Here is a 57299-nt window from a genome sequence, read left to right as displayed (position 1 = left end):
CGGCCGGCCTGAAGCTCGATCCAGCTTCGCTGACCCGCCTGACTGAATTCCCGATGAACGCGATCGTCAGCCTGGGCAATTGCTCGGCATCGTTCGTATCGCCGCAAGGCCTGGTGGCCACCAACCACCACTGCGTGTACGACAGCGTGGCGCACAATTCCACGGCCGCCAACGATATCCTGACCAACGGTTTCCTGGCCAGGACGCTGGCCGACGAAGTGCCCGCCAAGCCGGGCAGCCGCATTTACGTGACCAAGGATGTGGCGAACGTCACGGCGAAAATCATCACGCCGGACGTGGCGAAACTGCATGGCAAGGCGCGCAGCGACGCGATCGAGAAAAACCAGAAAACCCTGGTCGCCGAATGCGAAAAGGATGAAGGCCACCGCTGCACCGTGTCCGCCTTCTACGGCAGCCTCGAGTACTACATGATCAAGCAGCTGGAAATCCGCGACGTGCGCCTGGTGCACGCGCCGCCGGCCGGCGTCGGCAAGTTCGGCGGCGATACGGACAACTGGATGTGGCCGCGCCACACGGGCGACTATGGCTTCTACCGCGCTTACGTCAGCAAGGATGGCAAGGCCGCCGACTACAACAAGGACAACGTGCCCTACCTGCCGAAGTCGTTCCTGAAGCTGGCCAGGGAAGGCGTCAAGGAAGGCGACTTCGTCATGGTGCTGGGCTACCCTGGCCGCACCAACCGCCACCGTCTGCCGTCCGAAGTGGACTTCACGTTTGGTTGGAATTACCCGAACTTCGTGAAAGCGTCGGGCGACGACCTGGCCATCATCGACCGCGAAACCAAGGGTGACCGCGACACGGCGCTGAAATACGCGGCGCGCGTGGCCAGCACCAACAACTATTACAAGAACCGCCAGGGCATGCTGGATTCGTACGCGAACAGCGATTTCCTGGCCCGCAAGACCAAAGAGCACGCGGACATGAAAGCGTGGGTCAATGCCGATGCCAAGCGCAAACAGGAATACGCGGCCGGTATCGAGCAGGTGGAAGGCTTGATCGCCAAGCGCGACGCCGACGTCAAGCGCGACTTCGAACTGAACTATGCCCAGCCCCGCATGCTGAGCGCGGCGCGCCTGATGTACCGCCTGGCCAACGAAACGCAAAAGCCGAACGCGGAACGCAAGGCGGGTTTCCAGGAACGCGACCTGCCACGCATCAAGGCCAACATCGCATCGCTGTCGCGCAGCTACGATGAAAAAGTCGACAAGGCGCTGGTCATGCACCACCTGGTCAAGTATGCGGCGCAACCGGCGGCCGAACACAATGCCAACTGGGATGCATCGGTCGGCGTGAAAGCCGGCATGGGCGCGGAGGAACTGAAAGCCGCGATGGACAAGCTGTACGCCGGCAGCAAGCTGGGCGACGCCGCCACCCGCGAAGCGTGGATCGGCAAGTCGGTGGCGGAATTCCAGGCCAGCGACGACGCCTTCATCAAGGCCGCTGTCGCCATGTACCCTGGCGTGATCAAGGAAGAAGCGGAAGAGGAAGAACTGGCGGGCAACCTGCAGCAAGCCTATGCGACGTACATGAAAGCGAAAATCGCTTACATGAAGTCCAAAGGCCAGGCCGTGTACCCGGACGCCAACGGCACCTTGCGCGTGACCTTCGGTAACATCATGGGCCGCCCATGGGGTACCGCCGACGGCCTGGCGTGGAATGCCTTCACCACCGTGAAAGGCGTCGCAGCGAAAGCCACGGGCGAAGGCGAATTCAATGCGCCGAAAGCCCAACTGGACGCCATCAAGAACAAGGACTTCGGCAAATATGTCGATCCGAAACTGGGCACGGTGCCGGTGAACTTCCTGGCGACCCTGGACATCACGGGCGGCAATTCCGGTTCCGCCGCGCTGAACGCCAAGGGTGAATTCGTGGGCCTGGCGTTTGACGGCACGCTCGATTCCATCATTTCCGACTGGGACTTCAACAAGGCCAACACGCGCGACATCCAGGTCGACTTGCGCTACATGCTGTGGAACATGAAGCACGTGGACAAGGCCGATAACCTGCTGAAGGAAATGGGCGCCGAATAAACCCGCGCCCCGGGGATTATGCGGGAGCGATTTTCAATCCCGCAATCCCCACCACGATCAGCGCGATCAACGCCAGCCGCAACGGCGACGCGCTCTCCCCGAAATACACGATTCCCAGCGCCGCCACGCCGGCCGCGCCCAGTCCCGTGAACACGGCAAACGCCGTCCCCACCGGCAACTGGCGCAGCGAGACCGTCAGCAACGCAATCGCCCCGTTGGCCAGCGCCAGCCCCAGCACGCTGGGCCACAGCCGCGTCCAGCCCTGCGCATATTTCAGCGCGATGGCCATGCCGATGTCGGCCGTCGCCGCCGCCAGCAACAACAGCCAGGCCGTCATCACACGCCCCCGTCCACCGCGCACGCCGCCACACGCCTGGTTTGCGCGACACCGCGCCGCACCGCGTCACGCGCGCCGATGCGGGCCAGCCAGTTCGCCACCTGCGGATAGTCCGCCATGTCGATGCCCAGTTCATGGTGGGAGGCCAGCCACGGCCACGTCGCGATGTCCGCAATCGAGTAAGCGCCACCCGCCAGCCATTCGTGCGCAGCCAGGCGCTGGTCGTAGACGCCATACAGCCGCCGCACTTCGCGGCCATAGCGCTGCAGCGCCTGTTCGTTATGGTTGCCGCTTTCCTTGCCCATGTGGCGGAACCACCATAACTGCCCCAGCATCGGCCCCACGCTGCCGACCTGCATGAACAGCCATTGCAGCACCTCGCTGCGCGCGGCGCCATCCGCCGGCAGCAAGCGGCCCGCCTTGTCGGCCAGGTGGATCAGGATGGCGCCGGATTCAAAGATGGCGCGGCCATCGTCCACCAGCAGGGGAATCTTGTGGTTCGGACTCATGGCGGCGAACGTCTCGTGGTGCTGTTCGCCCGCGTTCAGGTCGACCAGTTTCACGTCGTGCGCCAGTTCCAGTTCCTGCAATGCGATGGTGGCCTTGTGGCCATTCGGTGTGTCGGCCGTGTACAGCGTCAGCATGGTGGGGCTCCTTGATTGAAAAATGATGGAGCCAGTATAGGTTCGGCAAAAACGCATTAATATTCCCAATATATTCAAAAAGGTTATGCAAATATGCCGAACTCCGCTGAGCACCTGGATTGGGAAGACTTGCGCTATTTCGCCGCCGTTTGCGATGGCGGCAGCATCGCGGCGGCGGCGCGCGCACTGGCCGTCAACCACTCGACCGTGCTGCGCCGGCTGGACAGCCTGGAGCGCACACTGGGCGTCCGCCTGTTCGAACGCTTCCAGACCGGCTACGTGATGACGCCGGCCGGCGAAACCTTGCGCGAGCGCATGGGTCCGCTGGCGGAACAAGTGGCGGCCGCGCAGCGCGCTGTCGAAGGACGCGACACGGCGCTCAGCGGCGAAATCCGCATCACCACCACGGATACATTGGCCCGCTCCATGCTGCTGCCGGCGCTGGCCCGCTTCCGCCGCCTGCATCCGGACGTGCGGCTGCACCTAGTGGTCAACAATGCATTCCTGAACCTGAACCGCCGCGAAGCGGACGTGGCGCTGCGCCCGTCGAACACGCCGCCGGAAACATTGGTGGGGCGCCGCCTCGGCACCATGCACAGCGCCATCTTCGGTGCGCCCGCTTACCTGAAAGCCGCGCGGGACCGTGGCATTGCACCGGATCACTGGGCCGAACACGACTGGGTCGGCCTCGACGATTCCCTGGCCCACCTGGCGCAGGCCCGCTGGCTGGCGGATAACGTCCCGGAACAACGGATCGCGCTGCGCGCCGACAGCCTGCTGGCCATGGCCGACGCCGTGCGCGAAGGCATGGGCCTGGCGCCCCTGCTGCTGCACCTGGCCGGCAACGACCGCCACCTGCGCCAATTGGCGCCGCCCGATCCCGGATTCGACACCGGCCTGTGGTTGCTCACGCACCGCGACTTGAAAGACACAGCCCGCATCCGCGCCCTGCTGGATTTCCTGTACCACGAGTTGCGCACGTTTTTCCCCAGTGATGTACATTGACACCTTGTTCCTTCAACAACAACCGGAGTCTGTGATGCCCAAGAAAATCGCTGTCCTGATTGGTAGCCTGCGCAAGGATTCGCTGAACCGTAAGTTCGCCCAGGAATTGATCGCGCTGGCGCCGTCGTCGCTGGAATTTGAAGTGGCCGAAATCGGCGACCTGGCCCTGTACAACCAGGACCTGGACGACGCCGGCACGCCGCCCGCACCATGGACCCGCTTCCGCGAACAATTGGCCAAGGTGGATGGCGTGCTGTTCGTCTCGCCCGAATACAACCGTTCGATGCCCGCCACCATCAAGAACGCCATCGACGTGGGTTCCCGCCCATGGGGCAAGAGCATCTGGAATGGCAAGGCGGCCGCAGTCTTTACCGCGTCGCCGGGCGCGGTGGGCGGCTTTGGCGCCAACCACAGCATCCGCCAGTCGCTGGTGGCGCTGAACGTGGCCACCATGCCGGCGCCGGAAGCTTATATCGGCAACGCAGCCAACCTGCTGGGTCCCGACGGCCGCGTCAACAACGACCAGACGCGCGACGTGCTGGCCAAGTTCGTCAATGCGTTTGCCGCATGGACCGAGAAAAACACGTAACCTCCATCACGGCCCGGCGCCGCTAACGTCGCTTGACCGCGACGATGCCATAGGCCGGGTCTTCCGGCCGCAGCGCCACTTCCCGCACCACGCGGCTGCCGTTGCGGCCCGCTTCGACCGCCGCCAGTAACGGCGCCCCGCCGCGCCGCACGATGGCCATGTCGGCGCCGGGGAATCGCTGCGGCAAACTGGCCAGCGCGGGGCCGTCCGCCTCGCCCCCCGCGTATATGCGGTACGACCCGCCCTGGTGGTCCGACAAATCCATCATGACGCCCGGCACCGCCGCCAGGTCGGGCTGGCCGGCGTCAGGGCCATCGCCCATCATGGCGGGCATCACCGTCAGCCGCACCGTCCCATTACCCAATTTCAGCGTGTAGGCGCCCCACATGCCCAGCACCTGGATCCGGCGCACACCCTTGCCCCGCACTTCCATCGCGCACTGGCCACCCGGCGTGGCCACCACGGCCACGGCGCGGTCCAGCCGCTGGCGGGCCAGCCACGCCATTTGCGCGGGGCCGCAACCGCGCAGCAGCACCAGGTCGACCGGCGCCAGGTCGGCGGCGCCCGCATCCGGATCGACCAGCACCGTCATGCCCCTGAAACGCACCAGCGCCTGGCCGCCGTCGAAGCGGATCGCATCGCTGCCATCCCGCCGCGCCGCATGGATGGTGCTGCCGGCGCCCTGCACTCTCGGCGAGATGGCCACCGTCGCCAGCGCCGACAACAGCGCCGTGCAGATGCCCACTTTCAATCCCATATTCAATTTCATTTCCCACCTCCGCACGTCGACGCCAGGCGCACGCGCGGCCCGGCTGGAAAATCCAGTGGACCATGGCAAAAAATGGCAGCGTATGAAGGAGCGCAAACCCCGGGCAAAACGGCCTGGAAAGCCCTGGTAAAGTCCCCCGCGCGCGGCTTTAAAACCACACCGGTGATACAATTCCTCCCCTGCGTCTACCCGGCGCGCGCCGCATATTCCATCGACATATCCTCTGAGATCCAGACGCCATGCACCCAGAAATGCTCACGCCTTATGAAAAGGGCAACCGTAACCAGACCACCCTGTGGACCGACTGCATCGCCTTTTACGAAGAACTGGCGCGCCGGTTCCCGCAGGTGCTGCGCTTTGAGCAGATTGGCGTATCCGATGGCGGCATCCCGATCCACCACGGCGTGGTCAGCGCGGACGGCGTCTTCGACCGCGACGCCATCAAGCGCGCCGGCCGCACGGTGTTCTTCAACAATAACGGCATCCACCCGGGAGAGCCGGAAGGCATCGATGCCTGCATGGCCATGGTGCGCGACCTGTGCTTCCAGCCGGAGCGCCTGGCCGCGCTGGGCGACACGGTCTTGCTGTTCGTGCCGGTATATAACGTCGATGGTTGCCTGAACCGCGGCAATACGTCGCGCGTGAACCAGGATGGCCCGGAACAATTCGGCTTCCGCGGCAACAGCCGCCACCTGGACCTGAACCGCGACTTCATCAAGTGCGACAGCCTCAATGCGCAGGTGTTCAACAAGCTGGTCACGTCCTGGGATCCGGACGTCATGGTCGACACGCACACGTCGAACGGCGCCGACTACACGTACACGATGACCTTGATCCACACGCAGGCCGACAAGCTCGGTGGCGGCCTCGGGTCCTTCCTGCGCAACACCATGCTGCCGCACATTTACGCCGACATGGAACAACGCGGCTGGCCGACCTGCCCATACGTCAATCCGATGACCGATATCCCGGATGACGGCCTGGTGGAATTCCTCGAAGTGCCCCGCTTCTCGACCGGCTTCACGGCGCTGCACCACATCATCGGCTTCATGCCGGAAACCCACATGCTGAAGCCGTTCGCGGACCGCTACGACTCGATGCGCGCGCTGGTGGAATCCGTGATGGCATTCACCGTGGCCAATGGCGCGCACATCAAACAGTTGCGCGCCGCCGCCAGGGCGGAAGGCCGCACGCGCGCAGAGTGGCCCGTGATGTGGCAGCTCGATGAATCGAACACGTCGACGTTCCGCTTCAAGGGTTACGCGGCGAAGCGCCACGCCAGCGTGATCGGCAATTACACGCGCCTGTCGTACGACCGCTCGCAGCCGTGGGAACGCGACATCACGTACTACAACAGCTTCCCCGTCAGCGCGTCCGTGCGCGCCCCGAAAATGTACGTGGTGCCGCAGCAGTGGCGCGAAGTCATCGAGCGCCTGCAATGGAACGGCGTGCAGATGACGCGCGTGGAGCAGGCGACGGTGGTCGATGCGCAGTACTACCACATCGCGTCGGTCACCTCGCGCCCGACCGCCTACGAAGGCCACATGTTCCATGATGACGTGCAGGTGGAGGCGCGCCACGGGGCGTTCCAGCTGGCGGTGGGCGACTACCTGGTGCCGCTGGACCAGGACAACGCCCGCTATGCGGTGGAAACGCTGGAACCGCTGGGCCACGACAGTTTCTTCCGCTGGGGTTTCTTCAACAGCGTGCTGGAAAAGAAGGAAGCGTTTTCAGATTACGTGTTTGAAGACCTGGCGCTGGAAATGCTGGAATCCGAGCCGGAACTGAAAACCAGATTTGAAGCGTGGAAACAGGCCAACCCTGAATTGCTGGGCAACCAGGATGCCGTGTTGACCTTCATCTTCCATCACGGCAAACGCCATGCGGAACCGGAATGGCGCCGCTATCCGGTTTTGTCCGTATTCTGAACAGCCAGTACCTTTGCCATACGTAGGGCGGTAAGCCGCAGGCTTGCCGCCATGCCTGCACCGCCATCACGTTCAATGCCGCCGCATCGCCAGCATGGCGGCTTTGCGGAGCAAATCCGCCCTACGGATTCCCTATGCACTACGCACTCAACCTGCGCACCTTCTTTTACAGCCATTACTTTCACCTGGGCCTGCGCTTTGCGGCAGGCCTGATCGGCGTCACGCTGATCGCCCTGCCGCTGTCCGACATGAACACGGCCATGACGGTCTGCATCGGCGCGCTGTGCACGGCGCTGATGGACATGCCCAGCCCGTTGCGCCACAAGTTCAATGAAATGCTGGCGTCGGTGCTGCTGTGCACCGGTGTCACGCTGGTCATCAGCCTGTGCGGACCATACCCGTGGCTGCTGATGCCAATGATGGTGGCCGTCAGCTTCTTCGCCTGCATGATGGTGGTGTATGGCAAGAAATCGATGCCGCTGCAACTGGCCGCGCTGTTCATCATGACGATGTCGATGGAACACACGATGACGGTGCGCCAGGCGTTGAGCCATACAGGCCTGTTCCTGCTGGGCAGCGTCGCCTACCTTGGCTATGCGATGGCGCTGGCATGGCTGCTGCGCCACCGCATCAAGCAGCAAGTACTGGCCGAAGCGCTGTTCGAACTGGCCGCCTACATCGACATCAAGGCGGACTTTTACGACACCCGCTTCAACCTCACCGAACAGTTCAACCGCCTGGTGCGCCACCAAAGTGTATTGGCCGATCGCCAGCAGGCGTCGCGCGACCTGATCCTGCGTGCGCACCAGAACCGCAAGGACGCCATTGTCGTGCAAATCCACGTGTGCATGCTGGATTTGTATGAACTGGTACTGTCCACGCACACGGATTACGCGCTGCTGCGCACGCACCTGGCCGATTCGCCCGTGCTGAAATCGCTGCACGACCTGGCGTACAAGGCGGCGCGCGACATCGAGTCGGTCGGCTACGCCGTCACGCGCAAGCAGGCATCGACGCAGGCGATCGATTACATCGCGGAGCTGGACGCGGTGGAGCACCATATCGGCCAATTGCAGCAGGAAGTCGCGGCGGGCTTGCCGTCGCACGAAGCGCTGGCCGTGCTGCGCGCGCAGCGCAACAAGATCCGCGCCATCATCCGCGCCATCGGCGACTTGCACGTGGCCAGCCAGAAGGAATATGAAGGCACGCCATTCTGGGTCGATGCCGACATGCAGCCGTTCCTGTCGCAGCAAAAATATGAATTACAGCTGATGCTGTCGCACTTGCGGCGCGACTCGCCCGTGTTCCGCTTTGCGCTGCGCGTGGCGCTGGCCATCGGCGCCGGCCTGGCCGTGGCGGAATGGCTGCACAATGCGGTATACGCGGCGCACAGTTACTGGATCGTGCTGACCATCGTCATCATCCTGAAGCCGTCGTTTGCCATGACCAGGCAGCGCCGTTCCGACCGCATCGTCGGCACGGTGATCGGCTGCGTCATCACGGCGCTGGTGTTGAAGTTTTTCCACTACACGCCAATTATTGTCGGGGTGCTGATCCTCGCCACGGTGGCCACGCCCACGTTCCTGTACGTGCGTTACCGCTACGCGGCGATTTCCGTGTCAGTCATGATCCTGCTGCAAATGCACCTGGTCGCCCCCGGCAATACGAACCTGGTGATGGAGCGGCTGGTCGACACGTTCATCGGCGCGGCGATTGCGACGCTGTTCAGCTTTTTGCTGCCGAACTGGGAATTCCAGTCGCTGCCCCGCCTGGTGCGGCAAGTGCTGGAAGCGAATTTGCGCTACATGGAGTCGAGCTTTGAACTGTTGCAGGGCAAGTGCCGCAACGATTTCCGCTACCGCATCGACCGCAAGCTGCTGATGGACAGCCTGGCCGCGTTGTCGGCCGCGATGGTGCGCATGCTCGATGAGCCGGCCAGCAAGCAGCGCGCGGCGGAAGATATCAATCTGTTCGTGGTGCAGAATTATCTGCTGGTGGCGCACGTGGCGGCGCTGCGCGCCATCCTGCGCCGCCATGTGAACGAGATCCCGGCAAATGCCATCAATGCGCTGCTGGAACACAGCCATGCGCAAGTGTGCAAACCGCTGGCGCGGGCGCTGGCGCCGCATGGCGGCCATAGCGGCAACGCAAGCGATGCCGTACCGTCTGCCGCGGCGCCGGCGTTGCCGGGTGACGCCGTGGCCTGGTCCGGCTGGCCGCTGGTGCAGCGGCGCATCCACCTGCTGCAGGCGGATGCGGAAAAAATCATCGTGCACAGCGAGGCGATCGGGCGCAACGTGGCTTGAGCATCAAGGCAAGTCAACGCGCGTACTGGTTCAGCATGGCGGCGATGCTGCCATCCTGCACCAGCGCATCGATGGCGTGTTCCGCCTGCGCGAACGGGATTTTCGAATGCAGTGAAAACGCGCATTGCGTCATGACGGTGGCATACGCGACATCCTTGCGCAGCGCCAGCGACGGTTCCTGTCGCATCCGGTATTCAAAGGCGATCTGGTCGATCGTCGCATATTGCATGCGCCCCACCACCAGCTTGCGGAAATTGAGTTCCGTGGTCGGGGCATCTTCGCGCACGAAGCGCGGGCCCAGCAAACGCTCGAGTTCCGGATAGCGGTAACCGATCACCGTGCCGATCGGCTTTCCCGCCAGGTCGGTGACCGATTTCAGGACGGGCGCATCCTTGCGCGCCGCCACGATGGCGGTGGAATTAATGAAGGGTTTGGTCCAGTTATAGCGGCCGTCGATCCATACCGGCACCACGTAGCACAGCGCATCCGCACCTCCCGCCGACAGCACTTCGCTGACCCGCTTGCTGGGCACGCTGACATACACGGCGCGGCGCTCCATGCGGCGCGCGATCAGATCGCCCAGGTTTTTCAGCACGCCGTCGACCAGCATGCCGTCGCGGAATTGCGCCATCGGCATCGTGTGGTTGGTGGGAGCGATGAAGACGATATACTGCGTTTCCGCGATGGCGGCGCCATGCACGAAAGCGCAGAGTGTCAGCAAGGCGGTCGGAATGCGTATCATGGGTTGGCCGGCGTAGTCAGTTCAGTATAGCTGAGCAAATCTGTCGCGGCACCGCATAGCTGCTGTATTGCCAAAGCGACACCGCATTGCCGCAACAGCAGGTATCATGGCAACCGGTATTTGTTTTACATTGCTCCGATGTCATCCGCCTGCCAAACCTGCGGCGCGTGCTGCGCCAATTTCCGCGTTTCGTTTTACTGGGCCGAATCCGACGACCATCCGGGCGGCAGCGTGCCCGCCCATCTCGTGATTCCTGTCACGCCGCACCACGTGGCCATGCGCGGCACCGAGCGCAAGCCGGCGCGCTGCATTGCACTGCAGGGAGAAGTGGGCAAGTCCGTCGGCTGTTCGATTTATTTGCAGCGCTCGTCGACGTGCCGCGAATTCATGGAAGGGACGCCGGAATGCAATGGCGCGCGGGCGGCGCACGGTTTGCCCGCGCTAGCCGCCCTGGCTGAAGGCGCGTAACCGGCCGTCACATCATACGTGGCACACGCGGTTGCGGCCCGTTTCCTTGGCCTTGTACAGCAATTCATCGGCCTTTTGCAGCATGGCTTCCGCCGTACCGACGGCATAGTCGGCGAACACGCCCATGCTCATCGTCACCTTCAGGTTGGGATGTACTTCGTGCCACGGGTACGCTTCGATCAGGGAGCGCAGCTTGTCGCACAGCGCGGCGGCCTGCTTGCCATCCGTGTCCGGCAGCGCCAGCACGAATTCTTCGCCACCGTAGCGCGCCACCAGGTCGGACAGCCGCACGTGCTGGCGCAAGATGGACCCGACGTGACGCAGCACCACGTCGCCGGTGGCGTGCGAGAAGTTGTCGTTGATCTTCTTGAAGAAGTCGATGTCGCCGATCACCAGGCTGATCGGGCGCTTGTGGCGCACGGCCTGGTGGTACAGCGTATTGGCCTGTTCGTCGAAATGGCGGCGGTTGTACAGGCTGGTCAGCGCATCGCGGATGCTCAGCTCTTTCAATTGCTCCGCCTGTTCCAGGATGGTCTGGTGCGACGCTTTCAATTCTTCATGGCTGCGCGCCAGCTGTTCACTCATGTCGTTGAAGGCGCCGGCCAGTTCCGCCACTTCATCCTTACCTTCGGCCGGCACTTGCTGGCGCAGCGCGCCGCCCTGCATGGCGCGCACGGCGCCCGTCAGTTTGCTCAGGCGGCTGCTGAGGCCACCGGCCAGCAACATGCCCAGTCCCAGCGCCAGGGCGGCGGCGGCACCGGCGCCGGCCAGCAGCGATGACTGCATCGCATCGAGGAATTCCTGTTCCTGCTTGCTGGGGGTGACGACGCCTTCGGTCGACACGTAGGCCACGGTGTCGCCCTTGACGACGATCGGGCGGGCCTTGGCGCGCGACTCTTCATTCAGGACCGAGCCGGGACCATACTGGCCGGCGCCCAGCAGCACCGTGTAGTGCTTGTCGGCCAGCACGAAGCGGAATGGCGGCGGGCCGCCGGGACGGCCATTGCGGTCGCGCGGGCGGCGCCCCGCGTCGCCGTCACCGCGCGGCGGGAATGGCGAGCCGTCCAGTGCGCGGCGGGGATCGTCTGCCGGCGGGTCGTCTCGGTCGTCGGCGGGACCTCCGTCACGCTGGCGGCCGGCGCCGTACGCGGATTGCCCGGCAGCCGATGCGCCGGACGGGGCCGATGCCTGTGCGGCCGCGCTGTACGCGGCGCGTTGGACATGCGCTTGCGGCAGCGCGCCCTGGGTCTGCGGCGCACGTTCGCCTTCGCGCGGGCGGCCTTCCGGTGGCCCCTCGCCCGGACGGGGGCGCATGCCGTCGGCCGGCGGCCGCATCCCATCACGCGGTGGCGGACGCATGCCATCGCGTGGCGGTGGCCGCATGCCATCCTGCGGCGGCCATGGCTGGCCATCCGGCGGCGGCGGACGCATGCCATCTTGTGGCGGAGGACGGAGTCCGTCCTGCGGCGGAGGGCGGATGCCGTCACGCGGCGCGCGGCCATCGTCGGCGCCACCGGCGCGAGGCTGGCCTTGCGGCGCGCCTTCCTGCGGCTGCCCGGCAGCGCGTGGCGCACCGTAAGCGGGAGGACGCTGGCCTGGCTGACCATCGGCCTGGCGTGGCGCACCGTAGGCGGGCGGACGGGCTCCGTCCGGACCCTCGCGCCCTTCCTGCGGCCTGCGGGCCTCCGGTCCCGGCCGGCCGTCGTCTTCCGGCCCCGGACCATATCCGGGTCCGCCCCGCTCACCGGCGGCGCGGTGCGATTTCCGGTCGATGGACGGCGGCATACGCTCCAGCATGTCGCTGGCGCGCTCGCCCTGGGGCGCAGGCTCCGCTGTTTCCTTGCGCTGCACAAACCGATCGAACGATTCCGTCGAGATGGCTGTTTCCCAGTCACCATATTCGGTGAGATAGGCCGTCATATAGCGGTGGAAATGGTCTGCCGCCTGGCGGCTGCGGATGGTGTCGAATTTCGAATGCACGCTGTACGACGTCAGGCCGCCGACCATGGCGACTGTCGCCAGACCGGTCACGAACAGCGCCAGCATCAGCTTGATGCGCAATGACATTTCCTGCTCCCCAGAATTACTTGCTTATAAGTATCCATGATACCCGAGTGCAGGTTTGTTAATCACAGGGAAGTAAAACTCACAATAAGATATTCAAATCATGAATCGCCAGCATCACAAATCAAAAGTTCAATTATTTCTGAACGGCCCATATACTGCACTGCAACAAGTCAACGAAAGGAGCTTCACCATGGAACTATTCGCCATCATCACTTCTGTTATCGGCGCCGCCGCCGTGGCCGCCCGCCTGTGCCTGCTGCCAGTACTGGATTGCTCGCTGGAAGAGTTCGAAGCGCTGTCGCGCAAATAAAAAAACCGGCTGCGAAAGCCGGTTTTTTTTCGGGGGTCGCCAAGCGCTTACACCACTTGCGGTGCCGCCGCTCCATTGCGGTTCATATTGGAATTGCGCATGCCGTACAGGAAGTAAGTCGCCACGGCCGCCACCATCCAGATCGAGAAGATGCGGAACGTGGTGGCCGACAGGTCGCGCATGATGTACAGGCACGCGAAGATCGACAGGGCCGGGATCAGATACGGGCCGAACGGAACGCGGAAGCCCTGGCGGCCGCTGGTATCGCCCGTCAGCTTGTCTTTGCGGCGGATCACGGGAATCGCCAGCGACACCACGATAAACGCCGTCAGGGTGCCCATGCTGACCATGTCCCACAGGAAGGTCGCATCGACCAGGCCCGCCACCATTCCCACCACTGCGCTGACCATCACGGTATTGGCGACCGGCGTTTGCGTGCGCGGGTGCACGGCCTTGAATGCCTTCGGAATCAGGCCATCCTTGGCAATCGCGTACAGGATGCGGGTCTGGCCGTAAATCGTCACCAGGGTCACGCTGAACACGGAAATCACGGCGCCCGCCGACAGGATCAGCGCCGGCCACGTCTTGCCCGTCACGTTGGACAGGATCACGGCCAGCCCCGCTTCCTGGCCGGCGAACTGGGCGGCAGGTTGCGCACCCAGCGCGGCCACCGCCACCAGCAGGTAAAACACGGTCACGATGCCCAGTGCGGCCAGGATACCGATCGGCACATTGCGCTTGGGATCCCTGACTTCTTCGCCGGCCGTCGCCACCGTATCGAGGCCGATGAACGAGAAGAACACGGTGCCGGCCGCCGCCGTCACGCCCGCCATCCCGCCCACGCTCTTGGCGCTGACGTCCAGGAAGAACGGGTGGAAGTTATTGATGTCGAAGCCCGTGAACGCGATCGCCACGAAGAAGATCAGGATCGCCAGCTTCACCATCACCATCATGGCATTGGTGGTGGCCGATTCCTTGGTGCCGCGCGCCAGCAGGAAGCAGCACAGCGCGACCAGGATCATCGGCGGCAGGTTGAACTGCCCCATGTGCCATTCCACGCCATTCGGGCCGGAGACGATCATGGGCTTGTGCAGCGCGTCCGGTATATGCCAGCCGATGGCGTTGGTCAGGAAGTTATTCAGGTAGTCGGACCAGCCGATGGCCGTGGCGCTGGCCGCCAGCCCGTATTCCAGCAACAGGCAGGCCGCCATGATAAAGGCCAGGAATTCACCCACGGTGGCGTACGCAAACGAATACGACGAACCGGAGGCGGGAATGCGGAACGCCAGTTCGGCATAGCACAGCGCAGTCAGGCCGGCGGTAATGGCGGCCATCAGGAACGACAGGATCACGGCCGGACCGGCCTTGGGAACCGCTTCGACCATCGTGAAGAAGATACCGGTGCCAATCGTGGCGCCGACGCCGATCATGGTCAGCGGGAACAAGCCGATCGAGCGCGCCAGGCCGTTCGCGGATTGCGCTTCGCTTTGCTCGGCTGCGGGCGGCTTGGTACGGGTCAGTTTCTGGACCAGGGTTTGATTCACAGGCGATTCCTTGTATAGGTAGAGCTGCCGCGCCGGTTGTGCCGGTGCGTCCTGCTGCGATTCTCAGAAAACTAGCGATTATAGGGCTACACCCGTTGCCCCCACGAGCATTATTTGTACAAGAAGGCAACTGTGTTGCGGAGTGTGGCAAGCGTTCTACGCAAAGTTACACATACTTACTTTTGATACAGCTCACTGGCTAGATTTGAGTTATTGCAAAACGATAATCTTGAGGCTCGTACAAATCTAATTAAACGAGGAGCCCAGGATGGCCATCATCAAGAAAATCCCTACTGTCAGCAACCGTGTGCCCGCCTCGGCCGCCATGGCCGCAGGTTCCGTGATTCTTCTGTGTGTGGCCGCCACCGCCGCCATCCTGGGCTGGATGCCGGCACAACACCAGCAGCGCACCGATGCGCTGCCGCCAGTCTCGGCCGCGCCGGAAGCGGTGGACAACGCGCTGCGCAAGGTCTCGCTGCCAGCCGAGCGCGACGCCAAGCAACACCGCCCGCGCGCGCTGCAGACCGCGTCCGCCACCTAAGCCCGCTCCGCCCCCTTCCCCGACGCCTCGTGGCCTGCGCCACGGGGCGTTTTTTTACGCCATTTGTTTCACCTATGAGATGACGATTTTTATTTGAAACAGAGGTTGGAGCCGCCAAGATTCTCAACTATATTTCAATCACATTACAACCCATATATAAACCCTTGTTTTATATATGAAACATGAGATTGCGAGATAGTGATGATCGAGATCGAATTCCGCAAAGTCGGTAAGAGTTTTATCGACCGGCAAACTTCCCAACCCCGCGCAGCGGTTACCAACGTCAACATCGCTGTCCGCAGCGGCGAAGTCGTGTCCATCATCGGACCGTCCGGCTGCGGCAAGAGCACGTTGCTCAACATGGGTTCCGGCCTGTACCTGCCCACCACGGGCGAAGTGTATGTAGGCGGCGAACTGGTGACGAAACCAGTGCGCAAAGTGGCGTTCATGCTGCAAAAGGATTTGCTGATGCCATGGCGCACCATCCGCGCCAACGTGGCGCTGGGCCTGGAGATCGATGGCGTATCCGCCGCCGAACGCGACAAGGTGGCGCGTGACTTGCTGGCCAAATGCCACCTGAAGGGATTCGAAGACCATTACCCATACCAGCTGTCCGGCGGCATGCGCCAGCGCGCCGCATTGGCCCGCACCCTGGCCGTCGATCCGCAAGTGCTGCTGCTGGACGAACCATTCTCCGCCCTGGATGCCCAGACCAAGATGATCCTGCAGCAGGACCTGGCCAAGATGCTGTACGAGAAAAAGAAGACCGCGCTGTTCATCACGCATGACCTGATCGAAGGCATCGCGCTGTCGGACCGCCTGCTGGTGATGAGCGAACGTCCCGGCACCATCATCGAAGAAATCGAAGTCAACCTGCCCCACCGCGACAACCCGCTGGAGCGCCGCAAGCTGCCTGAAATCGGCCCGCTGGCCGGGCGCCTGATGGAATTGCTGAAGGTAGGCAAGGACCAGGAAGCCGAACTTCACTAAATGTAACGATCCCAGACCACGATCAGGAGTGTTGAGTATGAACCTGCACAAAATCCTCGCCGCAGCCAGCATCATCGCCGCCACGGCATCCGTCCAGGCAGCACCGGAAGAAATCACGTACCTGTTACCGGCGCCGCCAAACACGCCCGCCTTTGCGCCATGGATGATCGCGCAGCAAAAAGGCTATTACGCCGATGAAAACCTGAAAGTCAGCTTTGTCGCGGCCAAGGGCGGCGTCGACGTGGCCAAGCAGATCGGCGCCGGCAACGCCGTGATCGGCGGCGCCATCGGCGACACGCCGATCATCGTGCGCGCCAACGGCGTGCCCGTGAAAGCCATTGCCGTGCTGGGCGCCGGTTCGCTGACCATGGTCGGCGTGCACAAGGACGACGGCATCAAGACCTTGCAAGACTTGAAAGGCAAGACCATCACCGTGATGTCGTACACCGACACCACGTACTACGCGCTGCTGGGCAACATGAAGAGCATCGGCCTGTCCAAGACCGATGCGGCGATCCAGGCCGCCGGTCCGTCCGGCGTATGGCAAGTGTTCGCCGGCGGCAAATCGCAGGCGCTGGCCGGCGTGCCCGACTGGATCGTCAGCGCATCCGACGCCGGCGCCAAGGTCGACATCATTGAAACCAGCGGCTTCAAAAGCATGGCGCAAGCCATCCTGGCGTCCGACGACACCATCAAGAACAAGCCGGACCTTCTGAAGCGCCTGGTGCGCGCCACCTTGCGCGGCATGGAAGACATCATGAAAGATCCGAAAGCCGCCACCGCCACCTACGTCGAAGCGATCCCGTCGTACAAGGGCAAGGAAGCATCGATCGAGCAGATTTTCAACATGTACCGCAAGTACGTGTATGCGAACCAGAAGCCGCTGGGCCAGATCGACGCGTCGCGCATGGACAGCGTACAAAAGTTCTATGTCAGCGAAGGCATCGTCAGCAAGGCCGCCGCCGTCAATGACTTGTTCACCAACCAGTTCATCGGAACCGCGAAATGAGCTCCGCAACCACAACGATCCCCATGGACACTCCTGTCAAAACCAACCCGCTGCTCAGTGAAAAAGCCCGCACCGTGGCAGGCAGCCTGCTGGTGCTGGCGCTGTTCCTGAGCGCATGGGAATGGGGCCCGGGCTGGCTGGGCATGCCGGAATTCATCCTGCCACGGTTTTCCCGCGTGGTGCAGGAATCCATCTTCATGTGGAATAACAGTGATCTGCTGGGCCACTTCGGCATCACCGCGCTGGAAGTCGTGGTCGGCTTCGCGCTGGGTTCCCTGCTGGGCCTGGCCGTCGGCGTGGCGCTGGGCCTGTCGCCGCGCGCCGAAGCCATGCTGTCGCCGTACATCCTGGCGTTGCAGATTGCACCGAAGGTCGCCTTCGCGCCGCTGTTCGTCATGTGGCTGGGCTACACGATTTATCCCAAGATCGTGGTGGCCGTGCTGATCGTGTTCTTCCCCGTGATGATCAACGTGCTGTCCGCGATCCGCACCGTGGACCCGGACATGGTGAACCTGGTGCGCACGCTGAACGCAACACGCTGGCAAATCTTCTGCCTGGTGGAATTCCGCTCCGCGATGCCGGCCCTGTTTTCCGGCCTGCGCATCGCCTCCACCCTGGCCGTCATCGGCGTCACGGTCGGCGAACTGGTGGGCGGCAACCAGGGCCTGGGCTTCCTGCTGGTCGATGGCGAAGGCCAGGGCAATACGGCCGCCGTGTTCGTGGCCATTTGCGCACTGACCCTGACCGGCATCGTCACGTACGCCGCCGTGGTCTGGGCCGAGCGCAAAGTGCTGCACTACCTGCCCAAAGCGCACACCAGCACCAAGTAAGGAGAACCGGAAATGACTGACAACGTTCAACTGCTGGCCGGCCGCAAAGTCTTCGTGACGGGCGCCGCGCGCGGCCTGGGCCTGGCGTTCGCCACCGCGATCGCCGAAGCCGGCGCACAGGTGGCGATGGCCGACATCCTCACCGACGTGCTGGAAGAAAGCGTGGCGGCGCTGCAGGCACGGGGCCTGTCCGTGCACGGCTTCACGCTGGACATGGCCGATCCCGCCAGCATCGATACCTGCGCCAGCGCCGCCATCGCCAAGCTGGGCGGCCTCGATGGCCTCGTCAACAACGCCGCCATCACGAACTCCGGCGGCCGTTCGTCGGAACAGCTGGACATCGCGCTGTGGGACCGCGTGATGGACGTCAACGTGCGGGGCACGTGGCTGATGACCAATGCCTGCCTGCCGGCCCTGCGCGCGTCCGGCAACGGCGCCGTCGTCAACCTGGCGTCCGACACGCCGCTGTGGGGCGCGCCCAACCTGCTGGCCTATGTCGCCAGCAAGGGCGCCATCATCGGCATGACCCGCTCGCTGGCCCGCGAAGAAGGAAAGCACAACATCACCGTCAACGCCGTCGCGCCGGGCCTCACGAAAGTGGAAGCCACCGAATACGTGCCGGAACAGCGTTACCAGCATTACCACGATGGCCGCGCGCTGCAGCGCCTGCAAGTACCGGAAGACGTCACGGGCGCCGTGCTGTTCGCCCTGTCCGGCCTGTCGCGCTTCATCACCGGCCAGGTGATTGCCGTCAACGGCGGCTTCGTCATGAATTAATCATCAAAGGAAAACCAACATGTCCGCAAACGAAATGATTGCCAACGTCAAACGCAGCTGGGACCGCCCTGAAGGCGCATCGTTCGAACAATGGATGAACACCCGCATCGCCCGCTTCGAGACCCGCAAGTATGACTGGAATGCGCTGAAGTTCCAGGCCGACTACGATCCGAAATACGCCCGCGCGCAAATGCGCTATATCGGCACGGGCGGCACCGGCGTCGCCAGCGATACGTCGACCATCCCGTCGGAACACTTCACGTTTTCCACCATGATCATCCCGGCCGGCCACGAAGGCCCGTCGCACCTGCACGTCGACGTGGAAGAAGTGTTCTTTGTCTTGCGCGGCAAGCTGAAACTGGTGCTGGAAAAGGATGGCGAACGCTATGAAACCATCCTGACGGACCGCGACGTGGTATCGATTCCGCCCGGCGTGTACCGCGAAGAAATCAACGTCGGCGAAGAAGATGCACTGATGTGCGTGATGCTGGGCGCGCAAAAGCCGGTCACGCCAACCTATCCGCCGGAACACCCGCTGGCGCAGATCAAGCGGAACTAAACCATGAACACTGCCATCGCCACCGCATCTTCCACCGTGCCGCCACAAGCGGACAGCCTGCAGCAGGCCCTGTCCACGCTGGAACACCGCTTCCCGCAGCGCACGGCCCACACGGCGGCAGGCGCGGTTTCGTACCGCGAGTTCACCGGCGGCCATGCCGAAGACGGCCCGGTGTTCGTGCTGTTGCACGGCATCGGTTCCGGCGCGGCATCGTGGCTGCACTGCGCCGTGGCGCTGGCGGAACAGGCGCCCGGCGCCCGCATCATTGCATGGAACGCGCCCGGCTATGGCGCCTCGGCCACGCTGGCGCAAGCCCGTCCCGGCGCCGCGTCGTACGCGGCCCGCCTGCGCGAACTGTTGCTGGCGCTTGGCATCTTTCGCTGCACGCTGGTGGGCCATTCGCTGGGCGCCATGATGGCGGCCGCCTACGCGCAAGCGTATGCCGGCACGCTGGATCGGCTGGTGCTGGTCAGCCCCGCGCGCGGCTATGGCTGCGCGGCACGCCTGGCGCAAGGCGCGCAGGTGGCCCACGAGCGGCTGTCCACGCTGGGCGAACTGGGTATCCCCGGCATGGCCACGCAACGCTCCGGCCGGCTGCTGTCGCATCACGCCAGTGCGGCGCAGCGCGACTGGGTGCGCTGGAACATGGCGCAACTGCACGCCGCGGGCTATACGCAGGCCGTGCACCTGCTGTGCGGCGACGCGATCGAGAACTATGCACCGGCAAGCCTGGCGGGTGTGGTGTGGTGCGGCGCGGATGACGCCATCACCACCCCGGAAGACAGCCGCACGGTGGCCACGCAATTCGGCTTGCCGTTCCGCCTCGTCGCGAACGCCGGCCATGCCTGTTATGTCGAACAACCGGAAGCGGTGGCGCACGCCATCCTGAACCGAACCACGAAGGAAAACCATGAACAACAAGCCTGAACAAGACGATGACGGCGCCGACAAATACACGGTGCCAGGCCTGGAACGCGGCTTGCGCCTGCTGTGCGAATTCAGCCGCCATGAACGCAGCCTGTCCGCGCCGGAACTGGCCAAGCGCCTGGACGTGCCACGCTCCACGGTATTCCGCCTGCTGGCCACGCTGGAACGCATGGGCTTTGTCGAACGTAACGAAGGCGGCCGCGATTACAAGCTGGGCATGGCGGTGCTGCGCCTGGGCTTCGAATACCTGGCGTCACTGGAATTGACGGAAATCGGCCGCCCGCTGCTGGAACGCCTGCGCGAAGATATCCAGTACTCGACCTGCCTGGTGGTGCGCGATACCCGCTCCATCGTCTACGTGGCGAAGTCCACGATGCCGGCGCCATTCATCAGTTCCGTCAACGTCGGCACCCGCCTGCCGGCCCACGCCACGGTGCTGGGCCGCGTGCTGCTGCAAGACATGACGTTGCCGCAACTGCGGGAACTGTATCCGGAAGAGCACTTGAAGGTGTATTCGGAAAACACGCCGAAAACCGTGCTGGACTTGTTCAACATGGTGCAGGCCGACCGCGAACGCGGCTACGTGCAGGAAGAAGGCTTCTTCGAGCGCGGCATCTGCACCGTGGCGGCGCCGGTGCGCGACCACAGCGGCAAGGTCGTGGCGGCACTCGGCGTGACCATTCCGGAGCCGCACATCGCGGCCAACGAACTGGATTACATGGTGGCGCAAGTGTGCATGTCGGCCGCCGAACTTTCCCGCCTGCTGGACCATGCGCCGGCCGATGACGGCAAAGTCGTCAACATGTTCAGAAACTGATCATGTCCAGCGCCATGACTAACGCTATGACCAACTTATCCGGCAAGGTCGCCGTGGTGACGGGCGGCTCGTCCGGCATCGGCTACGCGACCGTGGAATTGCTGCTGCAGGCCGGCGCCGCCGTGGCCCTGTGCGGCCGAGATACGCAGCGGCTCGACAGCGCCGCCGCCACGCTGCGCGCCGCGTACCCCCAGGCGCGCCTGCTGGCGCAGCCCTGCGACGTGCTCGACGCCGAACAGGTGGCCGGCTTTGCCGACCGCGTCCAAGCCGAACTGGGCGCCGCCTCCATCCTCGTCAACAATGCAGGCCAGGGCCGCGTGTCGACGTTTGCCGACACCACCGACGAAGAGTGGACGGAAGAATTGCAATTGAAATTCTTTTCCATCATCCGCCCCACCCGCGCATTCCTGCCGCAACTGCAGTCGCAAGCCGGGACGGGCGCCAATGCGGCCATCGTTTGCGTGAATTCGCTGCTGGCACTGCAACCGGAACCGCACATGGTGGCGACGTCCGCCGCCCGCGCCGGCGTGGCCAATCTGGTGCGTTCGCTGGCCACGGAATTCGCCGCGAGCGGCGTGCGCGTCAACGGCATCCTGATCGGCCTGGTGGAATCGGGCCAATGGCGCCGCCGCTTCGATGCGCGTCCCGCCGACGAACAAGACCTCGACTGGACGCAATGGAGCCAGCGCCTGGCGCGGAAAAAGCACATTCCGCTGGGCCGCCTCGGCCTGCCGGAAGAAGCCGCGCGCGCCATCCTGTTCCTTGCTTCCCCACTTTCTTCCTATACCACTGGCAGTCACATCGACATCTCTGGAGGGCTTTCGCGCCATGTCTAACTCGAACAAAATCACCGTCGGCTGCGCCATTGCAGCCTTCCTCGAACAATGCGGCGTGAAGGCTGCCTTCGGCGTCATCTCGATCCACAACATGCCGATCCTGGACGCCTTCGGCGAACGCGGGCAGATCCGCTTCGTGCCGGCGCGCGGCGAAGCGGGCGGCGCCAACATGGCCGATGCCTATGCCCGCACCACGGGCGGCCTGGGCGTCTGCCTGACCAGCACCGGCACGGCGGCGGGCAATGCATCCGGCGCCATGGTCGAAGCGCTGACGGCCGGCACGCCGCTGCTGCACCTGACGGGCCAGATCGAAACCCCGTACCTGGACCAGAGCCTGTCGTACATCCACGAAGCGCCCGACCAGCTGACGATGCTGAAAGCCGTGTCGAAAGCCGCGTTCCGCATCCGCAGCACGGACACCGCGCTGTCGACCGTGAAGCAGGCCGTGCAAATCGCCCTGACGCCGCCGATGGGTCCCGTCAGCGTGGAAATCCCGATCGATATCCAGGCCGCGTTGATCGACATGCCGGCCGACCTGAAACCGCTGCCGATCCAGCGTAATGAACCGTCCGTGCACGCGCTGGACGAACTGGCGGCGCAGCTGAAGAAAGCCAAACGCCCGATGCTGTGGCTGGGCGGCGGTTCGCGCGGCGCGGCAAAGCAGGTGGCGCGCCTGGTCAAGCTGGGCTTCGGCGTGGTCACCACCACGCAGGGCCGCGGCGTGGTGCCGGAAGACGCCCCCTATTCGCTGGGCGCGTTCAACCTGCACAAGCCGGTGGAATCGTTCTACCAGGATTGCGACGCGATGGTGGTGGTGGGTTCCCGCCTGCGTGGCAATGAAACCTTGAAGTACGAATTGAAATTGCCGCGCCCCCTGTACCGCGTCGATGCCGATCCCGCCGCCGAGGGCCGCTGCTACAAGAGCGATTACTTCGTGTGCGGCGATGCGGAACTGACCCTGGCCGGACTGGCTGACCGCCTCGAGGGACAAATGCAGGTGGATCCCGGTTTCATCGGCGACTTGCAGGCCGCGCGCGACACCGCCGTGGCGGGCCTGGTCGATGGCCTGGGCCCATACAGCGCACTGGTGGAACAGTTGCAGCAAGCCGCCGGCCGCCACTTCAACTGGGTGCGCGACGTGACGGTCTCGAACAGCACGTGGGGCAACCGCTACCTGCGCATCTTCGATCCGCTGGCCGGCGTGCATGCGCTGGGCGGCGGTATCGGCCAGGGCCTGGCCATGGGGATTGGCGCCGCCGTCGGCGCCGCCGTGACGGGCTCCGGCAAGAAGACGTACACGCTGGCCGGCGATGGCGGCTTCATCCTGAACCTGGGTGAACTGGCCACGGCGGTGCAGGAAAAGGCGGACATGGTCATCGTGCTGATGAACGACAAGGGGTATGGCGTCATCAAGAATATCCAGGACGTGCAGTACGGCGGCCGCCGCCACTATGTCGACCTGCACACGCCGGATTACGCGGAACTGTCGCACGCGCTGCAATTGCGCCATGCGCGCATCTCGCGCCTGGAAGACGTGGCGGGCGCGCTGAAACAGGCGAATGCCGAACCGGGCCCGTTCCTGCTGGAGATCGACATGCTGTCGATCGGCAGCTTCAAGACCGCGTTTGCCGGTCCGCCCGTGAAAGCCGCGGAACCGGCCAAGGCCGCCGCGTCATCCCAGGCGCCAGTCGCCGCATAAGGAGCCGCCATGCTGCATGTATCGATGATTGGTTGCGGCGCCATCGGCGTCGGCGTGATGGAGCTGCTGAAAAGCGATCCGGAAGTCGTGTTCGACCTCGTGATCGTGCCGGCCGCCGCGCTGGACACCGCCGGCGCCACCGTGCGCGAACTGGCGCCGCACGCCAGGGTCGGTGTGGGCCTGAACGGTTCGCGGCCCGACTTGCTGATCGAATGCGCGGGCCACCGCGCGATTGAAGAACACATCATCCCTGCGCTGGAATCGGGTATTCCGTGCATGGTGGTGTCGGTGGGCGCGCTGTCCGAACCGGGCCTGGCGGAAAAGCTGGAACTGGCGGCGCAGCGCGGCAAGACCCAGGTGCAACTGCTGTCCGGCGCGATCGGCGCCATCGATGCGCTGGCCGCGGCCCGCATCGGCGGCCTGGATTCCGTCGTGTACACGGGCCGCAAGCCGCCCGGTGCATGGAAGGATACGCCCGCTGAAAAGCTGGTCGACCTGGATCACCTGGAACAGGCGGCCGTGATTTTCGAAGGCAGCGCCCGCGAAGCGGCGCGCCTGTATCCGAAAAACGCCAATGTGGCGGCCACCCTGTCGCTGGCGGGCCTGGGCCTGGACCGCACGCAGGTGCGCCTGCTGGCCGATCCCGCCGTGACGGAAAACGTACACCACGTGGAAGCGGCCGGCGCATTCGGCGGGCTGGAACTGACGATGCGCGGCAAGCCGCTGGCGGCCAATCCGAAAACTTCCGCGCTGACCGTGTACAGCGTGGTGCGCGCCCTGAACAACCGCGCGCACGCGCTGTCGATCTGAGGACGAATTGAGAAAAATTATGGACTTATCTGTCACTCAACCCATCTGCATCGCGGGGGAATGGCGCCTCGGCGGCGGCGACCGCTATGCGACCCTGTACCCGGCCACCGGCGAAGCCGTCACGCATCTGCATGCCGCCAGCCTGGCGGACGTGCAGGAAGCCATCGAAGGCGCGGACCGCGCATTCCGCACCAGTGGCTGGGGGCAACGCAAGCCGCATGAACGCGCCGCCGTGCTGCACAAGGTGGCGCAACTGATCCGCGACGAGGCGGAAGACCTGGCGCAGTTGCAGCGCCTGGACAATGGCAAGCCGATCACGGAATGCCGCGCGCTGGTGGCCAGCGCCGCCGCCACGTTCCAGTTCTTTGCCGCCGCCTGCGAAACGCTGGAAGAAACCATCACGCCGGCACGCGGCGACCAGCTGACCATGAGCGTGTATGAAGCCATGGGCGTGGTGGCCGCGATCACGCCATGGAATTCGCCGATTGCCAGCGAAGCGCAAAAGATGGCGCCCGCACTGGCGGCAGGCAATGCCGTGGTGGTGAAACCGGCGGAAATCACGCCGCTGCTGGCGCTGGAACTGGCGCGCATCTGCTACGCGGCCGGCGTGCCCCATGGCTTGATCAGCGTGTTGCCCGGCAAGGGTTCCGTGCTGGGCGACGCCATCACCGTGCACCCGCTGGTCAAGCGCGTATCGTTCACGGGCGGCACCGTCACGGGCAAGCACATCGCCCATATTGCCGCCGACAAGATGATGCCGGTATCGATGGAACTGGGCGGCAAATCCCCCACCATCGTGTTTGACGATGCGGATATCGACCACGCGGTGGCAGGCGTGTTGTACGGCATCTTCAGTTCGTCGGGCGAATCCTGCATCGCCGGTTCCCGCCTGTTCGTGGCGCGCGGCATCTACGACGCCTTCATGGAAAAGCTGGCCGCCGGCGCCGCCGCGCTGCGCGTGGGCGACCCGGCCGACGAACGCACGCAAATGGGTCCGCTGATCACGGCGCGCCACCGCGACAGCATCGAATCCTACGTGGCGCTTGGCTTGCGCGAAGGCGGCACCTTGCGCACCGGCGGCATGCGTCCGCAAGACCCGGCGCTGGCCAAGGGGAATTACTACCTGCCGACCATCATTGAAAACGTCGACAACACCATGCGGATTTGCCAGGAAGAGATTTTCGGCCCCGTGCTGGTGGCGATGGCGTTCGACGACGAGGACGACTTGATCCGCCAGGCCAACGACAGCGTGTATGCGCTGGCGGCGGGCATCTGGACCCGGGACTACAAGAAGGCATGGCGCTTTGCGCGCGCGGTGCAGGCCGGCACCGTGTGGATCAACACGTACAAGCAGTTTTCAATCGCCACGCCGTTCGGCGGCTGGCGCGACAGTGGCCTGGGCCGCGAAAAGGGCCGCCTCGGCATCCTGCAATACATGGAACAGAAAAGCGTCTACTGGGGCATGAACGACATGCCGCTGCAATGGGCGCAGGGGAAATGACATGGACGTTTTAGGAATCGATGAAATCACTTACGGCGCGGACGACCTGGCCGCATGCAAGGCCTTCTTCTCGGACTGGGGCTTGCAGCTGGTGGAAGAAAACGAAGGCTTGCTGTCGTTTGAATCCATGAACGGTTGCCGCATCGTCGTGCGCCGTTCGGACGACCCGGCGCTGCCGCCCGCGATTGAAGAAGGCCCTACCCTGCGCGAAGTCGTGTGGGGCGTGGCGTCCGAGGCGGCGCTCGACCATATCGGCAACCGTGCACGCGCGCTGCCCGGCTTCGTGACGGGCGGCGGCCGTGTCGGCTGCACGGACCCGAACGGCCTGGCCGTGCGCTTCCAGGTGACGAAAAAGCGCGACGTGCAAGTCGAGTGCGCGCAAATGAATACGTGGAACGAGCGCCCCCGCCTGAACCAGCGCAGTCCCGCCTATGAGCGCGCCGCGCCGATCGAAGTGGGCCACGTGGTGTTTTTCGTCACGGACGTGGCGGCATGCGAAGCCTTCTACTGCGAAAACTTTGGCTTCGTACCGTCGGACCGCTATCCGGCGCGGGGCGCGTTCCTGCGCTGCGCTCCGAAAGGCGGCCACCACGACTTGTTCCTGCTGCAAACACCGAACCCGAAAGCGGGCTTGAACCACGTTGCATTTTCGGTGCGTGACATCCACGAAGTGTTTGGCGGCGGCATGCACATGTCGCGCCAGGGCTGGGACACGCAACTGGGACCGGGCCGCCATCCGATTTCGTCCGCGTATTTCTGGTACTTCAAGAATCCCGCCGGCGGCCTGATCGAATACTACGCGGATGAAGACCAGCTCGATGAAGCATGGGAAGCCCGCGAATTCGAGCCGGGTCCCACCGTGTTTGCGGAATGGGCGATCGACGGCGGCATCGACGGCAATACCCGCCGCCAAAAGAATGCGGATGCGCCCGGCGGCAAATTCCTCACCGATAAAAAATCTTAAAAGGAGACCATCATGCAACAACGTTACCTGACTGTGCACCAGGCGCGCCTGCGCGAACCGACCGCCTTCGAAGACTTGCTGGGCGACGCCATCGAGCGCGCCTTTGCCTCCGGCATCGACACGCTGCCGGCGCTGGTCGCTTACCTGAACCGCACCGGCCCGAACTTCCCCGGCCAGGGCGAATGGACTGAACAAAATTACCAGGCCACCATTGCGCGCCTGGCTGCCGAATGCTGAGAGGAGATGCCATGAAAACCGTAGCCAACGATCCAGTCGACGCCGTCCTCGCAGCAGGCCTGAAAGACTTGTGGTACCCGATCTGCCCGATCGGTTTTGTCGGTGAAAAACCCGTGTCGCTGCGCCGCCTGGGCCGCAAGTTCGTGCTGTGGCGCGAACCGAACGGCAAGCTGCATGCGCTGGAAGACCATTGCCCGCACCGGGGCGCACCGCTGTCGAAAGGCATTGCGCTGGGCGACCGCATCGCCTGCGGCTACCACGGCGTACAGGTGCGCTTTGACGGCGTGGTGACCAGCGTGCCGGGCAGCCCTGGCTGCAAACTGGAAGGCGCGAAAGCCACGCGCCGCTTCCACGTGCAGGAAGCGGCCGGCGCCATCTTCCTCTACAACGCCAGCAAGGACGTGGACGAGCCGCCACCACTGCAATTGCCGGAAGAATTGACGGGCGGCGAATACTCGAACTTCCTGTGCTACGCGGAATGGAATGGCGACTACCGCTACGTGCTGGACAACGTGCTGGACCCGATGCACGGCACCTTCCTGCACAAGCAGTCGCACTCGATGGCGGAAGGCGAATCGACCGCCGCGTTCCGCGTGCGCGACACGGACACTGGCTTCGTGTTCGAGAAGGAAGGCCAGCGCGGCGTGAACTTCGACTGGACCGAGTATGCGGAAACCGGTATTCAGTGGATGCGCCTGGAAATCCCGTATCCGAAGACCGGCGGCCCTGGCGGCAACTTCATCATCATCGGCGGCTATGCGCCGATCGAGGAAAACGCCACCGCCGTGTTCTTCTGGCGCGTGCGCAAGGTGGAGGGTTGGCAGCGCGACACGTGGCGCTTCCTGTACAAGAACCGCCTGGAAGCGCGCCACTGGCACGTGCTGGAACAGGACCGCGAAATCCTGGAAGCGATGGAGCCGGACGCCAACCAGCGTGAAATGCTGTACCAGCACGACATGGGTATCGTGCGCCTGCGCCGCCACCTGCGCAGCCTCGCCAAGGCGCAAATCGCCGCCGCGGAACAGTAATCAAGATCGGGAGCAGCCGCCATGAGCAACAGCCAACAAATCACCGTGCGCGTACAGGCCATGCACTTCGAAGCGCAAGGCATCGTCAGCGTCGAACTGGTATCGCCGCAAGGCGATGAATTGCCGGCCTTTTCGGCCGGTTCCCACATCGACCTGCACTTGCCGAACGGCGTGGTGCGCAGCTATTCGCTGTGGAATTCGCCGATGGAGCGCAACCGCTACGTGATTGGCGTTTTGAATGACCGCAACAGCCGTGGCGGCTCGCGTTACGTGCACGAACAGTTGCGCGTGGGTTCGACCATCCAGGTCGGCCGCCCGCGCAACAACTTCCCGCTGGAGGAAGCGGCGGAGCACACGGTGCTGATTGCCGGCGGCATCGGCGTCACACCGATCCTGTGCATGTTCAACGAGTTGCGCCGCCTCGGCAAATCCGTGGAGTTGCTGTACTGCGCGCGCAGCCGCACGGAAGCCGCCTTTGTCGGGCAACTGGCGCAGGATGGCCGCGTGCTGATGCACTTCGACCAGGAAGCCGGCAGCCCGCCCGACCTGCGCGGCTACCTGGCGTCGAAATCTCCCGCGGCGCATTTCTATTGCTGCGGACCGACGCCGATGCTCAACGCCTTTGAACAGCTGGGAGAGGAACTGGGCCTGCCCAACATCCATATCGAACGCTTTGCCGCCGCGGAACCGCCTGTCATCAAACAGGACAGCGCGTATGAATGCAGCCTGGCGAAGTCGCAAAAAATGGTGCTGGTGCCAGCCGGGAAATCGCTGCTCGACGCGCTGCTGGAAGCCGGTGTCGACGTGGACCACAGTTGCCGCGAAGGCGTGTGCGGTTCGTGTGAAACCGCCGTGCTCGATGGCACGCCGGACCACCGCGACGGCGTGCTGACGAAGGCGGAACGCGAGTCGGGCAAGACCATGATGGTGTGCGTCTCCGGATGCAAGGGTCAGCGCCTCGTGCTCGACCTGTAACGCCCCCGCGGCCCGGCACGGGCCAACAATTCAAATGATGCGACAGACGTTTTATTCATAAGACGCGGCTTCGGCCGCCCATAACAAAGGGAGTACACATGAAAAAGCACCAATTTGCCATCGCCGCCATGACCATTGCCTGCGGTGCCGCCCATGCGCAGAGCAACGTCACCGTCTACGGCAGCCTCGATGCCGGCGTCGCCTACGTCAACGACGTGGCCGGAAAATCCGTGCAGCGCGTCGACCAGGGCACGATGCAGCCGGACCGCTTCGGTTTCCGTGGCGTGGAAGACCTGGGCGGCGGCCTGAAAGCCAACTTCCAGCTGGAAGGCGGCTTCGCCACCGACACGGGCGCGTCGACCAACGCCAGCAAGATTTTCAACCGCTATACGACGGTGGGCCTGTCCGGCGACTTTGGCGCCGTCACCCTGGGCAACATGCCGGACATCGTATTCGACTACGCGGGCAAATTGAGCAACGGCTTCCAGCTGACGAACTTTTACCTGTTCCACCCGGGGAACCTGGACACGCTGGCCAACACCTACCAGTTCAACAACACGGTGCGCTACACGTCGCCGGCCATGTCCGGCCTGACCGTCAGCGCGATGGTGGGTTTCGGTGAAGTGGCGGGCAGCGCCAGCAAGGGCCGCAACACCAGTGCGGGCGCGAATTACGTCAACGGCCCGTTGCGCCTGGCGCTGGCGTACAGCAAGCAGAACGACCGCGCGGCCGGTTATGCCGGCACGTTCCTCGGGTCGCTGGGCCTGGGCAACGCGGGCACCGTGTTCAACTCTCTCACCACGTGGGCGGCGGGCGGCGGCTACACGGCCGGCGCATGGCGCCTGAATGCGCTGTACACGCAAAGCACGGTGGATTTACCCACGTCGTCGTTCAAACAAAAGAACATCGACCTGGGCGCCGCATGGCGCTATGCGGACGTGCGCACCCTGAACTTCGGCTATACCCGCTCCAAGCTGGGCGCCGCGAAATACGACCAGTTCAGCGTCAGCCACGTGTATGCGCTGTCGAAGCGTTCCGAATTCTACGTGCAGGCGGCGTACCAGAACGCGGGCGGCGCGGCGAAATTCGCGATCCAGAACAATACGGGCGTGGCCGCCGGCGACAGCCAGCTGGTGACGACCATCGGCATCCACCACCTGTTCTGAGCGCGGGGCCGGCATCATGTTGGGCAACCTGAAAATCGGCGTACGCCTGGGCGCCAGCTTCGGTATCGTGATCGCACTGCTGGGCGGCATCGTACTGGTGGCGGAGCGCAGCCTGGCTTCGCTGAACCAGGCCACCACGCACATCGTCGACGACCGTTATCCGCAAGTGGTGCGGGCCACGGAATTACTGGTGACCGTCAACGAAAACGCGATCGCCATGCGCAACATCCTGCTGGCCGATAATCCGGCCATCGTGCAGGCGGAAACCGCCGCCATCAAGGCGGGCGAACAGCGCATCACGGTGGCGCTGGCGGCGCTGGAAAAGCGCCTGTCCAGCGATGCCGGGCGCAAGGCGCACCAGGAGATCATGGCGCTGCGCGCGAAGTACCTGGCGGGCCAGCAAAAGTTCATGGACATGGCGTCCACGGGCGGCACGCTGGACGCCACCGCCCTGCTGATGGAATCGCTGCGCAATGATCAGCAGGCCTATACGAAGCGCATCCAGGGATTCCTCGATGGTGGCGGCAAGCTGATGGAAAAAAGCGGGCGGGATGCGGCGGCGCTGTATGGCGAGAAACGCATGCACATCATGATGCTGGCATTGGCGGCCTGCGTTGCCGCCGTGGCCTGCGGCGTGCTGGTGACACGCTCCATCACCGGGCCGCTGCGGGACGCGGTGCGGGTGGCGCGCGCCGTCGCCAGCGGCGATTTATGCAGGGAGACTTCTTCCGGTACGCAGCGGCGGGATGAAACCGGCCAGTTGCTGCAGGCGCTGCACGACATGAATGGCAGCCTGCGTAACATCGTCGCCGAAGTACGCAGTGGCGCCGATGCGATTGCCGGCGCGGCGGCGGAAATCGCGCAGGGCAATATGGATTTATCGCAGCGCACCGAGCGGCAGGCGGGATCGCTGGAAGAAACCGCGTCAGCCATGGAACAGTTGTCGGCCACCGTCGCCAACAATGCGGACCAGGCGCGCGGTGCGCGCGAACGGGCGCGGCACGCCAGCACCATCGCGGGCGGCAGCAACCAGGTGGTGGAACAGGTGGCGCACACGATGGAAGCCATCAGCGACTCGTCGCGCCGCATTGCCGATATCACGGGCGTCATCGACAGCATTGCGTTCCAGACCAATATCCTGGCGCTCAATGCCGCCGTGGAAGCGGCGCGCGCGGGCGAACAGGGACGGGGCTTTGCCGTGGTGGCGTCCGAAGTGCGCACCCTGGCACAGCGTTCCGCCGCAGCCGCCCGGGACATCAAGTCGCTGATCGATACGTCGGCGGCCAGCGTGGCATCGGGCAGCAAGCTGGCGCAGCAGGCCGGTGCGAGCATGCACGACGTGGTACACAGCGTGTCGGACGTGGCGGACTGCGTGCGCGACATTGCCGCCGCTAGCGCCGAGCAAAGCAGCGGCTTGTCGCAGGTGAATGCAGCGGTGGCCATGATGGACCAGGCCACGCAGCAAAATGCGGCGCTGGTGGAACAGGCTGCAGCAGCGGCGCAAACCTTGCAGGAAAGCGCGGCGGGGCTGGTGCAATTGGTTAGCGTGTTCAGGCTTGAGCCGCAACCGGGTTATCATGCAGCGGCAGCATTGTCGGCAACTGTGGCACCGGCGGAAAAGCGGTTGCCCCGCCTGGCCGCGTGATCAATAACGGGAGGGCGCGGATGGAAGAAATACGCATCGCCACGTGGTCGGAATTCATGGCGCTGACGGATACGCTCGATGCGTGGGCGTTCCGCGGCCAGCAGGATGCGCGCTGGCCGCTGCTGACGTCCCTGTCGCGCTACCTGAACGCATACATCCCGAACCAGTCCCTGTGGCGCGCCCGCGAAGAGCGCGCCATCCGCATTTTCCGGCGCAAGGCGCACAACTACCTGGGCGACATGCCGGGGCTCGACAACATGCTGCGCTGCCTGGCGCTGATGCAGCACCACGGCGCGCCTACCCGGCTGCTGGACTTCACCAAGTCGCCTTATGTGGCGGCGTTCTTTGCGTTGGAATCGGCGACATGCGATGCCGCCGTATATGCGCTGAACACGCCACGACTGTGGAGCGCGGCCCCTGACGGCCAGCCTGAGATGGGGCGCGAACATATCGACCCGCGCACACCGGGAAATTTCGAACAGCTATACCTGCCCAATGCCAACGCCATCATCTGGACCGGAGAACCGGCGGAAATGGACAAGCGACTGGTGGCGCAATCCGGCACACTGGTGGTGCCGGGTATGCTGGACAAGGCGCTGGATGAAATCCTGGCCTTCTATGGCGACAGCGGCGTATTGCTGAAAAAAATCGTACTGCCGCAGCGCATGCGCGGAGAAGCAATGCGGGCGCTATACCGGATGAACATTACCAGCGCGACCTTGTTCCCTGACCTGGACGGGTTAGCCCGCTCGATCGGGCTGGAACTGGAAATGGCTTGGCCAGCCGGGGACGGGGCCTGAAGCCCTGCCATGCCACCCGCAGCGCCGCCTAGCGCGCTAACGCGCGACATTGAAGCCAGTTCGCGCTAAAATGCACCAATAGTATGAGTTTTTCATACTATCAATGCATTGAAGGGAATTGACCATGGGTACGGTACGTAAGACCATCACGTTGACGGATCAACAAGACACCTGGATCAAAGCACAGATTGAAGCGGGCCACTATACCAACGACAGCGAATACATTCGTGATCTGATCCGGCGTGAGCAGGAACGCAACGCAGAGATCGAAACGATCCGCGCCGCCTTAGCCGAAGGGGAGGCCAGCGGCGAGCCTCGCCCATTCGACGTCAATACATTCAAGCAGCGCATGCGGTCCTCTCGTGGCTGAATATCGTCTTACCCCTGCCGTTGAAATTGGCGCAATTTCCAATGGCGGCTTTAGCTTGCGATTACATTCGCTCAGGATATCGCCGCAGTCGCGTTGAGCGCCACATGATTTATTTCCGCGTAACCGATTACGGCATTGCGGTTGTCCGCATCCTGCATGAGCGCATGGATGCATCCCGGCATATCTAAGCGTACTTGCCCAAATAATCCAGCTTACCGATCTTCACGCCCTGCGCCCGCAAAATGTCATATGCCGTCGTCACGTGAAAGTAGAAGTTCGGCAGCACGAACGTCAACAAGTAATCCTGCCCGGTAAACGTCTGGCTGAACGGCCCGAACGTCAGCGTGATTTCGCGCGCCTCGCTGCCCGCGAACTGCTTTTCATTGACGCTCTTGAGGAACGCCACCGTGTTGGCGATCCGTTCCTGCAATTGCTGGAACGACGCTTCGTCATCGTCAAACTTGGGGGCGTCGATACCGCACAGGCGGGCGACGCAGAATTTTGCGGTATCGCTGACGCGCTGGACTTGCGCGGTCAGCGGCATCATGTCTTCGGCAAGGCGGGCACCAAGTAAAACATCGGGAATGATGCCGTGCGCCGCAGCGTGCTCTTCGCCTTTTGCCAGCAAAGTGGACAGCACATTCAGGGCGCGCAGGAAGGCGGGAACGGAAACCTGGAACATGGTGAGGGACATGATGGAAACTCCAGAGGTTGGCGTGTTCACATCTTACACCTGCACGGCAAGTATGGCGTCGCTATGAAACGCGCACCACCATCAGCGCCGCCCGCAATCCAATCCTGACATCCGGATTCGGGAACACCACCAGCTCTTCCGGGTGCTCCACGCGGTAGACCGTGTCGCCGTCGCGGGCGATCTCGTCGCCTTCCCGCAGCGGCGTGAAGTTCCACGTCTCGCGGCCAAAGGCCATCGTGAACGCATCGCTCAACTTGATCACCTGGCGCGCCGTGTTGTACACGTGCGGCGCACGGATATCGCCGGGAGCGGCTTTGCCGCGCAAGAGCGCGTCGAGCGCTTTCGACGCATCGTCGAACTGTTCCAGGTTGTTCTGGCCCAGCGTGCCGATGCGGCCCAGTTCCACCGTGGTGCCGGCCGCGCCGTGGTGTTCGGCCGAGTAATAGCTGTAGGTGCCGACGGACTTCGGGTTCATGATGACGGCGCCCACGCCCGCCTGTCCCAGCCACGAAATCAGCCGGGTGCGGGCCTTGTCTTCGATCAGTTCCGGCACGATGGCAAACGCCGGATAGTGCGACGGACGGATCGCCGTGTGCAAATCCAGGTGCCAGCGCTGTGGCCCCGCGTTGACAAAGAAATCATCCGTGACGGCGATCATTTCATCGGCCCGCGCGGCTTCCGCCGTACCGGCCAGCGTGCCGCGTTCGGTGCGGAACATGCGGTTCAAGTCCGCATCGATGAAACGCTTGCCCGCGCGGATGGCGCCGATGTTGCCGACGCAAAGCATCAAATCCACTTTCAGCGCCTGCGGTTCGCGCGACAGCGCATCCAGCAGGTAAGCCATGATTTCAATCGGACCGGTCTCATCGCCATGCACGCCCACCGACACCAGCACCGCGGGGCGCTGGTGGCCGGAGTCACTGTGGATGGTCAGCACGCCATCGGCGGGCTGGGAAACGTCAAAGCCGGCGTGGGAAAAACGCTGCGCGACCGCCGTGAAGTCGGCGGTGGCGAAGGCCCGGACGCATTGGTCCAGGCCTTCCGGCAGCTGTTGCTGTTGTTGCACTTGCTGCATTGTTGCTGCCCTGCCTTATGCCGCCATTGGGATACCGTTCACTGCTTCAGACAGCGCCCACACATCCAGCATTGCCTGTTCCAGGTCGGCCGATACCGCATAGCCGGACAAGCCCAGCGTATTGGTCACCAGTTCCACCGCTTCCACCGCATCGTGGCCATTGGTGGCGCGGCTCAGCACTTGCGACAGCAGGCGTTGCTGGGTACGGCGCAACGCTTGCTGGGCATAGCTGCGCAACTGCTCTTGCGAGCGGGTGTGCGCAGGCAATTTCAGGCCGCGTTCCAGGGTGTCGATACCGGCCTGGCTGCGCAGGGCCATGCCCACTTGCAGGAAGGACGGCAAGTCCATGCCTTGCGGACGTTTCACCGACAGGGCGGCGAACACGAATGCCGCCACGCCTTCGATGGCATCGACGGCTTTCCACGCCTGAACGAATTCCATGCTGAGGATAGGCGCGGCCGAATCGGCGTCCGATTCCACGTTGGCCGTCATCGATTGCAGCATGGCCGGATCGGCAAACAGCTTGGTCAGTTCCGCCAGGCCGCTGCCCGGGTTATTACCATTGCGCAGCTGGTCGCTCGGCACCGACAGCACACCCTGCATCACCGCGCGCAGCATGACGCGGGTACGGCCGTCCACCTTGGTCGCCACCGAACGCGGCACGGTCAGCGCATCCGCATCCAGCGTATCGAATACCGGCGCCAGGTTCAGGGCAGTCCATGCCTGCGCCCATGCCAGGATCACGTCGGTTTCATCGACATTGTGTTCCGCCGCCAGGTCGCGCAGCATCAGCGGGCCGCAGCGGTTCACCACTTCGTTGGCCAGCACGGTCGACAGGATCGCGTTGGCCAGCGGGTGCGCCAGCGGTTTGCGGGTTGCCACCAGTTGCGCCGGGAAGTACGGGCGCAGCACGGATTCAGCCCAGCTTTCATCCGTCAGCGGCAATGCCAGCAGCACGCGCTTGTAGCGGTTCTTCACGTTGGCAATCACCACCGCCAGTTCCGGCGTGGTCAGGCCACGGCCGTCAGCCTTGCGGCGCGCCAGTTCGGCCACGGAAGGCAGTTGCTCCAGTTCGCGCGACAGCGCGCCCTCTTCTTCCAGGCTGGCGATCAGCGCGGCATAACCATCCTGCACGGCGGCTTCGCCCTGCGCCTGCTGTTCGCGCACCAGCAAACGGGTTTGCTGGGTATTGTCGCGCAAGACCAGGCGCTCGATTTCCATGGTCATGTCGTTCAGCAACTGGTTGCGGTCCGTTTCCGACAGCTTGCCGGCATTCATCTCGACGTCCAGCCACATCTTGCAGTTCACTTCGTGGTCGGAGCAATCCACGCCGGCCGAGTTGTCGATCGCATCGGTGAAGATACGGCCGCCGGCCAGTGCGAATTCGATACGGCCGGCCTGGGTCGCGCCCAGGTTGCCGCCTTCGGCCACGATCTTGCAGCGCAATTCATTGCCGCTGACACGGATGTTGTCGTTGGCGCGGTCTTTCACCTGCGCGTGAGTCTCGGTCGACGCCTTGATGTAGGTACCGATACCGCCGTTGTAGAACAGGTCCACCGGCGCCAGCAGGATGCGGTGCATCAGTTCTTCCGGCGTCAGCGACGTTTCTTCGATGTCCAGCGCGGCGCGGATTTGCGGCGACAGTTCGATCGAACGCGCGGAGCGCGGGAACACGCCGCCGCCTTGCGAGATCAAGTCCTTGTTGTAGTCTTCCCACGACGAGCGTGGCAGCGCGAACATGCGCTGGCGTTCAGCGAACGACACGGCGGTGTCCGGATTCGGGTCCAGGAAGATGTGGCGGTGGTCGAACGCCGCCAGCAGCTTGATCTGGTTGGACAGCAGCACGCCGTTGCCGAACACGTCGCCCGACATGTCGCCCACGCCCACCACGGTGAACGGCGTGGTGTTCATGTCGTGGTCCATCTCGTAGAAGTGGCGCTTCACGGCTTCGAAGGCGCCCTTGGCGGTGATACCCATCTTCTTGTGGTCATAACCGTTCGAGCCGCCCGATGCGAACGCGTCGCCCAGCCAGAAGCCGCGCTTGACCGCGATGCCGTTGGCGATGTCGGAGAAGGTTGCGGTGCCCTTGTCGGCTGCCACCACCAGGTACGGGTCGTTGCCGTCGTAGCACACGGTGTCCTGCGGCGACACGATATCGCCCAGCACGCGGTTGTCCGTCACTTCCAGCAGGCTGGAAATGAACAGGCGGTACACTGCTTCGCCTTCGGCCGCGATCACTTCACGGGTCGCGTCTTTCGGCATCATCTTGCAGACGAAACCGCCCTTCGCGCCGGCCGGCACGATCACGGCGTTTTTCACCATCTGCGCCTTCACCAGCCCCAGCACTTCGGTGCGGTAATCTTCCATGCGGTCCGACCAGCGCAGGCCGCCGCGGGCGACCGGGCCGCCGCGCAGGTGCACGCCCTCGAAGCGGCGCGAGAACACGTAGATTTCGCGGAATGGACGCGGTTCCGGCACCAGCGACAGGTTGCTGGTGTCGAACTTGAAGATGATCTTGTCGCCCTGCTGGTTGTTCTGGAAGTAGTTGGTGCGCAGCGTCGCGTTGATCAGGTCGACGTAGGCGGCCGCGATTTCTTCCGTGTCGGCATGATTCAGCTTGCCCAGGCCCGCCTTGATTTCCGCCAGCTTGTCTTTTGCCGCGGCGCGGGTGGCTTCATCGTTGGCCGGGTTGAAACGCTGCTCGAATGCGTCGACCAGCGATTTCACCAGGGCAGGCTGCTTGCGCAGGGTTTCCGCCACATAGCGCACCTGGAAGCGGGCGCCGGCCTGGCGCCAGTAGCTCATGTAGGCGCGCACCAGTTGCACCTGGCGCGTCGACAGGCCGCCTTCGATCACGAGGCCGTTCAGGCGGCCGTCTTCCGCTTCGTTGTTGAACAACGACGTGACCAGGTCTTGCACCACTTCGGCCACGCCAGGTTGCGCCAGTTTGGCGGCGCTGGCCGCGTCCACCAGCAGGCTGGTGACGAAGTGGCGCTTGCCGTCGGCCAGCGAGATCGAATACGTATGTTCGCGGTCGATGGCGACGCCGGCATTGTGCAGCGCAGGCAGGATCGTCGACAGCGACTGCACCTTGTCCACCGAGTACATGCGGATGGTGGTGGCCGGGCTTTCCGTGGTGCCCAGTTCCACGCGTGCAGCCACGCGGTTACCCTCGGACTGCGCCAGCAGCGCGCCCAGGTCGTGATATGCCACGGCCGGGGCGGTGGCGGCAACGTAATCCACCGGCAGGGTCGCGCACAGCTTGCGCAGCGCCGAGCGCCGGGATTCTTCTTTTTCAGCGTCGGCCAGCGCGGAGAACGTGTTGTGCCAGCCGTCCAGTACGGACAGCAGCGGGCGCTGGATATCGCTTTCCAGGTCCAGCGGGTAGCGCGCCGCGTGGGCGATCAGGTATACGCGGGCCAGCGGGCCGTCGGCCACCAGCGTTTGCGTCGACACGTGGGTGGCGCCCGAGCTTTGTTGCAGGGCCTTGGCCAGTGCATGGGCCACGCTGGCCGAGTAGCGTTCGCGCGGCAGGTACACCAGCACGTTCAGGTGGCGGGCATAGACGTCGCGGCGCGCGAAGACCTTGGTGCGTGGCTGCTTGTACAGCGACACGACGGCGCCGCACACGTCGGCCAGCCATTGCGGTTCCGCTTCCATCGCTTCGGTGCGTGGCAGCGATTCCAGGATTTCCACGAATTTCTCGGCGCGGAAGCCTTCCTTGCGCACGCCGGCGATTTGCAGCACTTGGGCGATACGGCCACGGGCAAATGGCATGCGGGCCAGCGGCGTGATCGATGCGGCGCGGGTGAACAGGCCGACGAAGCAGTGTTCGCCCAGGATGGCGCCTTGCGCATCCGTGTGGCGTACGCCGATGAAGTCCAGCGCCTGGTCGCGGTGCAAGGTGCCTTCCACGTCAGCCTTGACGATCGACAGCGAATGCGCGCGCTTGGACAGCGTATCGAAGTCGCCAGGAATATTGGCCAGGCAGGTGCCGTAGACCGGGTGCGCGGTATCCTGCAGCACGCCGATACGGGACGGGATGTCGCGTTCCAGTTCGCGCGCACCTGGAATCACCTTGTAGTAAGCGTAGCCGAACGGCTCGAAACCTTCGGTCTTGGCCCAGTCCAGGAAAGCGGCAACTTCCTTGCCTTCGTCGCCGCCGGCGGCGGCGGCTTCAGCGCCGACCTTGTCCAGCTGGTTTTGCATGGCCACCAGGTCGCGGCGCACGACAGCGGCGTCGCTTGCCACCATCTCGATGCGCGACACCAGCGCGCCCAGGTCGGCGCCGGACAAGTCTTCCGACAACAATACCAGCACATACGATTCAGCCTTGCCATCGCCACCCACGCTGGTCGCCACGCCATCGGCAGAGCGGGTCACCGGCAGCACGGCGTTGAGCACGCCATTGGCGGTCAAGCGCTGCTTGCGCAATGCCATCACGATGGAGTCGACCAGATAAGGCATGTCATCGTTCAGGATCAGCAACGCGGTCGCCATGCCGCCACGGCCATCCGCGTAACGCAATTTGGTGACCTCGCAACCGGCTGCTTCGCGCTTGGAGGCTTGCGCAAAGCCTTCCCACAGCACGGGAACCAGGCTGTCGGGCGCGATGCCGGACAGGTCTTCTTCATCGATCGCAGCGAGCCAGGCGCCGATCAGTGCGGAAACCTGGCCGCTGTCGGCGCTCTTGTTCGCATTGATCAGGTCCAGCGTCTGCTTGCGCAGGTCTTGTGGCATTTGTGTCATCGTTGCTTCTCCAATACGTTGTAGGTATTACTGCTGGCCCGGATTAGCTTGTGGCTGGGCCGGCGGTGAATGCTGGGGCGGCGCGGGGGATCTCCCCGCTGCCATATTTGGTGTCGAATTCTGCTTCTAATCCGCCTTAAAGGCAACCAAAACCCGTATTGCGCGTAGGGCGGTTTCCGCCGGGGGCGCCTAGCCTTGGCGGAAGCCGCCGTGCATGCGCCGCCTTAAAACTCGTACAGGCCGGGCAAACCGAGGATGCGGCTCAATTCTTCCAGTGCGGCGTGCACTTCCAACGCCAGTTGCGGATCGGCCAGGTCGGACGGCTCCAGATGATCGCGGTAGTGTTTCTCCACCCATCCGACCAAAGTTTGGTACAGGGTTTCCGTCATCACGACGCCCTGGTGCATGGCGTTGGCTTCTTCGTCCGTCAGCGCCACGCGCAGGCGCAGGCATGCGGGACCGCCGCCGTTGCGCATCGACTGGCGCAGGTCGAAGTGGATCAGTTCATCGACCGGGCCGCCGGATGCCACCATGGCTTTCAGGTAGCGGTCGACGGCGCCGATTTCCTCGCATTCGTGCGGGATCACCAGCGCCATCCTGCCGTCGGCTTTCGACAGCAGCTGGCTGTTGAACAGGTAGCTCGATACGGCATCCTGCACCGACACTTCGGCGGTCGGCACGCGGATCGCCTGCAATTCGGCGCCCACGCCTTCCATCGCGGCTTTCAGTCGGGCCAGGCCCGCCGCTTCATCGGCAAACGCCTGTTCGTGGTGGAACAGCACGTTGCCGTTGCCGACCGCGATCACGTCGTTGTGGAACACGCCCTGGTCGATCACGTCCGGGTTTTGCTGCAGATAGACGGTGCGCTCGCTCACCAGGCCGTGCAAACGGGCCACGGCTTGCGATGCCTCCAGCGTCTGGCGCGCCGGGTAGCGGGTTGGCGCGGGTGCCGATGCGTCGAATTCCACGCGGCCATAGACGAACAATTCCACGCCTTCCTTGCCGTGTGCGGCGCACAGGCGGGTGTGGTTGGCGGCGCCTTCGTCGCCAAACGCCGGGGTGCCCGGCAGCGCGTCATGCACGGCAAAATAGCGCTTGTCGTGGAAGATGGCGCGCAGCGCGCGGGCCGATTGCGGGTGCTCGAACGCGCGGTGCAGCTTGTTGTTCAGGTTCGCCGCCGTGAAGTGCACGCGGCCATCGCCGGTGTCGGCCGACGGGCTGACGGTGGCGGCATTGGCGGTCCACATCGGCGACGCGGAATACGCGCACGCCAGGATCACCGGCGCTTCCTTGTAAGCCTTGGCAATGATGTCCGCATCGCTGCCGGTAAAGCCGAGGCTGCGCAGCAGACGGAAATTCGGGCGGTCTTGCGGCGGCAGCAGCGCCTGTGCAAAACCGCGCTGCGCCAGCGCGCGCATCTTCGCCAGCCCCTGCAGGGCCGCCTGTTTCGGGTTCGACGCGCTCTTGACGTTGTTGAACGAGGCGACGTTGCCGAACGACAGGCCGGCATAGTTGTGGGACGGGCCTACCAGGCCATCGAAGTTGTACTCGCGTGCTGGGCGCATGGTTTCTTCCTGAAGTTAGAACGTCATGCCGGGCGACAGTTTGGCCGGCATCTCAAGGGCGCTGTTTTCGATCGAAGCGACCGGATAGGCGCAGTAATCGGCTGCGTAATACGCGCTTGGACGGTGGTTGCCGGACTTGCCGACACCGCCGAACGGCGCGCTGGACGCTGCGCCCGTGGTCGGGCGGTTCCAGTTGACGATACCGGCGCGGGCCAGCACCTGGTATTTCTTCCACAGCGATTCGTCTTCCGACAGCAGCCCGGACGCCAGGCCGTAGCCGGTATTGTTGGCGGCCTTGATGGCGGCGTCGAAGTCTTTCACGCGGATCACTTGCAGCAGCGGGCCGAACCACTCTTCATCCGGGATGCCCTGGGCGTTGGTGGTATCGACGATACCGGCCGACACGAAGCCCGTGCCTTCCTGCAGCAATTTCATTTCCAGCAGCAGCTTGCCGCCCTTGGCGACCATGTCGTGCTGCGCCTGCACCAGGCGCTTGGCGATCGCGCTGGAGACCACAGGGCCCATGAAGGGCTGCGGTTCCGCATCGGACGGGCCCACCACCAGTTTCGACGCGACATCGATCATGCGCGCGATGAATGCGTCGCCCTCAGCGCCTTCCTTGACAATCATGCGGCGCGCGCACGTGCAGCGCTGGCCGGCCGAGATGAAGGCGGACGAAATCGCCATGAACACGGCGGCGTCGACATTTTTCACATCCCACACCACCAGCGGGTTGTTACCGCCCATTTCCAGCGCCAGCAGCTTGCCGGTCTGGCCCGCGAACTGGCGGTGCAGCGCGGCGCCGGTCTGGCTGCTGCCGGTGAACAGCACGCCGTCGATTTCCGCATTCTGGCCGAGTGCGATGCCGGTATCGCGGCCGCCATTGACGAGGTTGACCACGCCGGCCGGGATGCCGGCTTTTTCCCACAGTTGCACGGTTTTCACGGCAGTGCGCGGCGCGTATTCGCTCGGCTTGAACACGATGGTGTTACCCGCGATCAGGGCCGGCACGATGTGGCCGTTCGGCAGGTGGCCGGGGAAGTTGTACGGACCGAACACGCCGAACACGCCATGCGGGCGGTGGCGCAGCACGGCGTCGCCATCGGCCACCTTGTTGCGGGTCTCGCCGGTGCGGCTGTTGTACGACTGGATCGAGATGTCGACCTTGTTGGCCATGGTCGTCACTTCGGTGCGGGCTTCCCACAGCGGCTTGCCCACTTCTTCGGCGATCAGGCGCGCCAGTTCTTCCGCATCTTCCTTCAGCAAGTCGCGGAAGCGGGTAACGATGGCAATACGCTCTTCCAGCGAGGTCAATGCCCAGCCTTCGAAGGCGGCGCGCGCCGCCGTCGCGGCGGCGGCCACGTCGTCAAGCGTGGCTTCGCGGCTGGTCCAGGTCTGGCGGCCATTGGATGGGTCGACGGTGACCAGTTCGGCGCCGTGGCCTGCCTGCCACACACCATTGATAAAATTCGAAAGGGATGGGGTAACTAAGTCAGACATTGTTCTTCCTCGCGTTGAGAGTCAGGGTACGCACCGTGTCGCCGGTTCGGCAACGCAGTGCTTGCTGTTCTTCCGTGGACAGGTCGATATGCCCGTTCACGGCGGCGGCTTCCGACAGGATCATGCGGAAGTCGCGCAAATCGGTATTGGAAACCAGCGTGGGTTCCGATTGGGGTGCGCAGGCGTGCGTCATGTCCGTATCCGGATCGACCACGGCCAGCACGCTGTCGCGCACGGCGCGCAATTCGGACACACGGCCTTGCAGCACGGGGCCGGCATCGAAGATATCGACGTAGCCTTCATAGTGCATGCCTTCCTGTTCCAGCAGGCGGCGCGCCGGCACGGTGGATTTGTGCACCTGGCCCACCACGTCCTGCGCTTCTTTCGGCAGGTAGGCGACATACAGCGGCTGGCGCGGCATCAGTTCGGCGATGAACGACTTCTTGCCGACGGCGGTCAGCGCATCGACGTCGTCGAATTCCATCTTGAAGAAATGGCGGCCCAGGCCTTCGTAGAACGGCGAGCGGCCATTGTCGTCCTGGTAGCCGCGCATTTCCGCGATCATCTTTTGCGTGAACAGATGGGGGAATTGCGAGATGAACAGGAAACGGCATTTCGACAGCAGCTTGCCGTTGTTGCCCTTGCGGTAATCCGGCGCAAGGAACAGCGAGCACAGTTCCGAACTGCCCGTCAGGTCGTTCGACAGGTACAGGGTTTCCATGCGCGTGAACACTTTCAGCTCGCGGCTGGAATGCACCAGGGTGCCGATGCGGTAGTTATAAAACGGTTCTTCCAGGCCCACGGCGGCCTTGATCGCGCAGACGCCGGCGATGCGCTGGTTGACCGTGTCTTCCATGACGAACATGTAATCGCGCTTTTCCGGCGCGATGGTTTCCGCAAACGAGGCGCAGGCGATTTCCACGCGGTCGCCCAGCATTTTCATGTCCGGCTTCAGGGTGGTCATGCCCGAGCCCACCTGCGTCGCCATCGTGTACAGGGCGTCCAGGTCGTGCTCTTGAATGGCGCGTACTACCAGCATAACGTTCTCACTTCACTATTCAGATACGAACACAGATGACGTCATCGCCTTCTGCGACCTGCAGCACATCCAGCACTTCCTGCGGTAATGCGATGGTGATGCCGCCTTCGATCGAAGGGACCGACACGATCACGGCGCGGAATTGCAGGCCGGCGTTGGCCGCCACCGCATATTGCACCACTGGCTCGCCCGCGCGGGACGGACGGTACAGGGTGGCGCGGCACTGTATCGATTGCGTGATCGTGCGCAGCGCGTGCTTGTGCGCCTGCAGGATCGGGCCGCCGTCGAAGATATCGATGTAATCGTCCGCTTCGAAGCCTTCGGCCGTCAGCAGGCCGAACGCCAGTTCGCCGGACGGGTGGATCTGGCCCATGACGGCCTGTGCCTCGCCCGGCAGCAGCGGCACGTACACCGGGTAGTGCGGCATCAGCTCGACGATCGACGTGCGGTTACGGGCGCCGCCGATGGTGCGTTCGGCGTCGAGGAAATCCATCTGGAAAAATTTGCGGCCCAGCGCATCCCAGAACGGCGAGCCGCCCTGCTCGTCCGTCACACCGGCCAGCGGCACGAAGAAACGGTCGGAAAAACGCTGCGGCGCCAGCGCGGCAAACATCAAGCGGGCGCGCGACAGCAGCGCGGCTTCCGGACGGTTTTGCATGCGCTCGTCCACGTAGAAACTGGACAGTTGCGAATACGACGTCAGTTCCGAGCACAGCGTCAGCGCGTGGATGCTGTGGCTGATGCCCAGGTCGCGCGACACTTGCTGGATGACGTCATTACGGAATGAAAAATAGGTGCCATTGGAACCGGCGGCGGCGTGGATCGTGGCCGTGCCGACCAGGGTATGGTCGGCCAGCGCTTCCAGCACGAACAGGTACGATTCTTCGCTGGGAATATCGACCTGGGCGCCGAACGAAGCGATCGACGCTTCGACCGCCTGCACGATTTTCTCGCGCGTCTTCGGCAACGTATGAACACCCGGCATGCTCACCGCAGCAAGCTTTTCCAGCGCTGCGATATCCGCAAGTTCTACCGGACGGACAACATACATGTGAACTCCTTTGTTTTTTTCTTACGGATAGCACTGGTGGGCATGGCGGCTTCCGCTACGCGGAAACCGCCCTACGAAATATGCCGGGCGGCTAAATCCGTAGGGCGGCTTTTACAAAGCCGCCAAGCTCCGCCCGCGGCCTTAAGCGGCAGCTTTCAGGCCATCCAGCGCAACGCGCAGGATACGGCCCGCTTCATCGATCTGCGCATCCGACACGATCAGCGCCGGTGCGAAACGCACCACGTCGGTACCGGCGATCAGCACCATCAGGCCCTGCGCTTCGGCAGCCTTCTGGATGTCTTTCGACTTGCCTTTCCACGCATCTGCCACCACCACGCCTTGCAGCAGGCCGGCGCCGCGCACGAACGACAGGATTTCCGGATAGTCCTGGCACAGGCCTTCCAGCATCGACACCAGCTTGGTGGTCGCTTCGTTGACGCGCGCCAGGAAGGCCGGCTGGTTGATGGTGTCGAGCACGGTCAGCGCCACGGTGGCAGCCAGCGGGTTGCCGCCGTAGGTGGTGCCATGGCTGCCCACGTTCAGCGTTGCCGCCAGTTCGTTAGTGGTCAGCATGGCGCCGATCGGGTAGCCATTGCCCAGCGCCTTGGCCGAGGTCAGCACGTCCGGCGTCACGCCATAGCCCTGGTAGGCGAACAGGTGGCCGGTACGGCCCATGCCGCACTGCACTTCGTCGAAGATCAGCACCGCGCCGGTCTTGTCGCACAGCGCGCGCAACTCTTGCAGGAACTCTTTCTGGCCTGGCACCACGCCGCCTTCGCCCTGTACCGGCTCGACGATCACGGCGCACACGTCATCGGTGATGGCGGCGCGCGCCGCTTCGATGTTGTTGTACTCGATGTGGTTGATCGCTGGCGGCAGCGGCTCGAAACCTTCCGTGTACTTGGCCTGGCCACCGACCGATACCGTGAACAGGGTACGGCCGTGGAACGACGAGAAGCACGACACGATGCGGGATTTGTGCTCGCCGAACTTGGTGTGGGCGTGCTTGCGGGCCAGTTTCAGGGCCGCTTCGTTGGCTTCCGCGCCGGAATTGCAGAAGAAGGCGCGGTCGGCGAAGGTGGCTTCCGTCAGCGCCAGCGCCAGGCGCAGCACCGGCTCGTTGGTGTAGCCGTTACCCAGGTGCCACAGCGTGTTGGCTTGCTTGGTCAGGGCTTCCACCAGCACCGGGTTGCAATGGCCGAGCGAGGCCACGGCGATACCGGACGTGAAGTCCAGGTAATGCTTGCCGTTCTGATCCCACAGGTCCAGGCCCGAAGCACGCACCGGCACCATCGCGGCTGGCGCGTAGGTCGGAACGATCACATCATCAAAAGTCTGCCGGGTGACAGGGCGAGTGGTTACAGAAGAGTCAAGCTTTGCATTCATGGCATTCCCCAAAAGTAGAGATACGGTCCCCATAGCGACGAGGTGTGGTATCCCATTATAAAAAGCGGGATGCTAAAACTCTTTTGTGGATGCGACAAGGTTTTTCATTTTTCAGAAGGTATGCAAAATTCCTGCTTGCATCCCCCGGATATCCCCGCCCGGCAACGGCGAACGCACTTGCGCGCCGGGTGATACGACTGCCGCCCCGCTGAGGAAAAAACTGTTACGCAACTCCTGCTGCGCCAGCCGCGACAACGTGCCGTACAACGTGGTGCGGGTTGACAAAAAATAACGGCCCATCAGCCCCAGTTGCGACGCGTCGCCATGGCCCGCGCCGGACACCCGGTCGCGCAGGCCGGCCCAGCCGATACTGAGCGATGCCTGCGGATGGAAGCGGTATTGCGCCGACACCTGGGCAATGCGGGTATTCAACGCCCCATCCGTGCGGCGCTCGGCGCCTGCCGAACCGTAAACGGTCCACGCGCCATTGAGCCTGTACGATGCGCCGACTGTCGTGCGTTTGGCCGTCGCATTGAGCGCCACCGTGCGCACGGCTTGCCAGTTGGCCCCGAGATAGACATCGTCTTTGGCATATTCGGCCGCCACGTGCGTATTGCGGTTGGCGGCCCGCTCGTCCAGCGGCGCGGCGCCGCCGGTGGCGCCCCGGGCCAGCAGCGCCTGCACTTTGACGCCGTGGAACTCGGAAAACAGCCCCACGGCGTTATCCGCGCGGGGCGGCGCGCCCAGGAAATTGTTCCAGCCCGACGCCTGTGTGCCGCTGGTAAAGGCATCGTATTTGCCATTCATGACGAATTGCGGCGTGTTTTGCCGGCCCAGGCGGATTTCCCCCACGCGGCCCGCCAGTCCCACCCACGCTTGCCGGTTGGCGAAACGGTTGGCGTCCGGCGCCGTGCCGTCGTCGCCATTCAAGCCGATTTCCAGCGTGAAGTTGGCGCTGGCGCCGCCGCCCAGGTCTTCCCTGCCGCGAAAACCGATGCGGCTGGCCAGCAGGCTGCTGGTGTCGAGGCGCGTCACCGATGGCAACCCGTCCGCATGGATATGGGTGACAAAGGTATCGAGGACGCCATACATGGCAACATTGCTCTGCGCATAAGCCGCGTTACAGCCCAATAGCAACAGCCAGCAGGCCACGTGGTGGCGAGGGAAATGACGCATGGTGCAATCGCTCCAATCATCAATGGTTGCGGAAGGTACCTGTTTAACCGGTCAGCTTGCGTTGCCGCTCCTCACGCGGGGTATTGCCAAACAAGGCGCCGAATGCCGTGGAAAAGTGCGAGCCGGATGAAAAGCCGCACATCAGCCCCACCTGCACGATCGAATGGTTGGTCTCCAGCAGCAACTGGCGCGCCCGCTGCAGCCGCAACTCCAGGTAATAACGCGACGGCAAGCTGCCCAGGTATTGCTTGAACAGGCGCTCCAGCTGGCGCCGCGACAGGCCCACCAGCCCCGCGATATCGTCGGTCGACAGCGGCTCTTCGATATTCGCTTCCATCAGCGTGACGGCTTCCGACAGTTTCGGCTGCAACGCGCCAAAGCGCGCCTGCAACGCCACGCGCTGCCGCTCTTCCGGCCCGCGCACCTTGTCGATGCACAGCGCTTCCTTGATTTCCGCCTGCACGTTGGCGCCATACAGCGCCTCGACCAGGGTCAGCGCAAAGTCCGCGCTGGCGCCGCCGCCACAGCAGCTCAGGTGCGGGCCATCGATTTCAAACAGGTTGGGCACCAGGATCGCGCCCTGGTCGATATCTTCCGCATCGCCATACAGGTTCCACGGCAGCGCAATGCGCACGCCGCCCATCAGCCCGGCCTGCGCCAGCCACAATACGCCTGCGCCCACGCCGCCCCAGAATTGCGCGTTGCGGCAACGCTCGATCACGGCGCGCAATTGCTGCTGCGGCAGCGGCGCCTGGGTTTCATCAGCCACCAGCAAGGCGATATGCCAGCCGGCGCCCATGGCCGCGCCATCGAGCAGCTGCTGCGGCGTGCACACGTCCATCACCAGGTGCTGCGGCTTGATGCGCGCAGCCAGCCGCAATGGCTGGATCAATCCAGCCCAGGCCAGCGTATCCGCCTCGCCCGCATTCACCAGCAGCACGCGCAGCGGCTGCTCCTGGGCCAGGTGGGACAAATTTGCAAACGACATGGGCGGTACTTAAGCTCTGATCATTATTATTCGGGAGCGAGGACAGTCGGCGGGCGCGACCTGCTCCACTGACTGGCTATCATACCGGAGATCATCAGCACCGCGCCCAGCATGCCGCTCCACGCCAGCGTCTCGCCCAGCCAGAAATAGCCGAAGATGGCGGCGCAGCCGGGTTCGAACGCATATATGACGGCCGCCTCGTTGGCCGTGCTGTGGCTTTGGCCCCACGTTTGCAGCGAAATGATGGCAGCCGTCGCCACCACGCCCAGATACAGCAGGTTGGCCTGGTACATCTGCAAGCCCTTGGCGATGTATTCCCAGTAGTCGCCGATATCCTGCGGCCCCGCCACGTCGCCGCGCGGCACTTCGCGCAGCGCGATCCACAGCGCCGCGCACACCGCCACCGTGAAGATTTGCGCGGCCGTCAGCGACATCAGCCGATTCGCCTTGCGGGTCTGCACTTCCATCAGTTTCACGTACAGGCCGAACGTCAGCGCCGCCATCAGGGCCAGCGTGTCGCCCCTGCCCCAGACGAACGCGCCGTCCCAGCACAGTGCAAACAGGCCTGCCAGCGCCAGCACCAGCGCCACCACGATACGGCGCTCCGGCAGCCTGCCGGCGAACACGCCCAGCAGCGGCGGCACCAGCACGTTCAGGCCGCAGACGAAGGCATTGCGGTTGGACGTGGTCAGCGCCAGCCCTTCCACCTGGAACAGGTAGCAAAAGAACAGCAGCACGCCGCTGATGGCCCCATAGCGCAAGTCTTCCTTGGTCGAGCGCAGCAGGAAGGGCGACAGCAGCAGGCTGGCGATGGTAAACCGCACCACCACGATCCAGTTGGCGGACAGATAATCCGTCATGTTTTTCATGGCGGGAAAGGTCGTTCCCCAGACGATGGTGACGACGAGCAGGGCTAAAATGCCGCGGAAATGAGCAGTCATGGTCATTTTGTCTATATACGTGAACCGCATATAGTACCGTGGCTGCGCCCGCAGCGTACGGGACGCTATAATCAAACCCTATGGGCGAACGATATTTGAAGAGTATCCGGCTGCTGGCCGAATGCATGCAGGGCTTTGAGCGCCTGTCGGGTGAGCACGTCCGCCAGTGCGGCCTGACCCATGCGCAGTTCGACATCATCGCCACGCTGGGCAACACGGAAGGTATGTCGTACAAGGACCTGGGCGACAAAACCCTGATCACCAAAGGCACGCTGACGGGCGTCATCGAGCGGCTGGAACAAAAAGGCCTGGTCGAACGCGAACGCAGCCTCGATGACAAGCGCTCATGGTTTATCCGCCTGACGCCGCAGGGCGACCAGGTATTCCGCGACGTGTTTCCCAAAGTCGTCTCGAAAGGCGGCGCCGTGTTTGCGCACTTTACTGAAGAAGATTTCACCGCCCTGGAAAAAACGCTGTCCGGCCTGAAGCAAGTGATTACCGCCGGCAGCGACCGCTAATCCCTAAAAAGAATATTCCTATGTCACTGAAAACCACCCTGATCCCCGGCGTCGCCGCGCCCGATTTCGACAAGCAAATCACCACCAACCTGTTGCTGGACCATGTCACGCCGGAAGAAGTGCGCCAGCAAAAGCTGTTGATCGGCATCCGCAACGACGATGGCGACATTTACCGCCTGATCGGCGCGACCAAGCACAACAGTTTTAACAATGCCATCGAAGAATTGTTCGACCTCGAACTGGTGGACGAATTGCAGGACACGGAAGGCACGTTGGAAGGCTGCGACGCGATTTTCAGCGCTGCGGAATAATTCCGCCGTGCGCGCTTTTTAGGCGCATAATTTTGCGGAAAATTTCAGCAAAGTATGTCACAATGGATTAGTTCCACACGGCAACATTCTGGATGATTTCGCAATGAATCGACTGGCCGCCTTCAAGCACATCTCCGCGCAAGCCGCGCGGGGCGAGCTTGCGTTCCCCACCAATGTGGCGGCCTCGCTGAAGTTGCAGCGGGCCCTCAACGATCCCGATTGCCATGCCGACACGGCCGTCAAGCTGATCCAGGCCGATCCGCTGATGGCGGCCCGCACGGTCGCCATTGCCAATTCCGTCGCTTACAACCGTTCCGGCACGCAGATTTCCGGCGTGCGCCCGGCCGTCCAACGCCTCGGCGTGCGCACCCTGCAATCGCTGGTGGCGTCCCTCATCGTGCGCCAGCTGGGCAGCACCATCACCGATCCCGGCCTGAAAGCCATGACTGCGCAATTGTGGGAACACACGGCGCACGTGGCGGCGCTGGCGCAAGTGATTGCCCGCCGCGTCACCCACGTCGATCCCGATACCGCACTGTTTACCGGCATCGTGCACGAAGTGGGCGGCTTTTACATGCTGTCGCGCGCCCAGGAATTCCCCGGCATCATGGATGGCCATCCGGAAGACTGGGTCGAACATGGCGAAGTGGAAATCGGCCGCGGCGTGCTGCGCAAGCTGAACATGCCGGAAGCCGTCATGAATTCCGTGGAAGCCATGTGGGAAGGCTTGCGCGCGCTGCCGCCGGAAAACCTGGGCGACACGCTGCTGCTGGCCAACGACCTGGCGCCCATCCCCTCCCCGCTGCACCAGCCGCCCGGCGCCACCACCCGCGCCGGCGCCCGCACCATCGATTTCGTGGTCGGCGATGGCACGCTGGACGACATCCTGCGCGAGTCCGAAGAAGAAGTGAAGTCGCTGATCGCGGTGCTGATGCTCTGATTAGCAGCGCCCCTCTATACTCCATATTTTGTGCGGCGCAATAGCTTGCGAGATTAATGTTATATTGAAACTAATCTCAACCAACTTACTGCCTCGCAATGATCGCCGCACCGACAGTCGACAGCCTCAATCTCGTCCTCCCTTCCGAACCCTTGCTGATGATGGGCGCCGGCCCCGTGCCGATCCCCTACAGCGTTGCGCAAGCCAATTCCATCGTCATCAACCACCTGGGCGACACCATGGCCAAGGTGATCCACCAGATGAAGGAAATGGCGCGCTATGTGTTCCAGACCGAATCGCGCTGGATCCTCGGCGTGGCGGGCCCCGGTTCGGCGGCGATGGAAATGAGCGTGGCCAACCTGGTGTATCCGGGCACGCGCGTGCTGAGTGTGTGCAACGGTTACTTTGGCAAGCGCTTTGCTGAAATGGCGACCCGCATCGGTGGCGTGGTGGAAACCATGCACGTACCGGACGGCGAAGCGGCCCAGGTGGCCGCCGTGCGCGAACACCTGGAGCGCTTCAAGCCGGAAGTGCTGACCATCGCGCAGGGTGAAACGTCGTCCACCGTGTTCAACCGCCACCTGCCGCAAATTACCCGCATGGCGGCCGAATATGGCTGTTACGTGATTGTCGATGCGGTCTGCACCCTGAGCACGATGCCGTGCGAAATGGATAACTGGAAGATCGATGCCGTGGTGTCGGGCGGCCAGAAAGGCTTGTCGTCGATTCCCGGCGTGTCGCTGATCGCGTTTTCCGAGCGCGCCTGGGACCGCATCAACGCGCGCCCCGCTCCGCCGCCGCACTGGTGCCTGGACGCCAAGCTGGCGGAAAACTTCTGGCACAACGCGTCGTACCACTACACGGCGCCCGTATCGGGCATCCTGGCGCTGCACGAAGCGCTGCACCTGGTCTGCAAGGAAACCCTGGAAAGCCGTTTCGAGCGCCACCTGCGCTGCTCGCTGGGCTTGCAGCGCGGCATCGAAGCAATGGGCCTGTCACTGTTTGCACCGGCCGAATCGCGCTTGAATTCCGTGGTCGGCATCAACGTGCCGGACGGCGTCAAAGGCGCGGACATCTGCAAGCAGATTTCGCTGAAATACCGCGTGGAAATTGCCGGCTCGTTCGGACTGAATATCGTGCGGATCGGCCAGATGGGCGAGCAGTGCCGCGAACACAACCTGTTCCGGACACTGCACGCGCTGGGCTCGACCATGAAAGACCTCGGCGCCGACGTCGATGTCGCCGCCGGCGTGGCGGAGCTGGAGCGCGAACTGCAGCGCACGCATTGATACTGCACCATGCGTGCGCTGTCGAAGCGCATGCATGTGGTGCAGCGCAGACGCTACGAGGCAGCCGTAGCGGCGCCGTCGAGCCGCATGCCTGGCCTTGGCGGCCCGGCAAGCTTGCTGGTCAGCCCTGCCCGCTGTAAACACTGTTGCGCCTCCTGTTCAAGACGCAACTGCTCCGCTTCCTGCCGTTGGCGCGCCCGGCGCACCGTATCGCAAATCATGCACATTTGTCGGGTTCCTGTATGTTGGGGTCCACCGTTTGCTGCCACGCGGGCAGTTGCTGGATGCGGCCAAACCAGGCCAGCATCTCCGGGTATTGGTCCACGGGCAGCGACGCCTTGGCGCGGTACATCAGGGGCGCGGCCACCGCGTAATCGGCCAAGGTGACGTGATCGCCCACCAGCCACGTGCGGTTTTTCAAGTGGCCCTCCAGCACCGCGGCGTATTGCGCCAGCTCTTCGCAGCCGCGCGCTTCTTCACGCGGATCGGCCGGCTGGCCCGTGACAAAGCCTTTCCACAGCCGCTCCCACGTCAGCACGCCGATGGCCGGTGCGAAGTGCTGGCAAGCCCAGAACATCCAGCGGTTGATGTCGGCGCGCGCCTGGATATCCCACGGGTACAGCGGGCTGGGTTCACCTTTTTGCTGCGCGGTTTTATCGGCCAGGTATTGCATGATGGCGCACGACTCCCACAGCACGAATCCATTGTCTTCCAGCACCGGGATCTTGCAATTGGGGTTCACTTCACCCAGGCGGCGGCGGTCGCTCTCACTGGCCAGGTTGATCTCGATCACTTCCACGTCGGCATTCAGGGCAGCCACCACCACGTTGACACGGCGGGCATTGGAAGAAATCGGGTGGGTGTACAGGCGCATGTCGTGTCTCCTTATCGGTGGTGGGGTGATAAGGAAATGATAAGACGGCGCTGCGACAGTTTCTGTCAGTAGCCTTGCAGTAGCTGCAAACCACATCGTGGCAAGCGGGGGGCTGCGCCACAGCGCGAATGTCGAGTCGCCGCAACTGCCCAGTGCCCGCGCGCTCAGGCTCTGCATGCTTCGAGACGCTGATCCTCACACCACAGAGAATGCGCTTGTACTTTCCAACCGTGATTCTCTGCGTAAAGAATGGCTTCCCGGCTTACTAATCCGAAGAAAAATGCTCCGTCACCTTGAGTAATTATGTTATGTTTAAAGACATAACTTAGGTTTTCAAATGTCCCCGCCACTCCTCAACAGCACTAATAACCAAAGTCTGTTGATCTTATCTTCCAAATTTGCAATAGATACTCGCAAATTTGAAATGACCCTGGCGTGTCCTGGCTCCGAGCTTCCGATCACATCAACCGGCCGCAACGGCGGGCTTTCTGACTCTAACGCTTAAATTTCTTAAGGCCTTTGGCCTTCTCCAGGACCGACACTATTGATGCAGGCGATGCGACGTTCTTCGCGTAGTCGAGCACGTAACGCTTGTAGTCGTTTGGGATATTAGGATCCGCATTTGACTCCAAGAGAAAAGAAACCACTTCCGGGTTTTCTCCCATCACGGCATTAAACAATGGAGTTGCGCCTTGATCACCTTTGGCGTTTACGTCTGCTCCCGCAGCAACTAACACTTTAACTGACTCAAGATCCCCCCAGCTACACACCGTGTGCAAGACAGTATCTTCCATAAAATTGCGTTGGGCAAAACTCGTAATTTCAATGCCGTACCACGCGCCTGTTTGGGCGCAGCGTTTATAGATTTCTTCAATTGTCTTCAATGTTATGGGCAAGTACAGTATCTAGCAATGTCCGCAGCTGCATTTTTCAATCGATTCTTTATATTAGCCAAAGCCCGCTCATGCGGAGCTTTGCTTTGTGGAGTGAATCGCCACGGATTTTCTAGACACCCTTGAGCCTCTGAAAATATCGCTTTGATCCGCTTGGATTTCATGGACACTTCGCTGCCGAGAATTTGGTCAGGATACGAGTGAGGTACCGCAGAAGCTAAGGCAGCACTACGTGTCCGATGACTTGGCTGTCCCGCATCACGTAAAGCGTGTCGCCAGCCTCAAGACGGTCCTTGATTTGAACACGCACTTTGCCGCGACACTCGCAACCGCTTCGATTGGATTCCGATGCCAGGACCAGAGTGGCTTTCTTATCCCGCGTTGCGCCCAACCAGGGCGAACGCAAACTGTCCCCGCATGCGAACGTGTCACTCACGAGAACAATGTAAGCGTCTGCTTGTTTTTGCACGGATAGTTGATCACCACCAGCCGCTTCGTCACAAGATCTTGCCTCTAGCACCGAGATCCCGCTTTCAAGATTGAATGTAGCCTTGGGGTTGCTTTCGCCCTTGGTGCAAGAGGCGAGGAGGAAAACTGCAAGCAATGCGATTGGCCGATACATACTGTTCCTCTTCGCTGTCGATCTAGTTTGTAATCTGTCCGCTGCTCGTGAACGTATTCCATGTCCCTGGCTTACTTAAGTTCGGTACGTTGTTCCAGACCGAGTCATGGTTATCACTCATCGGCGGATACGGTTTGTCGAAATTCGTACCCCAGTTGGTCGTCCATGTCCGATCGCTCGGCGCGATCACGACGCCACCGGAGTTCCGTGCCACCTGATCTCCAATCGAGCCCGGCCCTTGCCCGGTTCTACAAGCATCGAGAATCAAGGGCTGCTTCTTCGGATTCCAGCCACGCTTTCGGAGGAATTTCTCTAACTGGCTCGCATTCATGTGATTCACGGATTGAGGACTTCCGTGAGAAATAACAGTGAACGCACCCGCGATGTCCGGCGCATTGACGGCCGCCGCGTAATTTGGGTCCGTGGGCGGCAGCAAGATGATCTTTACCAACCCAAGGGGATCGCTCGCACTGACTGGATTTCCTTCAACATAACCGTAGGTGTTGATCCCGCCACCGAGCCCGATCGGATCGGACTCGATGTACCGCCCCGTCTGCGGATCGTAATCCCGGAAGTAGTTGTAGAGGTTATTACTCTCCCGGTCATATATCTGTCCCGGGAACCGCAAGTTATACGAAAACACCCCCTGCTGCCCCGGATTCTCGTCCGGCGCGCCGGCCCCGAACGGATCAGCTTGATCCCAGCGCCACACCACCGCCCCGCTGTCAGCCGCCTCGATCACTCGCGGTGTATTGAGGTGGTCTGCAAAGACATAATAGACCGCCATGCCGCCATTCGAAGCCGGCTTGAGCACCGCCACCGGCATGCCTTCCAGGTACACGGTTTCCTCGATCGCCGCGCCACCGGCGTCATACTCGCCCAGCAGCAGGCCCGGCTGGCCATACACGTAGAAGTTCGCACCGCCCGCCACGCCCGTGCCGGACTTGGCCACCCGCTCGCCCCGGCCGTTATACAGGTAGTTGGTCGTCACACCGGCCCGTGTCGCGCTGGCCATGCGTCCGGCATCGTTATACACATAGGTTTGCGTGCCGTCGCCGGTCAGGTTGCCGGACGCATCGTAGCTGTTGCTGCGTGCCGGCGCCGGGCCGGTGGTGCTGCTCAGGCGGTTGCTGGTGGCGGCCGTGGTGAACGTGTAGGTGGCGGCGCCGACACCCAACTGGGTACGGTTACCGGTCGCATCATACGCGTAGCTTTGCGACGAGTTGGCGCTGACAAAGGACGTCAGCCGGCCCAGCGCGTCATAGCCGAAAGACTGGTCATATGCCGTGTTGGCGCCATGGGTCATGGCGGTAATGCGGCTGGCCGCGTCGTAGGTCAGGCTGCGCACCGGCGCGGTGCCATTGATGCTGCCCAGTGGATACGCAGCGAGCCGACCATCGAGATCAAAACTGCGGCTGTACAAATGCGGCGCCTGCTCGCTGCTGTTGCCCCACTCCCACGACCGGGCGGCGCCGAACGGCGCATAGCCGATCTTGTCCAGCAACACCGTCACCGTACCTGTATCCGTGCCGCCGCTGCCATTGCCGGGGTTAAGCGTCACGCGCACCACACGGCCGGCCGCATCGTATTCATAACTGAGACGATTGCCGCTCGGATACGTCAGGCTTTGCAACCGGTCGTTGCCATCGTAAGCGTAGCCGACACTGCGTTCGAAGGTCGCAGCACCGGCCATCGTGCGCTGTGTGAACACCAGCAATCGGCCTGTCTGACTGTAGCCATAGCTGCTCTGGCCGGAACTATCGCTCATGCGCGTCAACCGGCCGATGGCGTTGGCCCCGACATCGTATTCAAACTGTGTCGGGGTCCCGCTGGCATAGGCAATGCCGGTGATGCGCGACAACACATCATAGGTATACGTGGTGGTCTTGCCGCGCGCATCGGTGGCCGTCAGCACATTGCCGGCATTGTCATGCGTGTAGGTCGTGCTGTTCGTGTCCGGACTGGCCAGCGCGGTCTGCCATCCCAGCCCGTCGACGGTATACGTCGTCGTCAGGTTGCGCGGGTCGCGCACCGTGCTGAGCTGGTCCAGTGCGTCGTAGGTGTAATTGATGGCCGGGCGCGCGGCGCCGGTCACCGGCGGCGGTTGCAATTGCTGCAGTTGCCGGTTCAGCACGTCATAGCTGCGGTCGGTCACCTGCGACAGGGGATCGGTGACCTTGGTCAGGTTGCCGTTGTTGTCGTACTGGTAGCTAAAGGTCGTGTTTTGCTGCGCGGACGCGCCGCCCCATGCCAGCACCAGCGCGGCCAAGGTCAGTCCAGGATGGCGCTTCATGGCATGCCTCCGGTTTGCTGTTGCAGACGGCCCAGGTTGTCGAATACCCGCGCCAGCTGGCGCGACAACGTGCCGCTGGCATCGCGCACTTGTTCACCGGTGCGGTTGCCCAGCTTGTCGAGCGTATAGCCGATGCTGTTGCCGAGGGCGTCGC

Annotated in this window: 51 protein-coding genes (1 of these 51 running past the window's edge); 31 read left to right on the top strand and 20 right to left on the bottom strand. The window is 63.2% G+C overall.

Annotated elements, in window-relative coordinates:
- Positions 1–2051: the 3' portion of a S46 family peptidase gene (locus GJ700_RS27140; protein ID WP_154379907.1), read on the top strand. It extends 109 nt beyond the left edge of the window; the window shows 2051 of its 2160 coding nt (coding positions 110–2160); the start codon falls outside the window, past its left edge; it ends in the stop codon at positions 2049–2051.
- 16 nt (positions 2052–2067) lie between these two features.
- On the opposite strand, the gene GJ700_RS27135 is transcribed toward GJ700_RS27140, so the two are convergent.
- Together GJ700_RS27135 and GJ700_RS27130 are read right to left on the bottom strand one after the other, a co-directional pair.
- Positions 2068–2388, bottom strand: a complete 321-nt coding sequence (locus tag GJ700_RS27135) for a DMT family transporter (RefSeq protein ID WP_154379905.1) — start codon at positions 2386–2388, stop codon at positions 2068–2070.
- Positions 2388–3032, bottom strand: coding sequence for a glutathione S-transferase family protein (locus tag GJ700_RS27130; protein ID WP_154379902.1), 645 nt, complete (start codon positions 3030–3032; stop codon positions 2388–2390). The genes GJ700_RS27135 and GJ700_RS27130 overlap by 1 nt, the downstream gene beginning before the upstream one ends.
- Positions 3033–3125: 93 nt before the next feature.
- On the opposite strand from GJ700_RS27130, the gene GJ700_RS27125 reads away from it, so the two are divergent.
- Both GJ700_RS27125 and GJ700_RS27120 read left to right on the top strand, forming a co-directional pair.
- Positions 3126–4037 (top strand): LysR family transcriptional regulator, encoded by a 912-nt coding sequence (locus GJ700_RS27125; protein WP_154379900.1) that lies wholly within the window; start codon positions 3126–3128, stop codon positions 4035–4037.
- 34 nt (positions 4038–4071) lie between these two features.
- Entirely contained in the window at positions 4072–4626 is a 555-nt protein-coding gene (locus GJ700_RS27120) for an NADPH-dependent FMN reductase (protein WP_154379898.1), read from the top strand.
- A gap of 22 nt (positions 4627–4648) precedes the next feature.
- Here GJ700_RS27120 and GJ700_RS27115 read toward each other — a convergent pair whose 3' ends face one another.
- Positions 4649–5395 carry a hypothetical protein gene (locus GJ700_RS27115; protein WP_154379896.1) on the bottom strand — a complete coding sequence of 249 codons (747 nt, stop codon included), beginning with the start codon at positions 5393–5395 and terminating at the stop codon, positions 4649–4651.
- A gap of 239 nt (positions 5396–5634) precedes the next feature.
- On the opposite strand from GJ700_RS27115, the gene GJ700_RS27110 reads away from it, so the two are divergent.
- Positions 5635–7323 (top strand): M14 family zinc carboxypeptidase, encoded by a 1689-nt coding sequence (locus GJ700_RS27110; RefSeq protein ID WP_154379895.1) that lies wholly within the window; start codon positions 5635–5637, stop codon positions 7321–7323.
- 134 nt (positions 7324–7457) lie between these two features.
- Positions 7458–9629 (top strand): FUSC family protein, encoded by a 2172-nt coding sequence (locus tag GJ700_RS27105; RefSeq protein ID WP_154379893.1) that lies wholly within the window; start codon positions 7458–7460, stop codon positions 9627–9629.
- A gap of 13 nt (positions 9630–9642) precedes the next feature.
- Here GJ700_RS27105 and GJ700_RS27100 read toward each other — a convergent pair whose 3' ends face one another.
- A complete protein-coding gene (locus GJ700_RS27100) occupies positions 9643–10371 on the bottom strand; it encodes a substrate-binding periplasmic protein (RefSeq protein WP_154379891.1) in 729 nt (242 codons plus the stop codon).
- Between the two features lie 138 nt (positions 10372–10509).
- Between GJ700_RS27100 and GJ700_RS27095 the strand changes: the two genes are divergently transcribed.
- Entirely contained in the window at positions 10510–10839 is a 330-nt protein-coding gene (locus GJ700_RS27095; protein WP_154379889.1) for a YkgJ family cysteine cluster protein, read from the top strand.
- 12 nt (positions 10840–10851) lie between these two features.
- On the opposite strand, the gene GJ700_RS35670 is transcribed toward GJ700_RS27095, so the two are convergent.
- The gene (locus GJ700_RS35670) at positions 10852–12906 is read right to left on the bottom strand and encodes a GGDEF domain-containing protein (RefSeq protein WP_229507274.1); all 2055 of its coding nucleotides are present in this window, start codon (positions 12904–12906) and stop codon (positions 10852–10854) included.
- Positions 12907–13263: 357 nt separating this feature from the next.
- Positions 13264–14760 (bottom strand): APC family permease, encoded by a 1497-nt coding sequence (locus GJ700_RS27085; RefSeq protein WP_371868154.1) that lies wholly within the window; start codon positions 14758–14760, stop codon positions 13264–13266.
- Between the two features lie 268 nt (positions 14761–15028).
- On the opposite strand from GJ700_RS27085, the gene GJ700_RS27080 reads away from it, so the two are divergent.
- From GJ700_RS27080 to GJ700_RS36300, 21 genes are all read left to right on the top strand, one after another.
- On the top strand, positions 15029–15301 hold the full coding sequence (locus tag GJ700_RS27080; protein WP_154379887.1) for a hypothetical protein: 273 nt from the start codon (positions 15029–15031) through the stop codon (positions 15299–15301).
- A 201-nt stretch (positions 15302–15502) separates the two neighbouring features.
- Positions 15503–16291 (top strand): ABC transporter ATP-binding protein, encoded by a 789-nt coding sequence (locus GJ700_RS27075; protein WP_154379885.1) that lies wholly within the window; start codon positions 15503–15505, stop codon positions 16289–16291.
- Between the two features lie 37 nt (positions 16292–16328).
- Positions 16329–17300, top strand: a complete 972-nt coding sequence (locus GJ700_RS27070) for an ABC transporter substrate-binding protein (RefSeq protein ID WP_154379883.1) — start codon at positions 16329–16331, stop codon at positions 17298–17300.
- Between the two features lie 23 nt (positions 17301–17323).
- Positions 17324–18130, top strand: coding sequence for an ABC transporter permease (locus GJ700_RS27065; protein WP_195764025.1), 807 nt, complete (start codon positions 17324–17326; stop codon positions 18128–18130).
- A 12-nt stretch (positions 18131–18142) separates the two neighbouring features.
- Positions 18143–18907: an SDR family oxidoreductase gene (locus tag GJ700_RS27060; protein WP_154379879.1), complete on the top strand. Its 765-nt coding sequence runs from the start codon at positions 18143–18145 to the stop codon at positions 18905–18907.
- Positions 18908–18926: 19 nt separating this feature from the next.
- Positions 18927–19466, top strand: a complete 540-nt coding sequence (locus GJ700_RS27055; RefSeq protein WP_229507273.1) for a cupin domain-containing protein — start codon at positions 18927–18929, stop codon at positions 19464–19466.
- A 3-nt stretch (positions 19467–19469) separates the two neighbouring features.
- Positions 19470–20393, top strand: coding sequence for an alpha/beta fold hydrolase (locus tag GJ700_RS27050; RefSeq protein ID WP_154379877.1), 924 nt, complete (start codon positions 19470–19472; stop codon positions 20391–20393).
- Positions 20377–21210 carry an IclR family transcriptional regulator gene (locus tag GJ700_RS27045; RefSeq protein WP_154379875.1) on the top strand — a complete coding sequence of 278 codons (834 nt, stop codon included), beginning with the start codon at positions 20377–20379 and terminating at the stop codon, positions 21208–21210. Before GJ700_RS27050 ends, GJ700_RS27045 begins: the two co-directional genes overlap by 17 nt.
- 26 nt (positions 21211–21236) lie before the next feature.
- A complete protein-coding gene (locus tag GJ700_RS27040) occupies positions 21237–22046 on the top strand; it encodes an SDR family oxidoreductase (protein ID WP_503826568.1) in 810 nt (269 codons plus the stop codon).
- Positions 22039–23745: a thiamine pyrophosphate-binding protein gene (locus GJ700_RS27035; RefSeq protein WP_154379871.1), complete on the top strand. Its 1707-nt coding sequence runs from the start codon at positions 22039–22041 to the stop codon at positions 23743–23745. The genes GJ700_RS27040 and GJ700_RS27035 overlap by 8 nt, the downstream gene beginning before the upstream one ends.
- A 9-nt stretch (positions 23746–23754) precedes the next feature.
- Positions 23755–24555: an aspartate dehydrogenase gene (locus GJ700_RS27030; RefSeq protein WP_154379869.1), complete on the top strand. Its 801-nt coding sequence runs from the start codon at positions 23755–23757 to the stop codon at positions 24553–24555.
- Between the two features lie 19 nt (positions 24556–24574).
- Entirely contained in the window at positions 24575–26056 is a 1482-nt protein-coding gene (locus GJ700_RS27025; RefSeq protein ID WP_154379867.1) for an aldehyde dehydrogenase, read from the top strand.
- A gap of 1 nt (position 26057) precedes the next feature.
- Positions 26058–27020 carry a VOC family protein gene (locus GJ700_RS27020; protein WP_154379865.1) on the top strand — a complete coding sequence of 321 codons (963 nt, stop codon included), beginning with the start codon at positions 26058–26060 and terminating at the stop codon, positions 27018–27020.
- Between the two features lie 12 nt (positions 27021–27032).
- On the top strand, positions 27033–27257 hold the full coding sequence (locus GJ700_RS27015; RefSeq protein ID WP_154379863.1) for a recombinase-like helix-turn-helix domain-containing protein: 225 nt from the start codon (positions 27033–27035) through the stop codon (positions 27255–27257).
- Positions 27258–27268: 11 nt separating this feature from the next.
- Positions 27269–28285, top strand: a complete 1017-nt coding sequence (locus tag GJ700_RS27010) for a Rieske 2Fe-2S domain-containing protein (RefSeq protein ID WP_154379861.1) — start codon at positions 27269–27271, stop codon at positions 28283–28285.
- A gap of 21 nt (positions 28286–28306) precedes the next feature.
- Positions 28307–29260 carry a PDR/VanB family oxidoreductase gene (locus GJ700_RS27005; RefSeq protein WP_154379859.1) on the top strand — a complete coding sequence of 318 codons (954 nt, stop codon included), beginning with the start codon at positions 28307–28309 and terminating at the stop codon, positions 29258–29260.
- A gap of 98 nt (positions 29261–29358) precedes the next feature.
- Positions 29359–30426 carry a porin gene (locus tag GJ700_RS27000; protein ID WP_154379857.1) on the top strand — a complete coding sequence of 356 codons (1068 nt, stop codon included), beginning with the start codon at positions 29359–29361 and terminating at the stop codon, positions 30424–30426.
- Positions 30427–30442: 16 nt separating this feature from the next.
- A complete protein-coding gene (locus GJ700_RS26995; RefSeq protein ID WP_154379855.1) occupies positions 30443–32071 on the top strand; it encodes a methyl-accepting chemotaxis protein in 1629 nt (542 codons plus the stop codon).
- Positions 32072–32091: 20 nt separating this feature from the next.
- Complete coding sequence (locus GJ700_RS26990) at positions 32092–32871, top strand: FRG domain-containing protein (protein WP_154379853.1); 780 nt, start codon at positions 32092–32094, stop codon at positions 32869–32871.
- Positions 32872–32995: 124 nt separating this feature from the next.
- Positions 32996–33241 (top strand): type II toxin-antitoxin system ParD family antitoxin, encoded by a 246-nt coding sequence (locus tag GJ700_RS26985; RefSeq protein WP_154379851.1) that lies wholly within the window; start codon positions 32996–32998, stop codon positions 33239–33241.
- Between the two features lie 20 nt (positions 33242–33261).
- Complete coding sequence (locus GJ700_RS36300; RefSeq protein WP_371868153.1) at positions 33262–33429, top strand: type II toxin-antitoxin system RelE/ParE family toxin; 168 nt, start codon at positions 33262–33264, stop codon at positions 33427–33429.
- Here the strand turns inward: GJ700_RS36300 and GJ700_RS26975 are convergent.
- The 11 genes from GJ700_RS26975 to GJ700_RS26925 form a co-directional block, all read right to left on the bottom strand.
- Positions 33426–33935, bottom strand: a complete 510-nt coding sequence (locus tag GJ700_RS26975; protein WP_154379847.1) for a DUF1993 domain-containing protein — start codon at positions 33933–33935, stop codon at positions 33426–33428. The two genes, GJ700_RS36300 and GJ700_RS26975, sit on opposite strands and share 4 nt — an antisense overlap.
- Positions 33936–33996: 61 nt before the next feature.
- Complete coding sequence (locus GJ700_RS26970) at positions 33997–35010, bottom strand: succinylglutamate desuccinylase (RefSeq protein WP_154379845.1); 1014 nt, start codon at positions 35008–35010, stop codon at positions 33997–33999.
- A 15-nt stretch (positions 35011–35025) separates the two neighbouring features.
- A complete protein-coding gene (locus GJ700_RS26965) occupies positions 35026–39759 on the bottom strand; it encodes an NAD-glutamate dehydrogenase domain-containing protein (protein WP_154379843.1) in 4734 nt (1577 codons plus the stop codon).
- 224 nt (positions 39760–39983) lie between these two features.
- On the bottom strand, positions 39984–41324 hold the full coding sequence (gene astB / locus GJ700_RS26960) for an N-succinylarginine dihydrolase (protein ID WP_154379841.1): 1341 nt from the start codon (positions 41322–41324) through the stop codon (positions 39984–39986).
- Positions 41325–41339: 15 nt separating this feature from the next.
- Positions 41340–42824 carry a succinylglutamate-semialdehyde dehydrogenase gene (gene astD, locus GJ700_RS26955; protein ID WP_154379839.1) on the bottom strand — a complete coding sequence of 495 codons (1485 nt, stop codon included), beginning with the start codon at positions 42822–42824 and terminating at the stop codon, positions 41340–41342.
- Positions 42817–43863 carry an arginine N-succinyltransferase gene (gene astA, locus GJ700_RS26950; protein ID WP_154379837.1) on the bottom strand — a complete coding sequence of 349 codons (1047 nt, stop codon included), beginning with the start codon at positions 43861–43863 and terminating at the stop codon, positions 42817–42819. The genes astD and astA overlap by 8 nt, the downstream gene beginning before the upstream one ends.
- Before the next feature lie 19 nt (positions 43864–43882).
- On the bottom strand, positions 43883–44914 hold the full coding sequence (locus GJ700_RS26945; protein ID WP_154379835.1) for an arginine N-succinyltransferase: 1032 nt from the start codon (positions 44912–44914) through the stop codon (positions 43883–43885).
- A gap of 141 nt (positions 44915–45055) precedes the next feature.
- The gene (gene astC / locus GJ700_RS26940) at positions 45056–46300 is read right to left on the bottom strand and encodes an acetylornithine/succinylornithine family transaminase (RefSeq protein WP_154379833.1); all 1245 of its coding nucleotides are present in this window, start codon (positions 46298–46300) and stop codon (positions 45056–45058) included.
- 111 nt (positions 46301–46411) lie between these two features.
- Positions 46412–47476 carry a porin gene (locus tag GJ700_RS26935; RefSeq protein WP_154379831.1) on the bottom strand — a complete coding sequence of 355 codons (1065 nt, stop codon included), beginning with the start codon at positions 47474–47476 and terminating at the stop codon, positions 46412–46414.
- Between the two features lie 43 nt (positions 47477–47519).
- Positions 47520–48464: a GlxA family transcriptional regulator gene (locus GJ700_RS26930; protein WP_154379829.1), complete on the bottom strand. Its 945-nt coding sequence runs from the start codon at positions 48462–48464 to the stop codon at positions 47520–47522.
- A 26-nt stretch (positions 48465–48490) separates the two neighbouring features.
- Positions 48491–49405, bottom strand: a complete 915-nt coding sequence (locus tag GJ700_RS26925; protein ID WP_154379827.1) for a DMT family transporter — start codon at positions 49403–49405, stop codon at positions 48491–48493.
- An 80-nt stretch (positions 49406–49485) separates the two neighbouring features.
- Between GJ700_RS26925 and GJ700_RS26920 the strand changes: the two genes are divergently transcribed.
- The 4 genes from GJ700_RS26920 (at position 49486) to GJ700_RS26905 (ending at position 52463) form a co-directional block, all read left to right on the top strand.
- Positions 49486–49923 carry a MarR family winged helix-turn-helix transcriptional regulator gene (locus GJ700_RS26920; RefSeq protein ID WP_154379825.1) on the top strand — a complete coding sequence of 146 codons (438 nt, stop codon included), beginning with the start codon at positions 49486–49488 and terminating at the stop codon, positions 49921–49923.
- Between the two features lie 20 nt (positions 49924–49943).
- On the top strand, positions 49944–50234 hold the full coding sequence (locus GJ700_RS26915; RefSeq protein ID WP_308700720.1) for a hypothetical protein: 291 nt from the start codon (positions 49944–49946) through the stop codon (positions 50232–50234).
- Positions 50235–50337: 103 nt separating this feature from the next.
- Positions 50338–51174 carry an HDOD domain-containing protein gene (locus tag GJ700_RS26910; RefSeq protein WP_154379823.1) on the top strand — a complete coding sequence of 279 codons (837 nt, stop codon included), beginning with the start codon at positions 50338–50340 and terminating at the stop codon, positions 51172–51174.
- 98 nt (positions 51175–51272) lie between these two features.
- Positions 51273–52463, top strand: a complete 1191-nt coding sequence (locus GJ700_RS26905) for a pyridoxal-phosphate-dependent aminotransferase family protein (RefSeq protein WP_154379821.1) — start codon at positions 51273–51275, stop codon at positions 52461–52463.
- Positions 52464–52680: 217 nt separating this feature from the next.
- Here GJ700_RS26905 and GJ700_RS26900 read toward each other — a convergent pair whose 3' ends face one another.
- The 3 genes from GJ700_RS26900 to GJ700_RS26890 all read right to left on the bottom strand — a co-directional run bounded on the left by GJ700_RS26900 (position 52681) and on the right by GJ700_RS26890 (position 57145).
- Entirely contained in the window at positions 52681–53337 is a 657-nt protein-coding gene (locus tag GJ700_RS26900; protein WP_154379819.1) for a glutathione S-transferase family protein, read from the bottom strand.
- A gap of 494 nt (positions 53338–53831) precedes the next feature.
- A complete protein-coding gene (locus tag GJ700_RS26895; protein WP_154379817.1) occupies positions 53832–54221 on the bottom strand; it encodes an ankyrin repeat domain-containing protein in 390 nt (129 codons plus the stop codon).
- A gap of 653 nt (positions 54222–54874) precedes the next feature.
- The gene (locus GJ700_RS26890) at positions 54875–57145 is read right to left on the bottom strand and encodes an RHS repeat-associated core domain-containing protein (protein WP_154379815.1); all 2271 of its coding nucleotides are present in this window, start codon (positions 57143–57145) and stop codon (positions 54875–54877) included.
- Between the last annotated feature and the right edge of the window lie 154 nt (positions 57146–57299).

Source organism: Pseudoduganella rivuli (genome assembly GCF_009674485.1).
Taxonomy (GTDB): domain Bacteria; phylum Pseudomonadota; class Gammaproteobacteria; order Burkholderiales; family Burkholderiaceae_D; genus Rugamonas; species Rugamonas rivuli_B.
The sequence above is the reverse complement of the archived record's forward strand: the minus strand, read 5'-3'. Positions and strand labels throughout refer to the sequence as shown.

What these genes read in the sequence shown, in the direction of transcription:
- GJ700_RS27135 (WP_154379905.1), bottom strand. Translation starts at nt 2,388, where the DNA reads ATGACGGCCTGGCTGTTGTTGCTGGCGGCGGCGACGGCCGACATCGGC.
- GJ700_RS26905 (WP_154379821.1), top strand. Translation starts at nt 51,273, where the DNA reads ATGATCGCCGCACCGACAGTCGACAGCCTCAATCTCGTCCTCCCTTCC.
- GJ700_RS26965 (WP_154379843.1), bottom strand. Translation starts at nt 39,759, where the DNA reads ATGACACAAATGCCACAAGACCTGCGCAAGCAGACGCTGGACCTGATC.
- GJ700_RS27005 (WP_154379859.1), top strand. Translation starts at nt 28,307, where the DNA reads ATGAGCAACAGCCAACAAATCACCGTGCGCGTACAGGCCATGCACTTC.
- GJ700_RS26900 (WP_154379819.1), bottom strand. Translation starts at nt 53,337, where the DNA reads ATGCGCCTGTACACCCACCCGATTTCTTCCAATGCCCGCCGTGTCAAC.
- GJ700_RS27120 (WP_154379898.1), top strand. Translation starts at nt 4,072, where the DNA reads ATGCCCAAGAAAATCGCTGTCCTGATTGGTAGCCTGCGCAAGGATTCG.
- astC (WP_154379833.1), bottom strand. Translation starts at nt 46,300, where the DNA reads ATGAATGCAAAGCTTGACTCTTCTGTAACCACTCGCCCTGTCACCCGG.
- GJ700_RS27080 (WP_154379887.1), top strand. Translation starts at nt 15,029, where the DNA reads ATGGCCATCATCAAGAAAATCCCTACTGTCAGCAACCGTGTGCCCGCC.
- GJ700_RS27125 (WP_154379900.1), top strand. Translation starts at nt 3,126, where the DNA reads ATGCCGAACTCCGCTGAGCACCTGGATTGGGAAGACTTGCGCTATTTC.
- GJ700_RS26925 (WP_154379827.1), bottom strand. Translation starts at nt 49,405, where the DNA reads ATGACTGCTCATTTCCGCGGCATTTTAGCCCTGCTCGTCGTCACCATC.
- GJ700_RS27115 (WP_154379896.1), bottom strand. Translation starts at nt 5,395, where the DNA reads ATGAAATTGAATATGGGATTGAAAGTGGGCATCTGCACGGCGCTGTTG.
- GJ700_RS27130 (WP_154379902.1), bottom strand. Translation starts at nt 3,032, where the DNA reads ATGCTGACGCTGTACACGGCCGACACACCGAATGGCCACAAGGCCACC.
- GJ700_RS27055 (WP_229507273.1), top strand. Translation starts at nt 18,927, where the DNA reads ATGTCCGCAAACGAAATGATTGCCAACGTCAAACGCAGCTGGGACCGC.
- astB (WP_154379841.1), bottom strand. Translation starts at nt 41,324, where the DNA reads ATGCGCCCAGCACGCGAGTACAACTTCGATGGCCTGGTAGGCCCGTCC.
- GJ700_RS26935 (WP_154379831.1), bottom strand. Translation starts at nt 47,476, where the DNA reads ATGCGTCATTTCCCTCGCCACCACGTGGCCTGCTGGCTGTTGCTATTG.
- astD (WP_154379839.1), bottom strand. Translation starts at nt 42,824, where the DNA reads ATGTCTGACTTAGTTACCCCATCCCTTTCGAATTTTATCAATGGTGTG.
- GJ700_RS27040 (WP_503826568.1), top strand. Translation starts at nt 21,237, where the DNA reads ATGACCAACTTATCCGGCAAGGTCGCCGTGGTGACGGGCGGCTCGTCC.
- GJ700_RS27015 (WP_154379863.1), top strand. Translation starts at nt 27,033, where the DNA reads ATGCAACAACGTTACCTGACTGTGCACCAGGCGCGCCTGCGCGAACCG.
- GJ700_RS26920 (WP_154379825.1), top strand. Translation starts at nt 49,486, where the DNA reads ATGGGCGAACGATATTTGAAGAGTATCCGGCTGCTGGCCGAATGCATG.
- GJ700_RS26985 (WP_154379851.1), top strand. Translation starts at nt 32,996, where the DNA reads ATGGGTACGGTACGTAAGACCATCACGTTGACGGATCAACAAGACACC.
- GJ700_RS27035 (WP_154379871.1), top strand. Translation starts at nt 22,039, where the DNA reads ATGTCTAACTCGAACAAAATCACCGTCGGCTGCGCCATTGCAGCCTTC.
- GJ700_RS27060 (WP_154379879.1), top strand. Translation starts at nt 18,143, where the DNA reads ATGACTGACAACGTTCAACTGCTGGCCGGCCGCAAAGTCTTCGTGACG.
- GJ700_RS27110 (WP_154379895.1), top strand. Translation starts at nt 5,635, where the DNA reads ATGCACCCAGAAATGCTCACGCCTTATGAAAAGGGCAACCGTAACCAG.
- GJ700_RS26990 (WP_154379853.1), top strand. Translation starts at nt 32,092, where the DNA reads ATGGAAGAAATACGCATCGCCACGTGGTCGGAATTCATGGCGCTGACG.
- GJ700_RS26890 (WP_154379815.1), bottom strand. Translation starts at nt 57,145, where the DNA reads ATGAAGCGCCATCCTGGACTGACCTTGGCCGCGCTGGTGCTGGCATGG.
- GJ700_RS27030 (WP_154379869.1), top strand. Translation starts at nt 23,755, where the DNA reads ATGCTGCATGTATCGATGATTGGTTGCGGCGCCATCGGCGTCGGCGTG.
- astA (WP_154379837.1), bottom strand. Translation starts at nt 43,863, where the DNA reads ATGCTGGTAGTACGCGCCATTCAAGAGCACGACCTGGACGCCCTGTAC.
- GJ700_RS26910 (WP_154379823.1), top strand. Translation starts at nt 50,338, where the DNA reads ATGAATCGACTGGCCGCCTTCAAGCACATCTCCGCGCAAGCCGCGCGG.
- GJ700_RS26930 (WP_154379829.1), bottom strand. Translation starts at nt 48,464, where the DNA reads ATGTCGTTTGCAAATTTGTCCCACCTGGCCCAGGAGCAGCCGCTGCGC.
- GJ700_RS26970 (WP_154379845.1), bottom strand. Translation starts at nt 35,010, where the DNA reads ATGCAGCAAGTGCAACAACAGCAACAGCTGCCGGAAGGCCTGGACCAA.
- GJ700_RS26975 (WP_154379847.1), bottom strand. Translation starts at nt 33,935, where the DNA reads ATGTCCCTCACCATGTTCCAGGTTTCCGTTCCCGCCTTCCTGCGCGCC.
- GJ700_RS35670 (WP_229507274.1), bottom strand. Translation starts at nt 12,906, where the DNA reads ATGTCATTGCGCATCAAGCTGATGCTGGCGCTGTTCGTGACCGGTCTG.
- GJ700_RS27070 (WP_154379883.1), top strand. Translation starts at nt 16,329, where the DNA reads ATGAACCTGCACAAAATCCTCGCCGCAGCCAGCATCATCGCCGCCACG.
- GJ700_RS27000 (WP_154379857.1), top strand. Translation starts at nt 29,359, where the DNA reads ATGAAAAAGCACCAATTTGCCATCGCCGCCATGACCATTGCCTGCGGT.
- GJ700_RS27045 (WP_154379875.1), top strand. Translation starts at nt 20,377, where the DNA reads ATGAACAACAAGCCTGAACAAGACGATGACGGCGCCGACAAATACACG.
- GJ700_RS27025 (WP_154379867.1), top strand. Translation starts at nt 24,575, where the DNA reads ATGGACTTATCTGTCACTCAACCCATCTGCATCGCGGGGGAATGGCGC.
- GJ700_RS27020 (WP_154379865.1), top strand. Translation starts at nt 26,058, where the DNA reads ATGGACGTTTTAGGAATCGATGAAATCACTTACGGCGCGGACGACCTG.
- GJ700_RS27100 (WP_154379891.1), bottom strand. Translation starts at nt 10,371, where the DNA reads ATGATACGCATTCCGACCGCCTTGCTGACACTCTGCGCTTTCGTGCAT.
- GJ700_RS26945 (WP_154379835.1), bottom strand. Translation starts at nt 44,914, where the DNA reads ATGTATGTTGTCCGTCCGGTAGAACTTGCGGATATCGCAGCGCTGGAA.
- GJ700_RS27095 (WP_154379889.1), top strand. Translation starts at nt 10,510, where the DNA reads ATGTCATCCGCCTGCCAAACCTGCGGCGCGTGCTGCGCCAATTTCCGC.
- GJ700_RS27105 (WP_154379893.1), top strand. Translation starts at nt 7,458, where the DNA reads ATGCACTACGCACTCAACCTGCGCACCTTCTTTTACAGCCATTACTTT.
- GJ700_RS27010 (WP_154379861.1), top strand. Translation starts at nt 27,269, where the DNA reads ATGAAAACCGTAGCCAACGATCCAGTCGACGCCGTCCTCGCAGCAGGC.
- GJ700_RS26915 (WP_308700720.1), top strand. Translation starts at nt 49,944, where the DNA reads ATGTCACTGAAAACCACCCTGATCCCCGGCGTCGCCGCGCCCGATTTC.
- GJ700_RS27075 (WP_154379885.1), top strand. Translation starts at nt 15,503, where the DNA reads ATGATCGAGATCGAATTCCGCAAAGTCGGTAAGAGTTTTATCGACCGG.
- GJ700_RS27050 (WP_154379877.1), top strand. Translation starts at nt 19,470, where the DNA reads ATGAACACTGCCATCGCCACCGCATCTTCCACCGTGCCGCCACAAGCG.
- GJ700_RS27065 (WP_195764025.1), top strand. Translation starts at nt 17,324, where the DNA reads ATGGACACTCCTGTCAAAACCAACCCGCTGCTCAGTGAAAAAGCCCGC.
- GJ700_RS26995 (WP_154379855.1), top strand. Translation starts at nt 30,443, where the DNA reads ATGTTGGGCAACCTGAAAATCGGCGTACGCCTGGGCGCCAGCTTCGGT.